Origin of the sequence: Pseudomonas sp. MB-090624 (assembly GCF_003205245.1) — a bacterium.
GTDB classification, from domain to species: Bacteria; Pseudomonadota; Gammaproteobacteria; order Pseudomonadales; family Pseudomonadaceae; genus Aquipseudomonas; species Aquipseudomonas juntendi.
This window is the reverse complement of the sequence record NZ_QJRK01000050.1, coordinates 1-53881: the sequence shown is the minus strand read 5'-3', so window position 1 is coordinate 53881 and position 53881 is coordinate 1. Positions and strand designations below refer to the sequence as shown.

Annotated in this window: 49 protein-coding genes, 4 tRNA genes, 1 rRNA gene and 1 pseudogene; 21 read left to right on the top strand and 34 right to left on the bottom strand. The window is 62.2% G+C overall.

Annotated elements, in window-relative coordinates:
- Positions 1 to 324 precede the first annotated feature (324 nt).
- From prpF to DMX12_RS23800, 5 genes are all read right to left on the bottom strand, one after another.
- Complete coding sequence (prpF, locus tag DMX12_RS23820) at positions 325 to 1515, bottom strand: 2-methylaconitate cis-trans isomerase PrpF (protein ID WP_110679601.1); 1191 nt, start codon at positions 1513 to 1515, stop codon at positions 325 to 327.
- A gap of 164 nt (positions 1516 to 1679) precedes the next feature.
- Complete coding sequence (gene acnD, locus DMX12_RS23815) at positions 1680 to 4268, bottom strand: Fe/S-dependent 2-methylisocitrate dehydratase AcnD (protein ID WP_110679600.1); 2589 nt, start codon at positions 4266 to 4268, stop codon at positions 1680 to 1682.
- A 124-nt stretch (positions 4269 to 4392) separates the two neighbouring features.
- On the bottom strand, positions 4393 to 5520 hold the full coding sequence (prpC, locus tag DMX12_RS23810; RefSeq protein WP_110679599.1) for a 2-methylcitrate synthase: 1128 nt from the start codon (positions 5518 to 5520) through the stop codon (positions 4393 to 4395).
- Between the two features lie 115 nt (positions 5521 to 5635).
- A complete protein-coding gene (gene prpB / locus DMX12_RS23805) occupies positions 5636 to 6526 on the bottom strand; it encodes a methylisocitrate lyase (protein ID WP_110679598.1) in 891 nt (296 codons plus the stop codon).
- Positions 6523 to 7239 carry a GntR family transcriptional regulator gene (locus tag DMX12_RS23800; protein WP_009683857.1) on the bottom strand — a complete coding sequence of 239 codons (717 nt, stop codon included), beginning with the start codon at positions 7237 to 7239 and terminating at the stop codon, positions 6523 to 6525. Before DMX12_RS23800 ends, prpB begins: the two co-directional genes overlap by 4 nt.
- Positions 7240 to 7546: 307 nt before the next feature.
- Between DMX12_RS23800 and DMX12_RS23795 the strand changes: the two genes are divergently transcribed.
- The 5 genes from DMX12_RS23795 (at position 7547) to DMX12_RS23775 (ending at position 12928) form a co-directional block, all read left to right on the top strand.
- Positions 7547 to 8083 carry an ATP-dependent zinc protease gene (locus DMX12_RS23795; RefSeq protein ID WP_029884944.1) on the top strand — a complete coding sequence of 179 codons (537 nt, stop codon included), beginning with the start codon at positions 7547 to 7549 and terminating at the stop codon, positions 8081 to 8083.
- A 5-nt stretch (positions 8084 to 8088) separates the two neighbouring features.
- Complete coding sequence (locus DMX12_RS23790) at positions 8089 to 9624, top strand: inactive transglutaminase family protein (protein WP_029884945.1); 1536 nt, start codon at positions 8089 to 8091, stop codon at positions 9622 to 9624.
- On the top strand, positions 9624 to 10604 hold the full coding sequence (locus DMX12_RS23785) for an alpha-L-glutamate ligase-like protein (protein WP_009683854.1): 981 nt from the start codon (positions 9624 to 9626) through the stop codon (positions 10602 to 10604). Before DMX12_RS23790 ends, DMX12_RS23785 begins: the two co-directional genes overlap by 1 nt.
- Positions 10605 to 10763: 159 nt before the next feature.
- Positions 10764 to 12107, top strand: coding sequence for an aminodeoxychorismate synthase component I (gene pabB, locus DMX12_RS23780; protein ID WP_110679597.1), 1344 nt, complete (start codon positions 10764 to 10766; stop codon positions 12105 to 12107).
- A gap of 86 nt (positions 12108 to 12193) precedes the next feature.
- Positions 12194 to 12928: a phosphoadenylyl-sulfate reductase gene (locus tag DMX12_RS23775; protein WP_009683852.1), complete on the top strand. Its 735-nt coding sequence runs from the start codon at positions 12194 to 12196 to the stop codon at positions 12926 to 12928.
- 52 nt (positions 12929 to 12980) lie between these two features.
- Here DMX12_RS23775 and cysB read toward each other — a convergent pair whose 3' ends face one another.
- The 3 genes from cysB to DMX12_RS23760 form a co-directional block, all read right to left on the bottom strand.
- Positions 12981 to 13955, bottom strand: a complete 975-nt coding sequence (gene cysB / locus DMX12_RS23770; protein ID WP_009683851.1) for an HTH-type transcriptional regulator CysB — start codon at positions 13953 to 13955, stop codon at positions 12981 to 12983.
- A gap of 127 nt (positions 13956 to 14082) precedes the next feature.
- On the bottom strand, positions 14083 to 14580 hold the full coding sequence (locus tag DMX12_RS23765) for a universal stress protein (RefSeq protein WP_009683850.1): 498 nt from the start codon (positions 14578 to 14580) through the stop codon (positions 14083 to 14085).
- A 127-nt stretch (positions 14581 to 14707) separates the two neighbouring features.
- The gene (locus tag DMX12_RS23760; protein ID WP_110679596.1) at positions 14708 to 15655 is read right to left on the bottom strand and encodes a putative 2-dehydropantoate 2-reductase; all 948 of its coding nucleotides are present in this window, start codon (positions 15653 to 15655) and stop codon (positions 14708 to 14710) included.
- 232 nt (positions 15656 to 15887) lie between these two features.
- On the opposite strand from DMX12_RS23760, the gene DMX12_RS23755 reads away from it, so the two are divergent.
- Positions 15888 to 16964 carry a 3-deoxy-7-phosphoheptulonate synthase gene (locus DMX12_RS23755; protein WP_009683848.1) on the top strand — a complete coding sequence of 359 codons (1077 nt, stop codon included), beginning with the start codon at positions 15888 to 15890 and terminating at the stop codon, positions 16962 to 16964.
- 49 nt (positions 16965 to 17013) lie between these two features.
- Here the strand turns inward: DMX12_RS23755 and DMX12_RS23750 are convergent, their stop codons facing one another.
- On the bottom strand, positions 17014 to 17295 hold the full coding sequence (locus DMX12_RS23750; RefSeq protein ID WP_009683847.1) for a GNAT family N-acetyltransferase: 282 nt from the start codon (positions 17293 to 17295) through the stop codon (positions 17014 to 17016).
- Positions 17296 to 17803: 508 nt separating this feature from the next.
- Between DMX12_RS23750 and oprI the strand changes: the two genes are divergently transcribed.
- Complete coding sequence (gene oprI / locus DMX12_RS23745) at positions 17804 to 18055, top strand: outer membrane lipoprotei OprI (protein ID WP_003259780.1); 252 nt, start codon at positions 17804 to 17806, stop codon at positions 18053 to 18055.
- Between the two features lie 129 nt (positions 18056 to 18184).
- Here the strand turns inward: oprI and DMX12_RS23740 are convergent, their stop codons facing one another.
- The 3 genes from DMX12_RS23740 to DMX12_RS23730 form a co-directional block, all read right to left on the bottom strand.
- Complete coding sequence (locus DMX12_RS23740; protein WP_009683846.1) at positions 18185 to 19162, bottom strand: L,D-transpeptidase family protein; 978 nt, start codon at positions 19160 to 19162, stop codon at positions 18185 to 18187.
- Positions 19163 to 19275: 113 nt separating this feature from the next.
- On the bottom strand, positions 19276 to 19566 hold the full coding sequence (locus DMX12_RS23735; RefSeq protein ID WP_009683845.1) for a hypothetical protein: 291 nt from the start codon (positions 19564 to 19566) through the stop codon (positions 19276 to 19278).
- 58 nt (positions 19567 to 19624) lie between these two features.
- Entirely contained in the window at positions 19625 to 20230 is a 606-nt protein-coding gene (locus DMX12_RS23730; protein WP_009683844.1) for an arylesterase, read from the bottom strand.
- Between the two features lie 10 nt (positions 20231 to 20240).
- On the opposite strand from DMX12_RS23730, the gene DMX12_RS23725 reads away from it, so the two are divergent.
- Together DMX12_RS23725 and DMX12_RS23720 are read left to right on the top strand one after the other, a co-directional pair.
- Positions 20241 to 20924: an ABC transporter ATP-binding protein gene (locus tag DMX12_RS23725; RefSeq protein WP_054905364.1), complete on the top strand. Its 684-nt coding sequence runs from the start codon at positions 20241 to 20243 to the stop codon at positions 20922 to 20924.
- Positions 20924 to 23431, top strand: a complete 2508-nt coding sequence (locus DMX12_RS23720; protein ID WP_110679595.1) for an ABC transporter permease — start codon at positions 20924 to 20926, stop codon at positions 23429 to 23431. The genes DMX12_RS23725 and DMX12_RS23720 overlap by 1 nt, the downstream gene beginning before the upstream one ends.
- A 48-nt stretch (positions 23432 to 23479) precedes the next feature.
- Here DMX12_RS23720 and greB read toward each other — a convergent pair whose 3' ends face one another.
- The 4 genes from greB to DMX12_RS23700 all read right to left on the bottom strand — a co-directional run bounded on the left by greB (position 23480) and on the right by DMX12_RS23700 (position 26475).
- Positions 23480 to 23953: a transcription elongation factor GreB gene (greB, locus tag DMX12_RS23715; RefSeq protein WP_009683840.1), complete on the bottom strand. Its 474-nt coding sequence runs from the start codon at positions 23951 to 23953 to the stop codon at positions 23480 to 23482.
- 10 nt (positions 23954 to 23963) lie between these two features.
- Positions 23964 to 24272 (bottom strand): hypothetical protein, encoded by a 309-nt coding sequence (locus DMX12_RS23710; protein ID WP_029884952.1) that lies wholly within the window; start codon positions 24270 to 24272, stop codon positions 23964 to 23966.
- A 248-nt stretch (positions 24273 to 24520) separates the two neighbouring features.
- Positions 24521 to 24958 (bottom strand): DoxX family protein, encoded by a 438-nt coding sequence (locus tag DMX12_RS23705; protein WP_009683838.1) that lies wholly within the window; start codon positions 24956 to 24958, stop codon positions 24521 to 24523.
- Positions 24959 to 25071: 113 nt separating this feature from the next.
- Positions 25072 to 26475 carry a transglycosylase SLT domain-containing protein gene (locus DMX12_RS23700; protein ID WP_110679594.1) on the bottom strand — a complete coding sequence of 468 codons (1404 nt, stop codon included), beginning with the start codon at positions 26473 to 26475 and terminating at the stop codon, positions 25072 to 25074.
- 153 nt (positions 26476 to 26628) lie between these two features.
- Between DMX12_RS23700 and DMX12_RS23695 the strand changes: the two genes are divergently transcribed.
- The 3 genes from DMX12_RS23695 to DMX12_RS23685 all read left to right on the top strand — a co-directional run bounded on the left by DMX12_RS23695 (position 26629) and on the right by DMX12_RS23685 (position 29483).
- Complete coding sequence (locus tag DMX12_RS23695; RefSeq protein WP_110679593.1) at positions 26629 to 27423, top strand: TatD family hydrolase; 795 nt, start codon at positions 26629 to 26631, stop codon at positions 27421 to 27423.
- A gap of 138 nt (positions 27424 to 27561) precedes the next feature.
- The gene (locus tag DMX12_RS23690; protein ID WP_110679592.1) at positions 27562 to 29040 is read left to right on the top strand and encodes a methyl-accepting chemotaxis protein; all 1479 of its coding nucleotides are present in this window, start codon (positions 27562 to 27564) and stop codon (positions 29038 to 29040) included.
- A 74-nt stretch (positions 29041 to 29114) separates the two neighbouring features.
- The gene (locus tag DMX12_RS23685; RefSeq protein ID WP_009683834.1) at positions 29115 to 29483 is read left to right on the top strand and encodes an Mpo1-like protein; all 369 of its coding nucleotides are present in this window, start codon (positions 29115 to 29117) and stop codon (positions 29481 to 29483) included.
- A gap of 23 nt (positions 29484 to 29506) precedes the next feature.
- Here DMX12_RS23685 and DMX12_RS23680 read toward each other — a convergent pair whose 3' ends face one another.
- The 3 genes from DMX12_RS23680 to DMX12_RS23670 form a co-directional block, all read right to left on the bottom strand.
- A complete protein-coding gene (locus tag DMX12_RS23680) occupies positions 29507 to 30304 on the bottom strand; it encodes an acyl-CoA thioesterase II (protein ID WP_110679591.1) in 798 nt (265 codons plus the stop codon).
- Positions 30305 to 30381: 77 nt separating this feature from the next.
- Positions 30382 to 31161, bottom strand: coding sequence for a CHAD domain-containing protein (locus tag DMX12_RS23675; protein WP_110679590.1), 780 nt, complete (start codon positions 31159 to 31161; stop codon positions 30382 to 30384).
- A gap of 14 nt (positions 31162 to 31175) precedes the next feature.
- A complete protein-coding gene (locus tag DMX12_RS23670) occupies positions 31176 to 31454 on the bottom strand; it encodes a hypothetical protein (protein WP_003259403.1) in 279 nt (92 codons plus the stop codon).
- 178 nt (positions 31455 to 31632) lie between these two features.
- Between DMX12_RS23670 and DMX12_RS23665 the strand changes: the two genes are divergently transcribed.
- On the top strand, positions 31633 to 32673 hold the full coding sequence (locus tag DMX12_RS23665) for a patatin-like phospholipase family protein (RefSeq protein WP_054905356.1): 1041 nt from the start codon (positions 31633 to 31635) through the stop codon (positions 32671 to 32673).
- A 68-nt stretch (positions 32674 to 32741) separates the two neighbouring features.
- Here DMX12_RS23665 and DMX12_RS23660 read toward each other — a convergent pair whose 3' ends face one another.
- The 11 genes from DMX12_RS23660 to DMX12_RS23610 all read right to left on the bottom strand — a co-directional run bounded on the left by DMX12_RS23660 (position 32742) and on the right by DMX12_RS23610 (position 42402).
- Complete coding sequence (locus DMX12_RS23660; protein ID WP_110679589.1) at positions 32742 to 34613, bottom strand: SurA N-terminal domain-containing protein; 1872 nt, start codon at positions 34611 to 34613, stop codon at positions 32742 to 32744.
- Positions 34614 to 34793: 180 nt separating this feature from the next.
- Positions 34794 to 35066: a nucleoid-associated protein HU-beta gene (hupB, locus tag DMX12_RS23655; protein WP_054883552.1), complete on the bottom strand. Its 273-nt coding sequence runs from the start codon at positions 35064 to 35066 to the stop codon at positions 34794 to 34796.
- Positions 35067 to 35218: 152 nt separating this feature from the next.
- The gene (gene lon, locus DMX12_RS23650; RefSeq protein ID WP_009683827.1) at positions 35219 to 37615 is read right to left on the bottom strand and encodes an endopeptidase La; all 2397 of its coding nucleotides are present in this window, start codon (positions 37613 to 37615) and stop codon (positions 35219 to 35221) included.
- A 163-nt stretch (positions 37616 to 37778) separates the two neighbouring features.
- The gene (gene clpX, locus DMX12_RS23645) at positions 37779 to 39062 is read right to left on the bottom strand and encodes an ATP-dependent Clp protease ATP-binding subunit ClpX (RefSeq protein ID WP_054911999.1); all 1284 of its coding nucleotides are present in this window, start codon (positions 39060 to 39062) and stop codon (positions 37779 to 37781) included.
- Positions 39063 to 39170: 108 nt separating this feature from the next.
- A complete protein-coding gene (gene clpP / locus DMX12_RS23640; protein ID WP_009683825.1) occupies positions 39171 to 39812 on the bottom strand; it encodes an ATP-dependent Clp endopeptidase proteolytic subunit ClpP in 642 nt (213 codons plus the stop codon).
- Between the two features lie 92 nt (positions 39813 to 39904).
- A complete protein-coding gene (gene tig / locus DMX12_RS23635; RefSeq protein ID WP_029884960.1) occupies positions 39905 to 41218 on the bottom strand; it encodes a trigger factor in 1314 nt (437 codons plus the stop codon).
- A 247-nt stretch (positions 41219 to 41465) separates the two neighbouring features.
- Positions 41466 to 41765: a DUF6388 family protein gene (locus tag DMX12_RS23630; RefSeq protein ID WP_110679588.1), complete on the bottom strand. Its 300-nt coding sequence runs from the start codon at positions 41763 to 41765 to the stop codon at positions 41466 to 41468.
- Between the two features lie 195 nt (positions 41766 to 41960).
- Positions 41961 to 42036, bottom strand: a tRNA-His gene (locus tag DMX12_RS23625).
- A 36-nt stretch (positions 42037 to 42072) separates the two neighbouring features.
- A tRNA-Leu gene (locus tag DMX12_RS23620) sits at positions 42073 to 42157 on the bottom strand.
- 51 nt (positions 42158 to 42208) lie between these two features.
- Positions 42209 to 42284, bottom strand: a tRNA-His gene (locus DMX12_RS23615).
- A 41-nt stretch (positions 42285 to 42325) separates the two neighbouring features.
- Positions 42326 to 42402: transfer RNA gene (locus DMX12_RS23610), tRNA-Arg, on the bottom strand.
- A 270-nt stretch (positions 42403 to 42672) separates the two neighbouring features.
- On the opposite strand from DMX12_RS23610, the gene folD reads away from it, so the two are divergent.
- The 4 genes from folD (at position 42673) to DMX12_RS23590 (ending at position 46699) form a co-directional block, all read left to right on the top strand.
- Positions 42673 to 43527, top strand: a complete 855-nt coding sequence (folD, locus tag DMX12_RS23605; protein ID WP_009682641.1) for a bifunctional methylenetetrahydrofolate dehydrogenase/methenyltetrahydrofolate cyclohydrolase FolD — start codon at positions 42673 to 42675, stop codon at positions 43525 to 43527.
- 427 nt (positions 43528 to 43954) lie between these two features.
- Positions 43955 to 45265, top strand: a complete 1311-nt coding sequence (locus tag DMX12_RS23600) for a C4-dicarboxylate transporter DctA (protein ID WP_009682642.1) — start codon at positions 43955 to 43957, stop codon at positions 45263 to 45265.
- A gap of 44 nt (positions 45266 to 45309) precedes the next feature.
- Complete coding sequence (locus DMX12_RS23595) at positions 45310 to 46014, top strand: FadR/GntR family transcriptional regulator (RefSeq protein WP_029884962.1); 705 nt, start codon at positions 45310 to 45312, stop codon at positions 46012 to 46014.
- A 16-nt stretch (positions 46015 to 46030) separates the two neighbouring features.
- Entirely contained in the window at positions 46031 to 46699 is a 669-nt protein-coding gene (locus DMX12_RS23590) for a GntR family transcriptional regulator (RefSeq protein WP_054905976.1), read from the top strand.
- 86 nt (positions 46700 to 46785) lie between these two features.
- Here the strand turns inward: DMX12_RS23590 and DMX12_RS23585 are convergent, their stop codons facing one another.
- Entirely contained in the window at positions 46786 to 47214 is a 429-nt protein-coding gene (locus tag DMX12_RS23585; RefSeq protein ID WP_009682645.1) for a PACE efflux transporter, read from the bottom strand.
- Between the two features lie 101 nt (positions 47215 to 47315).
- Between DMX12_RS23585 and DMX12_RS23580 the strand changes: the two genes are divergently transcribed.
- The 4 genes and pseudogenes from DMX12_RS23580 (at position 47316) to DMX12_RS23570 (ending at position 51142) form a co-directional block, all read left to right on the top strand.
- On the top strand, positions 47316 to 48194 hold the full coding sequence (locus DMX12_RS23580) for a LysR family transcriptional regulator (protein ID WP_110679587.1): 879 nt from the start codon (positions 47316 to 47318) through the stop codon (positions 48192 to 48194).
- Positions 48195 to 48336: 142 nt separating this feature from the next.
- Positions 48337 to 49368, top strand: a pseudogene (mcpA, locus tag DMX12_RS30440) (methyl-accepting chemotaxis protein McpA); the annotation flags it as partial.
- Positions 49369 to 49482: 114 nt separating this feature from the next.
- Positions 49483 to 50223 carry a methyl-accepting chemotaxis protein gene (locus DMX12_RS30435; protein WP_370593823.1) on the top strand — a complete coding sequence of 247 codons (741 nt, stop codon included), beginning with the start codon at positions 49483 to 49485 and terminating at the stop codon, positions 50221 to 50223.
- Between the two features lie 133 nt (positions 50224 to 50356).
- Positions 50357 to 51142: a sulfite exporter TauE/SafE family protein gene (locus DMX12_RS23570; protein WP_009682648.1), complete on the top strand. Its 786-nt coding sequence runs from the start codon at positions 50357 to 50359 to the stop codon at positions 51140 to 51142.
- Here DMX12_RS23570 and DMX12_RS23565 read toward each other — a convergent pair.
- The 3 genes from DMX12_RS23565 to rrf all read right to left on the bottom strand — a co-directional run.
- Positions 51124 to 51684 carry a histidine phosphatase family protein gene (locus tag DMX12_RS23565; RefSeq protein WP_054914133.1) on the bottom strand — a complete coding sequence of 187 codons (561 nt, stop codon included), beginning with the start codon at positions 51682 to 51684 and terminating at the stop codon, positions 51124 to 51126. The genes DMX12_RS23570 and DMX12_RS23565 overlap by 19 nt on opposite strands.
- A 65-nt stretch (positions 51685 to 51749) precedes the next feature.
- Positions 51750 to 53558, bottom strand: a complete 1809-nt coding sequence (locus DMX12_RS23560) for an ABC transporter ATP-binding protein/permease (protein ID WP_110679585.1) — start codon at positions 53556 to 53558, stop codon at positions 51750 to 51752.
- 221 nt (positions 53559 to 53779) lie between these two features.
- Positions 53780 to 53881: ribosomal RNA gene (gene rrf / locus DMX12_RS23550) — 5S ribosomal RNA — on the bottom strand; the annotation flags it as partial.

Below are 53881 nucleotides of genomic sequence, written 5' to 3'. Positions count from 1 at the left end.
CAATCGCGAGCTGCGCTCGCTCCTACGTTTGTTTCGGGCCAGTAACGCCTGTGACAGGCGCGCGCGGCCGCCTTGTTTGTACGGCGCGATATTGAGGCATGCACCAAGGCGTTCGCGCGCAAATCCCGCAGGAGTAATTGGCCCGAAACAAACGTAGGAGCGAGCGCAGCTCGCGATTGCGCCGCGCGGGCGGCGCTCGCTCTCACAGGCGCTGCCATACCTTGTGGCAAACACCTATCAGCCCTGATGCGCTCCCTGTGGGAGCTGGCTTGCCAGCGATAGGCCGCGCAGCGGCCCCGTTTGAGGCCGAGCGCCAGGGGTGGGTTAGAAGCTGTCGCCAGGCACGCGAACCCAGCCCTCCATCAGCACGCGAGCACTGCGGCTCATGATTGCCTTGGTCACTGTCCACTCGCCGTTTACCTGGCGGGCTTCGGCGCCGACCCGCAGCGTGCCCGAGGGATGGCCGAAACGCACGGCGCTGCGCTCGCCCCCGCCCGCCGCCAGGTTGACCAGCGTACCGGGAATGGCCGCCGCCGTACCGATCGCCACCGCCGCGGTGCCCATCATGGCATGGTGCAGTTTGCCCATCGACAAGGCACGTACCAACAGGTCGATCTCGCTTGCCATTACCGCCTTGCCACTGGACGCCGTGTAGGTGCTGGGTGGTGCGACGAAGGCCACTTTCGGTGTGTGCTGACGCCCGGCAGCCTGGTCGACATGGTCGATCAGGCCCATACGCACGGCGCCATGGGCACGGATGGCCTCGAAGCGCAGCAGCGCTTGCGGGTCACCGTTGATGGCGTCCTGCAACTCCGTGCCGGTGTAGCCGATATCGGCAGCATTGATGAAAATGGTCGGGATGCCGGCATTGATCAAGGTGGCCTTGAAGGTGCCGACACCCGGCACCTCAAGGTCGTCGACCAGGTTGCCGGTCGGGAACATGGCACCGCCGGCACCGTCCTCGTCCGCAGCCGGGTCAAGGAACTCCAACTGCACTTCCGCTGCCGGGAACGTTACCCCATCCAGCTCGAAGTCTCCGGTTTCCTGCACCTCGCCTTCAGTGACCGGCACGTGGGCAATGATGGTCTTGCCGATGTTCGCCTGCCAGATACGCACGGTGGCCACGCCGCTGCGTGGAATGCGCGCGCTGTCGACCAGGCCGCTACTGATGGCGAAGGACCCGACCGCAGCAGACAGGTTGCCGCAGTTGCCGCTCCAGTCGACAAAGGCCTTGTCGATGCTGACCTGGCCGAACAGGTAATCGACATCATGGCCCGGCTTGATGCTGGGCGACAGGATGACGGTCTTGCTGGTGCTGGAGGTCGCGCCGCCCATGCCGTCGATCTGCTTGCCGTAAGGGTCGGGGCTGCCGATGACCCGCAGCAATAGCGCGTCGCGGGCAGGGCCTGGGACCTGCGCCGGCTCGGGCAGGTCTTGCAGGCGGAAGAACACGCCTTTGCTGGTGCCACCACGGATGTAGGTGGCGGGTATTCTTGTTTGCGGTACGTGAGCCATTGCTTTGCTGTCCTGTCTGATGGGCATGAGACCCTCGGGATTGCTTTGCAGCCCATCGCCGGCAACCCAGCGCCCACAGGGACCGTGCTGCCATCGAGATTGCGCGACTCCTGTGGGCGCTGGCTCGCCGGCGATGGGCCGCAACGCGGCCCCTGCTCTTAGGGTTAGGCGGTAGCTTCGAGGAAGTCCTGGGCGAAGCGCTGCAGCACCCCGCCCGCTTCGTAGATCGACACTTCCTCGGCCGTGTCCAGGCGGCAGGTCACCGGCACATCGATGCGCTCGCCGCTGGCCCGGGTAATCACCAGGGTCAGCGTAGCGCGCGGCGTACGCGCACCCAGCACGTCATAGGTTTCGCTACCGTCCAGCCCCAAGGTCTTGCGGTCGGTGCCGGGTTTGAACTCCAGCGGCAGCACGCCCATGCCTACCAGGTTGGTGCGGTGAATGCGCTCGAAACCTTCTGCGACAATGGCCTCGACACCGGCCAGGCGGACGCCCTTGGCCGCCCAGTCACGCGATGAGCCCTGGCCGTAGTCGGCACCGGCCACGATAATCAGCGGCTGCTTGCGCTGCATGTAGGTCTCGATCGCCTCCCACATGCGGGTCACCCTGCCTTCCGGTTCGATTCGCGCCAGCGAGCCTTGCTTCACGCTGCCGTCTGCGTTGCGCACCATCTCGTTGAACAGCTTGGGGTTGGCAAAGGTCGCGCGCTGGGCGGTCAGGTGGTCACCGCGGTGGGTGGCGTAAGAGTTGAAGTCTTCTACTGGCAGGCCCATTTTCGCCAGGTACTCCCCCGCAGCACTGTCGAGCATGATCGCGTTGGATGGCGACAGGTGGTCGGTGGTGATGTTGTCCGGCAGCACCGCCAGCGGGCGCATGCCACGCAGGGTACGCTCACCGGCCAGGGCACCTTCCCAGTACGGCGGCCGTCGAATATAGGTGCTCATTGGCCGCCATTCATACAACGGTGCCACTTTCGGCCCGCGGTCTTCCTCGATGGCGAACATCGGGATGTACACCTTGCGGAATTGCTCCGGCTTGACCGCCGCACGCACCACGGCGTCGATCTCTTCGTCACTGGGCCAGATGTCCTTGAGGCGGATTTCCTGGCCATCGACCACGCCCAGCACGTCCTTTTCGATGTCAAAGCGAATGGTGCCCGCAATCGCGTAGGCGACCACCAAGGGCGGCGAGGCCAGGAAGGCTTGCTTGGCATACGGGTGGATACGCCCGTCGAAGTTGCGGTTGCCCGACAGCACGGCGGTGGCGTACAGGTCACGGTCGATGATTTCCTGCTGGATCACCGGGTCGAGGGCACCAGACATGCCGTTGCAGGTCGTACAGGCGAAGGCGACGATGCCAAAGCCCAGTTGCTCCAGTTCTTTCTCCAGGCCAGCCTCTTCCAGGTACAGCTGCACCGCCTTGGAGCCCGGGGCCAGCGATGACTTGACCCACGGCTTGCGGGTGAGGCCCAGCCTGTTGGCGTTGCGCGCAATCAGGCCTGCGGCGATCACGTTGCGCGGGTTGCTGGTGTTGGTACAGCTGGTGATGGCGGCAATGATCACCGCACCATCAGGCATCTGCCCTGGCACTTGCTGCCAGCTGCCGGCAATGCCTTTGGCCGCCAGCTCGCTGGTGGCGACGCGGGCATGCGGGTTGGACGGGCCGGCCATGTTGCGTACCACGCTCGACAAGTCGAAGCTCAGGGTACGCTCGTATACTGCGCCGGCCAGGCTGTCGGCCCACAGGCCGGCGACCTTGGCATAGGTTTCCACCCGTTTGACCTGCGGTTCTTCACGGCCGGTCAGGCGCAGGTAATCGATGGTCTGCTGGTCGATGGCGAACATGGCCGCCGTGGCGCCGTACTCCGGGGCCATGTTGGAGATGGTCGCGCGGTCCCCCAGGGTCAGGGCGCGCGCACCTTCACCGTGGAACTCCAGGTAGGCGCCGACCACTTTCTGCTTGCGCAGGAACTCGGTCAGGGCCAGCACCAGGTCGGTGGCGGTGAGGTTCGGCGCCAGCTTGCCGGTCAACTCGACACCGACGATTTCCGGCAGGCGCATCCACGATGCTCGGCCAAGCATCACGTTTTCCGCTTCCAGGCCACCCACGCCAATGGCGATCACGCCCAAGGCATCGACGTGCGGGGTGTGGCTGTCAGTGCCCACGCAGGTATCCGGGTAGGCGATGCCATGGTCGCAGTGCACCACCGGCGACATCTTCTCCAGGTTGATCTGGTGCATGATGCCGTTACCCGGCTGGATCACGTCGACATTCTTGAACGCTTTCTTGGTCCAGTTGATGAAGTGGAAGCGGTCCTCGTTACGTCGGTCTTCGATGGCGCGGTTCTTGTCGAACGCTTGCGGGTCATAGCCGCCGCACTCGACAGCCAGCGAGTGGTCGACGATCAGTTGTACCGGCACCACCGGGTTGACCTGGGCCGGGTCGCCGCCCTTGTCGGCGATGGCGTCACGCAGGCCGGCGAGGTCGACCAGCGCGGTCTGGCCGAGGATGTCATGGCACACCACGCGCGCCGGGAACCACGGGAAATCGAGGTCGCGCTTGCGCTCGATCAGTTGGCTCAGCGAGGCGTCGAGGGTGGCCGGGTCGCAGCGACGCACCAGGTTTTCGGCGAGAACGCGCGAGGTGTACGGCAGGCCGTCGTAGGCGCCGGGCTTGATCGCCTCGACCGCCGCGCGCGCATCGAAGTAGTCCAGGTCGGTGCCTGGCAGGGGCTTGCGGTATGCAGTATTCATATCGTTATCAGGCTCGGTCACGGTACTCGGTATACAGATCTGGCCAATGGGGGCGCTGCGCAGTCCCTGTGGGAGCGGCCTTATGCCGCGATTGGGCTGCGCAGCAGCCCTGGCGATCCATGCCTCAGCGCTGCTCGATCGGCACGAACTGACGCTGCTCGACGCCGACATACTCGGCGCTCGGGCGGATGATGCGGTTGTTGGCGCGCTGCTCGAACACGTGCGCCGCCCAGCCAGTCAGGCGCGAACAGACGAAGATCGGGGTGAACAGCTTGGTCGGAATACCCATGAAGTGGTAAGCCGCGGCATGGTAGAAGTCGGCATTGGGGAACAGGCGTTTCTGCTCCCACATGGTCTTGTCGATGGCTTCGGAAACCGGGTACAGCACCTTGTCGCCCACCTCATCGGCCAACTGCTTCGACCAGCCCTTGATCACCTCGTTGCGCGGGTCGGACTCTTTGTAGATGGCATGCCCGAAGCCCATGATCTTGTCTTTGCGCTCGAGCATGCGCAGCAGCTCGGCAGTGGCTTCCTGCGGGCTCTGGAAGCGCTCTATCAGCTCCATGGCAGCCTCGTTGGCGCCCCCGTGCAGCGGGCCGCGCAACGTGCCGATGGCTGCGGTAACGCAGGAATACAGGTCGGACAGGGTCGAAGCGCACACCCGGGCCGTGAAGGTCGAGGCGTTGAACTCGTGCTCGGCGTAGAGGATCAGCGACACGTTCATGACCTTGACGTGCAGCTCGCTGGGCTTCTTGCCGTGCAGCAGGTGCAGGAAGTGGCCGCCCAGGGTGTCTTCGTCGCTACTGCAGTCGATGCGCACGCCATGGTGGGTGAAGCGGTACCAGTAGCACATCACCGCCGGGAACAGGGCCAACAGCCGGTCGGTCTTGTCGCGCTGGGCTTCGAAGGTGAGCTCGGGCTCGAGGGTACCGAGCACCGAACAACCGGTGCGCATCACGTCCATGGGGTGGGCGTCGCGGGGAATGCGCTCGAGCACTTCCTTGAGTGCCGGTGGCAGGTCACGCATGCCCTTGAGCTTGTGCTTGTAGTCGGCCAGTTCAGCCTGGGAGGGCAGCTCGCCGTACAGCAGCAGGTAGGCGACCTCTTCGAATTCGGCACCAGCGGCCAGGTCACGCACATCGTAACCGCGGTAGGTCAGACCGGCACCGGCCTGACCCACGGTGGACAGCGCAGTCTGGCCGGCGACCTGGCCACGCAGGCCTGCGCCACTGAGTACTTTTGCTTCGGCCATGGTGTTTCTCCTTTCTTGAACTTGTTATGGAAATCTGGCTGGCTAATCGGGCTTGCCTGTACCCGCCCTTTCGCGGGCAACCCCGCTGCCATGCGGGGCTGGTGTTGTCACTGGCTCAGCCCTTCTTCTGGGCAAACAACGCGTCGAGGCTCTGCTCGAAGGCGTGGTAGCCAATGGCATCGTAAAGCTCCATGCGCGTCTGCATGGTGTCGATCACGTTCTTCTGCGTGCCGTCGCGGCGCAGCGCGGTGTACACATTCTCGGCTGCCTTGTTCATGGCGCGGAACGCCGACAGCGGGTACAGCACCAGCGAAACATCGACCGCAGCCAGCTCTTGGGTGGTGTACAGCGGAGTGGCGCCAAACTCGGTGATGTTGGCCAGAATCGGTGCCTTCACCCGGTCAGCGAAGGTCTTGTACATCTGCAGCTCGGTGATCGCTTCCGGGAAGATCATGTCGGCACCCGCCTCGATGCACGCTGCGGCACGGTCCAGGGCAGCGTTCAAGCCTTCGACGGCCAAGGCGTCGGTACGCGCCATGATCACGAAGTTGTCGTCGCTGCGGGCGTCGACGGCTGCCTTGATACGGTCGACCATTTCCTGCTGACTGACGATTTCCTTGTTCGGCCGGTGGCCGCAACGCTTGGCCCCGACCTGATCCTCGATATGGATCGCCGCCGCACCGAACTTGCTCATCGAGCGCACGGTGCGCGCCACGTTGAAAGCCGAGGCACCGAAGCCTGTATCGACATCCACCAGCAGCGGCAGGTCGCACACATCGGTGATACGGCGCACGTCGGTGAGCACATCGTCCAGGCCAGTGATGCCCAGGTCCGGCAGGCCCAGGGAACCTGCTGCCACGCCGCCACCGGACAGGTAGATGGCCTTGAAACCGGCGCGCTTGGCCAGCAAGGCATGGTTGGCATTGATGGTGCCAACCACCTGCAGGGGGTGTTCAGCGGCGACGGCATCGCGAAAACGCTGACCGGGTGTGCTGTTCACAGTCATTTCTCACCTCGTGGGTTATTGTTGTGGGCGTCCAGATAGTGACGCTCGATATTGCGCTTGGACGCACCGATGTGACGGCGCATCAGAAGTTCGGCCAGTTCGCCGTCACGTTCGGCGATGGCATCGAGAATGCGATGGTGTTCGGCAAAGGCCTGGCGTGGCCGGTTGGGCGTGGCCGAGAACTGGATACGGTACATGCGCACCAGCTGGTACAGCTCGCCACACAGCATCTTGACCAACGTCTGGTTACCGCTGCCCTGGATGATGCGGTAATGGAAGTCGTAGTCACCCTCCTGCTGGTAGTAACCCAGGCCAGCCTGGAACGCGGCATCCCGCTCATGGGTATCGAGCACCCGGCGCAGCTCGTCGATATCGGCCTGGCTCATGCGTTCAGCGGCCAGGCGGCAGGCCATGCCTTCCAGGGACTCACGAATCTCGTACAGCTCGATCAGTTCGGCATGGTTGAGCGATACCACCCGTGCGCCTACATGGGGCACCCGCACCAGCAGGCGCTGGCCTTCCAGGCGGTGGATGGCCTCGCGCAGCGGCCCGCGGCTGATGCCATAGGTGCGTGCCAGCTCTGGCTCGGAGATCTTGCTGCCAGGGGCAATTTCCCCTTTGACGATGGCCGCCTGAATACGCCGGAAGACGTTTTCCGACAAGGTTTCCGATTCGTCTGCCAGCATCGGGCCAGGGGTGGAAAGGTCTTGCATATTGTCGACACCTTGGGAAATCTCTTCGCCAGAAGTTAACCATCGATGCCACTCAAGTCAAATACAAATTCAATATTGTCGACAATCGCATAAGAACGAACTTAGGCAAGCCAAGCGCTGTCAGATCGCGCACCGCTGGCGTCAATACGTCGTCGTGATAGAATGCCGCGCCTCCGATGGGGTATGGATAGCCTGTCTGTCATGCAGTCATGCTTGTTGACAGATGAACGAGGAAGCTTGCGCAGTAGTTGCCAGTCACCTTGACCTGAACCTTGCCTAGAACCTTGCACTGCATCGCGCCAGGATTATGAGACTCACACCCGTTTTATTGCTGCTTTGCCTCACCCTGCTGCCGGCCATTGGCCAGGCGGCCGGCAAGACCGTGTACGGTCTCAATGAATACGCACGCCTGGGCGACCTGGACCTGGAAGTGGCGGCCAAACTCGACACCGGCGCCAAAACTGCCTCGCTCAGCGCCCGCGACATCAAGCGCTTCAAGCGCAACGGCGAAAGCTGGGTGCGCTTCTACCTGGCCATCGATGCCGCCCACTCGCACCCGATCGAACGGCCCCTGGCCCGCGTCAGCAAAATCAAGCGCCGAGCGGGCGACTATGATGCTGAATCGGGCAAGGCCTACACCGCCCGCCCGGTCATCGAACTCGAAATCTGCATGGGCCAGGCCTTGCGCACCATCGAAGTCAACCTCACCGACCGCAGCGCCTTCCAGTTCCCGCTGCTGATCGGCTCCGAGGCGCTCAAGCACTTCGACGCGCTGGTCGACCCAAGCCTTAAATACGCGGCCGGCAAACCTGCCTGTGCCACCGACGCTCCCAAAGCAGAGTAATCCCGATGCGCTCTCTTACCCTCCATCTGAAAGTCCTGATCACCGTACTGGTGTTGTTGGGCGTGGCAGTCACGGCTTATCAGATCTTCTTCCTCGGCATCCCGGTGACCGAGGATGAAACCGACGACCTGTGGAACATCGACGCCAAGGTCGAGTTCGTGGCCAGCACCAAGGACCCGGTCAAGGTGCAGATGTTCGTGCCGCCACTGAACCGCGACTACGTCAGCCTCAACGAGAGCTTCATCTCCAACAACTACGGGGTGAGCGTCAACCGTGCCGATGGCAACCGCAAGGTCACCTGGTCGGCCCGTCGCGCCAGCGGCAACCAGACGCTGTACTACCGCCTGGTGCTGACCAAGCGCTACAGCAACGAAAAAACCGCGGTAAAAGGCCCGACCTTCCGTGACAGCCTGGCCATCGACGGCCCCGAAAAAATCGCCGCCGAGGCGCTGATGGCGCCTATCCGCCAGCATTCGGCCGACGTCGAGACGTTCGTCAGCGAAACCATCAAGCGGGTCAACAACCTCAACGATGACAACGTCAAACTGCTGCTGGCCGGCGATACCTCACCGATGAAAAAGGCCCAGGTGATCGACCTGCTGCTGTCGATTGCCCACGTACCGATGGAAAAGGTGCACACCATCCGCCTGGTGGCCGACACCCCGCAAACCCCCGAGCTGTGGCTGCGCAGCTACAACGGCAACGACTGGCTGTACTTCAACCCGGACACGGGCGAACAGGGCCTGCCCAGCGACCGACTGCTGTGGTGGACCGGTGACGACAACCTGATTACCGTCGATGGCGGCAAGAAGGCCAACGTCACGTTCAGCATGAACAACAGTGAAATGAACGCCATTCGCCTGGCCAAGCTGACTGACGAGAACACCGACGCCGACTTCCTCGAATATTCGCTGTACGGCCTGCCCCTGCAAACCCAGCAGACCTTCATGATCATGGTCATGATCCCGATTGGTGTGCTGGTGATCCTGGTGCTGCGCAACCTCATCGGTATCCAGACCCTGGGTACCTTCACCCCGGTGCTGATCGCCCTGGCCTTCCGCGAAACCCAGCTGGGCTTCGGTATCGTGTTGTTCACGGTCATCACGGCACTGGGCCTGTCACTGCGTTCGTACCTGGAACACCTGAAGCTGCAGATGCTGCCGCGCCTGTCCGTGGTGCTGACCTTCGTCGTGGTGCTGATTGCGGCGATCAGCCTGTTCAGCCACAAGCTGGGCCTTGAACGCGGGCTGTCGGTAGCCCTGTTCCCGATGGTGATCCTGACCATGACCATCGAACGCCTGTCGATCACCTGGGAAGAGCGTGGCGGCGGCCATGCCATGAAAGTGGCCATCGGCACCCTGTTTGCCGCATCGCTGGCACACCTGCTGATGATGGTGCCAGAGCTGGTGTACTTCGTGTTCACCTTCCCGGCCGTGCTGCTGATCCTGGTCGGCTTCATGCTGGCGATGGGCCGTTATCGCGGCTACCGTCTGACCGAGCTGATGCGCTTCAAGGCATTCGTGAAAAAGGCAGACGTGTGATGTTTGGCCTGATCAAGACGTGGAAAGCCCTGGAGGCCCGGGGCATCATGGGCATCAACCGGCGTAACGCAGACTATGTGCTGAAGTACAACAAACGCAGCCTGTACCCGATTGTCGACGACAAGATCATCACCAAGGAGCGCGCCCTCGCGGCAGGTATCCACGTGCCGGAAATGTACGGTGTCATCGAGACCGAGAAGCAGATCGACAAGCTTCACGAGATCATTGGCGGCCGCAACGACTTCGTCATCAAGCCGGCCCAAGGTGCCGGCGGTGACGGCATCCTGGTGATCGCCGACCGCTTCGAGGACCGCTACCGCACCGTTTCCGGCAAGATCATGAGCCACGAGGAAATCGAGCACCAGGTCTCGAGCATCCTCACTGGCCTGTACTCGCTGGGCGGGCACCGTGACCGGGCGCTGATCGAATACCGGGTCACACCCGACCAGATCTTCAAGAGCATCAGCTATGAAGGCGTGCCCGATATCCGCATCATCGTGCTGATGGGCTACCCGGTCATGGCCATGCTGCGCCTGCCCACCCGGCAGTCCGGCGGCAAGGCCAACCTGCACCAGGGCGCCATCGGCGTAGGGGTCGACCTGGCTACCGGCGTGACCCTGCGGGGCACCTGGCTGAACAACATCATCAGCAAGCACCCAGACACCACCAACGCGGTTGACGGCGTGCAACTGCCGAACTGGGACGGCTTCATGAAGCTGGCCGCCGGGTGCTACGAGCTGTGCGGGCTGGGCTATATCGGCGTGGACATGGTCCTGGACCAGGACAAAGGCCCGCTGATTCTGGAGCTTAACGCCCGCCCAGGGCTGAACATCCAGATCGCCAACGACTGCGGGCTGACCCAGCGCACCCATGCCATCGAAGCGCACATCGAAGCGCTGGCCAAGGACGGCCTGACGGAGGATGTCGAACAGCGGGTGAAGGTGTCGCAGGGCTTGTTCGGGCACGTACACCCGGGCTGACATCGCCGGGGCGGCTGCCACATCTCCTGGGGCAGCCGCCTTGCGTCGCGACCAGCCCCAGGCGCCAAACACCCGGTTGAATGTCGCGCCCAGTGCTAGGCGCTGCTCCCGCACAGGTCTACAATCGCCCTCCTCGCTTTTACATCGCCGTCCATACTGATGCCGACCTGTACGCTCCACCCCCTGCCCTACCAACCCGACCCAGCCGCCTATTTCGCCCGCCTGCGCCAGGCGCCCGGCGCCATCCTGCTCGACAGCGCCCGCCCTGGTGCCGAGCGCGGGCGCTTCGATCTGCTCAGTGCCTGGCCGTTGCAACAACTGCAAGCCGAACCCGCAGAGGATGGCCGCGCCTTTCTCGCCCGCCTGCGCGAGGGCCTGGCGCGCCTGGGCAGCGCGGATTTGCCCAGCGGCGTAGAACTGCCTTTCGCCGGCGGCCTGATCGGCTACCTGAGCTATGACTTCGGCCGCCGCCTTGAACACCTGCCAAGCAACGCCGTGGATGACCTCGGCCTGCCCGACGCGCAACTGGGCCTGTATGCCTGGGCGCTGGTCAGCGACCACCAGTGCGGCACCAGCCAGCTGGTGTTTCACCCAAGCCTGGCGCAACACGAGCGCGAACGCCTGATCAACCTCTTCGCCGGCAGCGAGCACACGCCCGATGGCGACTTTCAACTGCTCGCCCCCATGGCCGGCGACTTGCAGCCTGCGCAGTACCAGGCCGCCTTCGACCAGGTGCAGCGCTATATCCAGGCCGGTGACTGCTACCAGATCAACCTCACCCAGCGCTTTCGCGCGCCGTGCAAGGGCGACCCGTGGCAGGCCTACAAGGCACTGCGCCAGGCCTGCCCGACGCCCTTTTCGGGCTATCAGCAGTTGGCCGACGGCAGCGCCCTGCTCAGCTTTTCACCCGAGCGCTTCATTCGCGTCAGCCAACGCCAGGTCGAGACCCGCCCGATCAAGGGCACGCGCCCACGCGCCAGCGACCCGGGCGAAGACCGGCGCAATGCCCAGGCGCTGTTGCACAGCCCCAAGGACCGCTCGGAAAACCTGATGATCGTCGACCTGCTGCGCAACGACCTGGGGCGTACCTGCGAGGTGGGCTCGGTGAAGGTGCCGGAGCTGTTCAGCCTGGAGAGCTACCCCAACGTGCACCACCTGGTCAGTAGCATTACCGGCCGCTTGGCCAGCGGCAAGGACGCCCTGGACCTGATCGCCGACAGTTTCCCTGGCGGCTCGATTACCGGCGCGCCGAAGATCCGCGCCATGCAGATCATCGACGAGCTGGAGCCCACGCGGCGGGCACTGTACTGCGGCTCCCTGCTGTATGTGGACGTGCGCGGCGAAATGGACAGCTCGATCGCCATTCGCAGCCTGCTGGTCAAGGATGGTCAGGTCAGTTGCTGGGGTGGCGGCGCAGTGGTGGCCGACTCCGAATGGCAGGCCGAGTACGAAGAGTCGATTGCCAAGGTGCGGGTATTGCTGCAGACACTGCAAGGCCTGTGAGCGCCAGCCCGTCCAGACCCTGTTTTTTTGTTACCATCACCCCCACTACGAGCGCACAGCGCCACAGCCAAGATGGAAACCGCCTGATGAGCCAACCCTTCGACGTCGCCGCCCTGGCCGCGACCTATGCCAACAAATCCCCGCAAGACATCCTCAAGCTTGCCTTCGAGCACTTCGGCGACGACCTGTGGGTTTCCTTCAGCGGCGCCGAGGACGTGGTGCTGGTCGACATGGCCTGGAAGCTTAACAAGCAGGTCAAGGTATTCAGCCTCGACACAGGCCGCCTGCACCCGGAAACGTACCGGTTCATCGACCAGGTGCGCGAGCAGTATGGCCTGCCGATCGAAATCCTCAGCCCGGACCGCGCCCAGCTTGACCCATTCGTCAAGGAAAAGGGCCTGTTCAGTTTCTACAAGGACGGCCATGGCGAGTGCTGCGGCATTCGCAAGATCGAGCCATTGCGGCGCAAGCTGGCAACCGTCAGCGCCTGGGCCACTGGCCAGCGCCGTGACCAGAGCCCTGGCACTCGCAGCCAGGTGGCAGCGCTGGAAATCGACAGCGCCTTCTCCACGCCCGAGCGCACGCTGTACAAGTTCAACCCGCTGGCGCAGATGAGCAGCGCAGAAGTGTGGGGTTATATCCGCATGCTGGAGCTGCCGTACAACAGCCTGCATGAACGTGGCTTCATCAGCATCGGCTGCGAGCCCTGCACGCGCCCGGTGCTGCCGAACCAGCATGAACGTGAAGGGCGTTGGTGGTGGGAAGAGTCCACCCAGAAAGAGTGCGGGTTGCACGCTGGCAACCTGATCAGCAAGGCTTGAACCCGTAACGCCGCTGTAGAACCGGGGGCGCAAAGCCCCCGGTGTTCGCGTTTCAGTGCACGGGCAGCTCGACCCCTTCGAACAGCGCTTCGAGCTCCTGCTTGTTGTGGCACTGGATTGCCTTGGCCATCACTTCGCGGGTCAGGTGCGGCGCGAACTTCTCGATGAAGTCACACATGAAGCCGCGCAGGAAGGTGCCACGGCGGAAACCGATCTTGGTGATGCTGGCCTCGAACAGCTCGCTGGCATCGAGTGCCACCAGGTCGCTGTCGAGCTTGGCGTCCACTGCCATGCCGGCAACGATGCCCACGCCAAGCCCCAGGCGCACATAGGTCTTGATCACGTCGGCGTCGGCGGCAGTGAACACTACCTTCGGCGTAAGGCCGCGGTGGTTGAAGGCCTCATCCAGCTTGGAGCGCCCGGTGAAACCGAACACATAGGTCACGATCGGGTATTCGGCTACGGCCTCCAACGTCAGCTTGGGCAGCTTGGCCAATGGGTGACCTTGCGGCACGACCACACAGCGGTTCCACTTGTAGCATGGCATCATGACCAGGTCGCCGAACAGTTCCAGTGCCTCGGTGGCAATGGCAAAGTCGACCGTGCCGTCTGCGGCCATTTCGGCAATCTGCATCGGCGAGCCCTGGTGCATGTGCAGGGACACTTCCGGGTATTGCTTGATGAAGCTGCTGATCACCGGCGGCAACGCGTAGCGCGCCTGGGTATGGGTGGTGGCGATGGACAGCGTGCCCTTTTTCTCGTTGGAGAACTCCTGGGCGATCTGCTTGATGCTCTCGACCTTGCGCAGGATTTCGCCCGCGGTATTGATGATGCGCTCACCGGCCGGGGTAACGCGGGTCAGGTGTTTGCCACTGCGCGCGAATACTTCAACACCCAACTCGTCTTCCAGCAGGCGGATCTGCTTGCTGATACCCGGCTGGGAGGTATACAGGCTCTGCGCCGTCGCGGAGACATTGAGGTCATGATGCGCCACTTCCCAGATGTAGCGCAGTTGTTGAAGCTTCATAGATTTCCCTCGGTTCAGCGATGAGTCAGCGGCAGCAAGCAGCGACGATATATAACTATATTAGTGGTTCCGGAAATAAATCTAGAACAATTTTGTTACATGCTGAGGATATGCCCTACAGCCGCGCTCACGTTTTCCTACGCCCCAAATGCTGCGCCAACGGCACCATGTAGACCGGGACCGGCGACAGTTGCAGCAGCCGCACCGCCGTGCGGCCGATTGGCACATCCACACCGGCACCGGCACTGTGGCTACCAAAAATCAGCAGGTCGACACTGAGCCGTTGCGCCTGATCCAGAATGACCTGCGCCGGATCGCCCTGGCGAACCCGTACGGCCTTGATGACGGCAAGGTCGGCCTCCTCGCCCAGCTCATCGCGAAAGTTCTCCAGCACGCGCTGCTCTATATTGGCCATTACCGTATTCACCCCCTGGCTGTGCAACTGGTCGAGCGTTTGCTCGTCGAGGTAGCTTTGCAGGAGAGATTCAGCGAACTGGCCCATGGGCTCGACCGCATGGATCACGTACAACTCAGCCCCGAATGTCCGCGCCAGCGCCAGCGCATGTTGCATGACAAACGGGGCATAGACACCGAGGTCGGTGGCGTACAGCATGGAGCGGATCATTCGACCTCCTGGACTGCCGCTGCGGCAGATCAAGCTTCAGCTTAGCAGCGCGGCAGAGGCACGCTTCGCCGTCCGGCGCGCTGCACGGGTGAGCTGTATCGGGCTGGGAATACCCCCCTCGAAACGCTCAGACCCGGCCTTGGTGCTGGTCGATGAACAACAGCGCCTGATACAGCATTTCCATGCGCGGCAAGCGGCAGCCAGCCGCCCGCGCCTGCGCCAGCGGCTCGGCATAAATGGCCTGCAACTCCAATGGGCGCTTGTGTGCATGGTCGTGGTACATGCTCGGCCAGTAATCAGGCATGCGCTCGGTGACCTGGAACAGGTGTTGGGCGTAGCCTTCCGGCAGCACATGGCCGCATGCTGCGGCACCCTGCACAACTTCTGCCATCAGCGCCAGGACCAGTTCACGGCTGGCGGCGTTGCCCATCAATGCAGTGGTGCTGGCACCCAGCAATACCGAGAGCCCGTTGTAAGGCACGTTCCACACCAGTTTCTGCCAGCGCGCCAGCGCCAGGTTCGGCATGGCGTGCGAGTCGATGCCCGCCGCCTGGAACAAGCTTGTGCCCTCACTGACAAGCGCCGTACCACCATCGCTGGCAGGCCCGCTGTGGTACCCCAGGTTCACGGTACCCAAGGCCTGATGCCGGATCACCCCTGGCCCCTGCCGGTTGACACAGATGAAGCACAGCCCGCCCAGCAGGTGCATGTCGCTGCGCAGTGCCGGGCGCAGCTGCTCCTCGACCCCCAGGCCGTTCTGCAACAGCACCACCTTGGCACCCGGTGCGGCAGCCTGCACGATCAACGGGGCCAGGTGGTCGTTGCTGGTCGCCTTGGCCCCGATCAACAACCAGTCACAGGGCGGCATATCGGCGGCCCTGGCATAGGCTTGCACCTTCAGTTGCAGGGTGCCGTGCTCGGCACTGTCCAGGCTCAGGCCATGCTCACATACCGCCGGGTACTCGCTACGCAGCAGAAAATGCACATCGAAACCGGCCTTGGCCAGCATCAACCCATAGAAGCCGCCAATGGCGCCACTGCCAATGATGCCAATACGTAGTGCGCGCGAATGCATGCCAATCTCCAGCTAACAGGTAGGCGTTCTTTTTACACCGGTTGGGCAACGCTGGGCAGGCCATTCGCGCTTCAACCCTTGGTACAGGTAAAAACCCCACAATGACTGGGCTCAGCCCATTGTCCCGCCCCTTGTAACGCGCTAAGGTTCGGCTCCCCGTTGCGATTATTCTTGCTGCTGGGCCGCACGGGGATTGTTGGCGGCCGGCACCCGTGACCTGACGAGTAACACGATGGCTGATTTACCGATCGATGACTTGAACGTTGCCTCCAACGAGACCCTGATCACCCCTGATCAGCTCAAGAAGGAAATCCCCCTCAGCGCCAAGGCCCTGCAGACCGTGACTGCCGGCCGTGAAGTGGTGCGCAATATTCTCGACGGCAAGGACCATCGCCTGTTCGTCGTGGTCGGCCCTTGCTCCATCCACGATATCAAGGCCGCTCACGAATATGCCGAGCGCCTGAAAGTGCTGGCCGCAGAGGTGTCCGACACCCTGTACCTGGTCATGCGCGTGTACTTTGAAAAGCCGCGCACCACGGTCGGTTGGAAAGGCCTGATCAACGACCCGTACCTGGATGACTCGTTCAAGATCCAGGACGGCCTGCACATCGGCCGCAAGCTGCTGCTGGATTTGGCGGAAATGGGCCTGCCGACCGCGACCGAAGCGCTGGACCCTATCTCCCCGCAATACCTGCAGGACCTGATCAGTTGGTCGGCTATCGGCGCCCGTACCACCGAATCGCAAACCCACCGCGAGATGGCCTCGGGGCTGTCATCGGCGGTAGGTTTCAAGAACGGCACCGATGGCGGCCTGACCGTCGCCATTAACGCCTTGCAGTCGGTGTCCAAGCCACATCGCTTCCTGGGTATCAACCAGGAAGGCGGCGTGTCGATCGTCACCACCAAGGGCAACCCATACGGCCACGTGGTACTGCGCGGCGGTAATGGCAAACCCAACTACGATTCGGTCAGCGTTGCGCTGTGCGAGCAAGACCTTGCCAAGGCCAAGATCAAGGCAAACATCATGGTCGACTGCAGCCACGCCAACTCCAACAAGGACCCGGCCCTGCAACCACTGGTGATGGAGAACGTCGCCAACCAGATTCTCGAAGGCAATCAGTCGATCATCGGCCTGATGGTCGAAAGCCACCTGAACTGGGGCTGCCAGTCGATTCCGAAGAACCTGGAAGACCTGCAATACGGCGTGTCGGTTACCGATGCCTGTATCGACTGGTCGGCAACCGAAAAAACGCTGCGCAGCATGCGTGCCAAGCTGAAAGATGTATTGCCGCAGCGCAAGCGTGGCTGATTGACGCCCTATTGAGCGGGCTCACCATGGCCCGCTCTCATGGCCTGGCTCAGGCCTTGGTGGAGTGCCGCTGCTGGCGCTCCATGTAGCGCTCCACGTATGAGCACGACGGTATCACCGTGTAGCCCATCTGCTCGGCATAAGCCAGGGCCTGCTCGGTCAGCGCGGCAGCAATGCCACGGCCGCGCAGGGCGTTAGGCACGAAGGTGCGATAGATATCCAGCGTTTGCTTGCCCAGGTCCATGTACGTCAGGTAGGCACGATGACCGTCCACGGTGGTCTCGAACTGATGACCGGCCTGGTCATGGTGGATGGTCAACGATTCGCTCATCACTACTCCTCACAGGTCTTTCAGGTAGACCCTTCCCTTAACCGATGGTGGTTTAATCCGGCACAGAATGCTCTACGCCACCTGTTGCCCATACGACCACTGGACGATTGCAATCGTTCGAGTCTTCTGGCGCTCACAAGATAGTAGGCGCGGCATGCGGATTTACTCAAGGTTTCGACAGTTAAAAAGGGCCTGGCGCTACCCTCTTCACTTAATGCCGTTGACCCTGCAGCCGCCGGATGCTCTAGGCTTTAAGACGCCGAAAGACCGTGCAAGTCACCCTTAGTTCAACAAAAAAGTTCCTGTACTACACTTGCTTGCGAGCACGGCAGGTTGTTGATCACGCCCAGCTCGCACAGCGTGCCGGGGCCACGTCAAGCAACATTTTTTTTGCAGTTCTTGCGCTCAGTCAGTTTACTTACTACAAGTAATGAGTACTATGTACGCCGGCCAGTTTCTCTTTTCCGAGAGATGGCTATTTAATAGAAAGTCCTTGAAGGGGAACACGATGAACAACGTTCTGAAATTCTCTGCTCTGGCTCTGGCCGCAGTTCTGGCTACCGGTTGCAGCAGCGTCTCCAAAGAAACTGAAGCTCGTCTGACTGCGACTGAAGACGCAGCTGCTCGCGCTCAAGCCCGTGCCGATGAAGCCTACCGTAAGGCTGACGACGCACTGGCAGCCGCTCAGAAGGCTCAGCAGACCGCTGACGAAGCCAACGAGCGCGCTCTGCGTATGCTGGACAAAGCCAGCCGCAAGTAATAATCCTTACGGATTGTTAAGAAGCCGACCCACTTGTGGGTCGGCTTTTTTTTGCCTGCTCGTTGCCGCGCCTTCCAACTGTTACGAAAAGGCCCGCACAAAGGCGGGCCTCCCTGTATCGCCACTGCCTTACTGCAGTTCTGGGGGAATGCTGGAAACCACCGGTGCGCCTGCCTGGTTTTCGACCGGTACGGCAATTTCTACCGGCATGCCATCTTCTGCAGCCACCACATCACGCACCATGTCCCAGTTCATGCGCAGGTTGTTGGCCAGGTCTTCGCGCTTGAGCAAGGCATTGATGACAGCGGTATGCTTGTCGACTACCGACGGATTACCCTGGTCATCCAGCGGGGTGTGTGCCTCGAGGTACACCTTGCCGCCACTGATACCAAACTTGTAAGGCTCGTTGATGATGCGCACCGGCGTACCCACCGGCACCAGCTTGGACAGTTCCAACACGTTGTTGTTGAGCATGCGGAAGCAACCGTGGCTGGTGCGCATGCCGATACCGAACTTCTTGTTCGAACCGTGGATCAGGTAGCCCGGCACGCCCAAGGTGAACTTGAATGGCCCCAGTGGGTTGTCCGGGCCTGCCGGCACCACCGCAGGCAGGATATCGCCGTCTGCCGCGTGCTCTTTGCGGATGGATGCGGGCGGGGTCCAGGTCGGGTTCGGCGTCTTGGCGATGATCTTGGTGTTGGCGATCGGCGAACCCCAGCCTTCACGACCGATACCGAGCGGGAAGGTGTACACCACGTTTTGACCTTTCGGGTAGTAGTACAACCGGTACTCGGCCAGGTTGATGACCACGCCTTCGCGCGGGCCCGGTGGCAGGATGTAGCGGGTGGGCAGGATGATCTCGGTGCCGGCGCCCGGCAACCACGGGTCCACACCCGGGTTGGCAGCGATCATTTCCAGGTAGCCGAGGTCGTTGGCGGTGCCGATATCGGCGAAGGTGTCCTCGTACTTGGCCTTGATCACATGCACCTGGCCGACGATGTCTTCACCAGGAGGTGGCAGTGGCAGCTCCAGCGCAGCAGCGGGGCCTGCTACCAGCAGGGCGGCCAGGGACAGGCTACGGGTGACGGCAGGAAAGCGCGGCAACATCCGGTAAATCCTTCGAAAGGTGGGTCAAGAGAATCGATTGTACACCTGCACTGGTGCCAGCGGGAGGCATTGCTGAGCGGCAAGCGTTTCAGATGATGAAAGGTGCGAGTCGTTCAGCTGCCGTGCAGCTCAGGCCACACCGGACGCATGCCCCGCCGCTGGGCATCGAGGATGGCCCGGCACAGTTCGCACAGGCGGCCATCGCGATAGATCGAGCGCGGCACCCCCGACCAGCGCGGTTGCGCGGGCAGCAGCCCTCCGCACAAGGTACGGTCTACCGGCACACCCAACTCGAGCTGCCGTGCCACCAGGTGCACGCGGACCTCCTGGCAGGCAAACAGGTCAAGCTGCTCATCGGGCTCGATCAATTGGTAGGCGTACAGGGACCAGGCGGGGCGCGGCATCGGTGGCACTCGAAACGGGGGGCGCAACATTAGCCGAAAGCTGCCCCCGTTTAAAGCATCACAGCAAGGGTTTTATCGCCGGCCAGGCATTTTCCAGCAAGCGCTGCTGGGCACCCTGGGCCGGATGAATGCCATCAGCCTGCATCAACTCTGGCACACCCCCTACCCCTTCAAGGAAAAACGGCACCAGCGGGACCTTTTTGTCCGCCGCCAACTGCTCATACACGTTGGCAAACGCACGGGTGTAGCGCACACCATAATTGGGCGGCAGGCGCATGCCCAGCAGCACCACTTTGGCGCCAGCCTGCCGCGAGCGCTCGATCATCGAAGCAAGATTTTGTTGCAATTGCGCAGGCGGCTGCCCGCGCAGGCCATCGTTGCCGCCCAGCTCCAGTACCACCAGGCTGGGCTTATGCGCTGCAAGCAGCGCAGGCAAGCGCGCCTGGCCACCCGCACTGGTGTCGCCACTGATCGACGCATTGACCACCTTGGCGTCGAAACCTTCCTTCTCCAGCCGGGTCTGCAACAGAGAGACCCACCCCTGGCGGCTATCCAGGCCAAAACCGGCGCTGATACTATCGCCAACCACCAGCAACGTTCCCGCCGCCGCGCTCTGGGCCAGGCAATACAGGGCCAGACCGGCACTCAGCCACCTTATTCGCATCGGATTCTCCATGGGCCCCAGCATTCTCGTTGCGCAGAACCTTAGCAAAGTGGTCCCCAGTGCGGAAGGTGACCTCGCCATCCTGCACGCCCTGTCCCTCGACCTGGCCCAGGGTGACAGCCTGGCCATCGTCGGCGCTTCGGGCTCGGGCAAGTCGACGCTGCTTGGCCTGCTCGCCGGCCTGGACCAACCCAGCGCTGGCAAAGTGATACTTGCCGGGCACGACCTCGGGCCGCTGGATGAAGACCAGCGCGCCCGGGTGCGCGCCGAACACGTCGGCTTCGTGTTCCAGTCATTCCAACTGCTGGACAGCCTCAACGCCCTGGAGAATGTCATGCTGCCGCTGGAGCTTGACGGGCGCAGCGATGCCCGCGAACAAGCGCGCAACTTGCTTGAACGGGTCGGCCTTGGCGCACGCCTCAGCCACACGCCACGCCAGCTGTCCGGGGGCGAGCAACAACGGGTGGCCATCGCCCGCGCCTTCGCCGCGCACCCTGCCGTGTTGTTCGCCGATGAACCCACCGGCAACCTGGACAGCCACACCGGCGAACGTATCAGCGACCTGCTGTTCGAGCTGAACCAGGAGCGTGGCACCACGCTGGTGCTGGTTACCCATGACGAGCGCCTGGCCCGCCGCTGCCGCCGCCAGATCCGGCTGGACGCAGGCCGCCTGGTGGCAGCGGTGGAGGCCTGATGAAACACATGCCGCTGTCCCGCCTGTGCGGCCTGGCCCTGCGCCAGTTGCTCCGCGACCTTCGTGCCAGCGAAGTGCGGGTGTTGTTCTTCGCCCTGCTGGTAGCGGTGGCAGCCAGCACCGCCATCGGCTATTTCGGTGCCCGCCTGAACGGCGCCATGCAACTGCGCGCCAGCGAATTCCTTGGCGCCGACCTGGTGTTGCAAGGCAGCGCCCCGGCCCGAGAACAACAACTTGCGGCCGGCCAGGCACTGGGCTTGCGCCACGCTCAGGTGGTCGAGTTCACCAGTGTGGTCGGCGGCGATAGCGGTATCCAGCTGTCCAGCGTGAAAGCGGCCGACAGCGCCTACCCCCTGCGTGGGCAGCTGCGCAGCGCCGCGGCCCCATATGGTGCTGAACGCCCGGGTGGCGGGCCGGCGCCCGGTGAAGCATGGGTGGAACCGCGCCTGTTGGCGGCCTTGGGGCTGTCGATAGGCGACAGCATCGACGTCGGCATGAAAACCTTGCGCATGAGCCGGGTACTGACCTATGAGCCGGACCGCGCCAACAACTTCTACAGCCTCACGCCGCGGGTGATGATCAACCTCGCCGACCTGCAGGCGACCGGGGTGATCCAGCCCGGCAGCCGGGTTACCTACCGCGACCTGTGGCGTGGCGACAGCGAAGCACTGGCGCAGTACCGCCAGGCAATTGAGAAAGGCCTGGCCGCCAACCAGCGCCTGCGCGATACCCGCGATGGCAACCAGCAGATCGGCGGCGCCCTGGGCAAGGCAGAACGCTACCTGAACATGGCCAGCCTGGTGGCAGTGTTGCTGGCCGGCGTGGCCGTAGCCTTGTCGGCCAGCCGCTACGCTGCACGGCGCCTGGACGCCAGTGCCCTGCTGCGTTGCCTGGGCCTGTCGCGCCGGCAGGCCCTTGGCCTGTACTGCCTGCAACTGGCCATGCTCGGCGTAGTAGCGGCGCTGGCCGGCGCGCTACTGGGCTGGCTTGCCCAGCTGGGCCTGTTCCGCGTACTTCACGGCCTGCTTCCCAGCGTGGTCCCAGCCGGGGGCGTACTACCGGCCCTGGCCGGCATCGCCACAGGGCTGGTAGCACTGGCCGGCTTTGCCTTGCCACCGATCGCGGCGCTGGGCCAGGTGCCGCCATTGCGCGTACTGCGCCGCGACCTGTTGCCGATACCGCCCAGCAGTTGGCTGGTTTACGGTGTAGCCCTGTTCGCGCTAGGCCTGATCATGTGGCGGCTGAGCCTGGACCTGCTGCTGACCTTCGCCCTGCTGGCTGGCGGCCTGGTTGCTGCGCTGTTGCTCGGTGGCCTGCTGCTGCTCGGCTTGCGCAGCCTGCGCCGCTTGCTGGCCGGCGCCCCGCTGACCTGGCGCCTGGGGTTGGGCCAGTTGCTGCGCCACCCCATGGCCGCCGCTGGCCAGGCGTTAGCGTTCGGCCTGATCCTGCTGGCCATGGCCCTGGTCGCCCTGCTGCGGGCAGAATTGCTCGACACCTGGCAGGCCCAGCTACCCAAGGATGCGCCCAACTATTTCGCCCTGAATATCCTGCCAGACGACCGCGAGCCGTTCGCTCAGCACCTGCAGCAGGTCAACGCCGTCGCGGCCCCGCTGTACCCGGTGACACCGGGCCGGCTGGTGCAGATCAACCAACAACCGGTGCAGCAGATCGTCAGCAAGGATTCGGCAGGCGAGCGCGCCGTGCAGCGCGACCTCAGCCTGACCTGGGCCGCCGAACTGCCCGAAGGCAATGCATTGACAGCCGGGAGCTGGTGGCAAGCATTGCCCGGCGAACACGAAATCCCCGGGGTATCGGTGGAGGCAGAGCTGGCCAAGAGCCTGAAGCTTCAGACTGGCGACCTGCTGACGTTCGATATCGGCGGCCAACAGCGCCAAGCCAGGGTCAGCAGCTTGCGCAGTGTGCATTGGGACAGCTTCCAGCCCAACTTCTACATGATCTTCCAACCCGGCACCCTGCAAGGTCTGCCGACCACCTACCTGACCAGCTTCTACCTGGCGCCGGGGCACGACCTGGACGTAGTGACCCTGTCACGTGCGTTCCCGGCAGTGACCATCCTGCAGGTCGATGCCCTGCTCGACCAACTGCGCAGCATCCTCGCCCAGGTGACCCTGGCCGTGGAATATGTGCTGCTGTTCGTGCTGGCGGCAGGGCTGGCGGTACTGTTCGCCGGTTTGCAGGCAACGCTGGATGAGCGCGTTCGCCAAGGCGCCTTGCTGCGTGCACTGGGCGCGCCCAGGCCGCTGCTGGTCAGGGCACGGCGGATCGAGTTCGGCCTGCTCGGGGCAGCCAGCGGGTTGTTGGCGGCCGTGGGTTGCGAACTGATCACCCTGGTGCTTTACCGCTATGCCTTCAACCTGCAGTGGGGGCCGCACCCCTGGTTGCTGTTGCTGCCATTGACAGGGGCTTTGCTGGTAGGCGGCGCGGGGGTGATAGGCACGCGGCGGGCGCTCAATGCCAGCCCTTTGGCGGTACTGCGGGACACTTGAGGCTGCATGTGCCGGCCCGGCGTCCGGGCCGGCACATGCAGCCGCAATTTACTGGCCGTAGCTGATGCTGTTCACATACCACGTGGCTTCACCGGTAGGTGTGTGTACCAGCACCTCGTCACCCTCCTGCTTCTTCAGCAAGGCGCGGGCCATGGGTGAGTCGATCGAGATGTAGTCATTGCGGCCGTAGATTTCGTCATAACCCACGATGCGAAACTTCATGGTCTCGCCGTCGTCGTTCTCGATCTCGACCCAGGCGCCGAAAAACACCTTGCCTTCCTGCTCGGGCGAATAGGCCACCACCTTCACATCCTCAAGACGCTTGCGCAAATACCGCACCCGGCGGTCGATCTCGCGCAGCAGCTTCTTGTTGTACTGGTAGTCGGCATTCTCGCTACGGTCCCCCAGCGACGCCGCCCAGGCGACCTTCTGGGTGATCTCGGGGCGATAGACCCGCCACAGGTGGTCCAGTTCTTTCTTCAGCGCCGCGTGGCCTTCGCTGGTGATGATGTTGGTGCTCAACAAACGCTCCTCAGCGGCGGGTGATCAGGCCCTGGCGCGCGATACGGGTGAGGTGGCCGATGACCTCGGCAGCGTCCTGCGGGCCGGGCGACTGAATGACCGCAAGGTCGAAACGGTCCTGCCCATACTGCGCAAGATTGCAGGCGTCATCGGCGAACTGGATCAGGAATGCGCGTGCGTGGCCCTTGCGCCGGGACAGGCCTTCGAGGTGACGCAAAAGAGTGGGCTGATGCTGGCCGCCGAGCAGGATGCGCGGCGTGCGGGATGCCTGGTGTGCAGGCAGAGGGCTCAAACAGACACTGGTACGTGGGCAACTCATGGTGCTTCTCTCCGCCTCGCGAATCCCGCTGGGCAGCGGTGGGAGGCGTCACCGAACCAGCGCTTTAGCGGTATTTCGGACGAGCCGCACAAGGGGCTTTCCTGCGCCCCGCAAGTAGCTGTTTAAATCGGCGCAGGCGGTATGCTAGAGCGATGAGCTTCAAGTTGCAAGCGACAAGCCGCAAGCAGAAGCAGGCCGAGGAAAGGCCTGCCCTTGCTTGCGGCTTGTCGCTCACAGCTTGCAACGGGTCAGCGGGCGATCAGGCGGTCCAGCGAGAAGCGCCCGGCACCTTCGATCATCACGGCAACGGTACCGGCGAGCAGCGCCAGGGCAAACTCGTAGCCGTTGTTGGACATGAACAAGCCATTGCCAATGTGCACCGAGAAAATCGCCACGATCAGGGTCACGCTCAGTGCCAGTGCCGCCGGGCGCGCCAGCAGCCCCAGCACCAGGGCCAACCCGCCGAAGAACTCGGCACTACCGGACAACAGGGCCATCAGATAACCCGGCGCCAGGCCGATGCTTTCCATCCACTGGCCGGTGCCTTCCAGGCCATAGCCGCCAAACATGCCGAACAGCTTTTGCGCACCGTGCGCCATGAAGATGATGCCGACCAGTATGCGGATAATGCTCAGGCCAGCGCCGGCACGGGTGGAAAACAGGGCATTGAGCGTGTTGTTGTTCATGGCGAAGCGTCCTTGAGGCGATGCAGTTATGTTGAGATGGACGCCATCTTAATCAGTTTCTAAGATATTAAAATCGCAAAAAACCCAGCATAGTTATCTAATAAATCGATACTTCATCGCTTGGCTACACGTTCAAGCGCTGCTCGTTCGCGGTTGAATGCCAGGTAGTACTTGTTGACACTGTTGACGAAGTTCACCGGCCCCATGCCCACCTGCTCCATGGCAATACGCTCGGTCTGGAAGAACCATTGGTTGCCATTGAACCCGCGTCGGCGAGCTTCGGCGCGCATGGCTTGAACGCGTTCGGGGCCAAGGTTGTAGGCAGCAAGCACGAACGCCATGCGCTCGCGCTCGTTGATTTTGGGGCTGGCGAAAAACGTGCGGCGGATCAGCGCCAGGTAGCGCGCGCTGGCCAGCACGTTGCCGTCTACCGTGGCCGTGTTGCTCACCCCCACACGCTGGGCTGCTGCCGGGGTGATCTGCATCAGCCCATGGGCGCCACCGCTGCCGCGTGCGGCCGGGTTCAGTGTCGACTCCTTGAACGCCAGCGCCGCCAGGTTCAGCCAGTCGATCTGTTGCGCCTGCCCATGCTTCTGCAACACGGCCCGCAGCGCTGCCAGACGCCGGCGGTCCTTGCTGGCCAACGGGTTGTGCACCCGATACTGGCGGCGGTAAATCCGCTCGAACGCGGCATCCTGGTTGTCTGGCGCCCGGTAACCCTTGAGGAAGCGATCGACTGCAGCGAGCAGCTGCGGCGCATCACGCCCGACATACCAGCGCATGGCCTGCGGCGGCCCCAGCCGCACACCGCTGTGCAGGCGCAGGCGCGGCATCACCCGCGCCCAACGCCGGGCAATAGGCTGCTCCACCACGGTCAGGTGGTAGATGCCGGCCTGGACCATCTCCAGCACATCTTCCACGGCCAATGTCGAGTCGACCCACTCCACCTTGATCGGCGGTCGCTTGCGCAGGGCCAATTGCTGGTTGGCCTGCTGGATGAATGGGCCCGCCGCGCTGGCACTGGTCAATGCCACGGTTCGCCCCGACAGCTGCTCGAGCTTGCTGAAGCTGCGCTCGCCTTTGCGCCCGACCAGTGTCAGCGGCACCTGATCGAGTAGCGGTGCGCTGCTGCTGACACCGCGCACAGTGCCTGGGTCCAGCAGCTCGCCCGGTGCAGCAAGGTCGCCCTCGCCACGCGCCAGGGCGCCGAGCAATTGCTCCTTGGCCCGCGGTATGAGCTGCAGCTCGATCTGTTGATCGTCGTCGCTGCGCGCGTTGAGGAAGTGTTCCAGGGCCCGCAGGCGGTAATACTCGATGCCGACCGGTTCGCCCTTGACCTCGCCCGAGCTATTGCGGCTTTGGTTGACCAGCACCCGCAGCACCTTGCCGCTGCGGATCTGCTGCAAGTCGCGAACCTTGGCAGGCGCAGGGTTGTGTTGCGGCCCTTGGGTTTGCGCAAGGGCCGCCCCGGACAAGACCAGCCCGAGCGCCAACAGGAAGGTGAGCCAGAATCGCATGCGCAAAAAGATCCATTCGGGGGCGGCATACAGGGTCGCACGCCAAGTGATAAATGACGGCAAAAGACCCCGGCCACAGCATGAAGTTCTTGGTTTTGTTCAGAAAAACCCGGTTTTTGCTATGCTGGCCGCTCCGCGGCACGAGATACCACCATGCAACTGATCGATATCGGCGTCAACCTGACCAACAGCAGCTTCCACGACCAGCAGGCGGCCGTCGTCGAGCGCGCCATCGAAGCCGGGGTGACCCAGATGGTGCTGACGGGCACCAGCCTGGCAGTCAGCGAACAGGCACTGGAGTTGTGCCAGCAACTCGACGCCAGTGGCGCGCATCTGTTTGCCACTGCCGGCGTGCACCCCCACGATGCCAAGGCATGGGAGGCCGGTAGCGAAGGCCGGCTGCGCCAACTGCTAAGCGAGGCACGGGTACGTGCTGTGGGCGAATGCGGCCTGGACTTCAACCGTGATTTCTCCCCTCGCCCCCTGCAAGAAAAAGCCCTGGAAGCCCAGTTGGCGCTGGCCGTTGAGCTACGCCTGCCGGTGTTCCTGCATGAGCGCGATGCCAGCGAGCGCTTGCTGGCCATTCTCAAGGATTACCGCGACCACCTGAGCGCGGCGGTCGTGCATTGTTTCACTGGGGAGCGTGAGGCGCTGTTCGCCTACCTCGACATGGACCTGCACATCGGTATCACCGGCTGGATCTGCGACGAGCGCCGGGGGACGCACCTGCACGCGCTGGTGGGCAACATTGCCGAAGGCCGGCTGATGCTGGAAAGCGACGCCCCCTATCTGCTGCCCCGCACCCTGCGCCCCAAACCCAAGAACGGCCGCAATGAGCCGGCCTTCTTGCCGCAAGTACTGCATGAAGTGGCCTTGCACCGGGGTGAAACGGTCGAACACACGGCAGCGCACACCACGGCCACGGCACGGGCGTTCTTCCAGATCTGAGCTGACGGGGCCGGTTGAGGCAGGAGAACAACACCATTGTTTTTTCTTGATACACATCAACAACGGCTCTGGCATGAGCTGGCACAATGATGGCACCTTGCCAATATTGTTTCCGCTCAACTCAGAGAAGACCTGCCCATGGGTGCCTGGCTTAGCAATGTTTCCTTGAAGTACAAATTCTGGGCCGTCAACGCGGTGGCCTTTGTCACGACCTTGCTGCTGGTGTTGTATGCCGTGCACCTGGAGCAACGCGCCCGCGCCGAGGTGGCCCAGGTACAGGCGGTGCAGCAAGCCGAGCTGCTGGCTGCCTGGCCTAGCCAGCAGCCAATACCGCGCCAGGCCAATGTGATCAGCTGGTCAGCCGGGCAAACGCCCACCTTTGCCGGTGAACCGCTCGAGCCCCTGCGCGACGGCCAGGGCTGGGTGGACCTGCCAAGTGCCTGGGTGCTGGGCGACAACCCGCTGCGCGGCGCACAGGTCGTGCACAGCGGCAATCAGTACATGGCGGTAGTGGCCCCGTCGCCCAGCCTGCGCCAGGTGTTCTTCGAACGCTTCAGCAATTACGCGGTGTGTGTCCTGATTCTGATGCTGGCCATGCTCGCTGCCTCGCAACTGCTCATCCGTTTTCTGCTCAGCCAGCTCAATACCCTCAAGGATGTGATGCTGCACGTGGAAAAAACCGGCGACCTGGCAGCCCGTGTGCCACTGGCCTGTGGTGATGAGGTCGGCCAGATGGCCGGTGCCTTCAATGCCATGCAGGCCACTTACCACCGCGTCGTCAGCACCGTCGCCCACACTGCCGCGCAGCTGGACTCGGGCGCTGCGCGCCTGGCCGCCAGCATGAACGATGTGCGCCACGGCATGCTTGGCCAGCAAAGCGAGACCGACCAGGCGGCCACCGCCATCAACCAAATGTCGGCAACCGTGCACCACATCGCCCAGCATGCCGGCGCTACCCGTGACCTGTCCCAAACCGCCGACACCTTGGCCGGCAGCGGCAAAGAGGTGGTAAGCCGGGTCCAGGATTCGATTTCCGGGCTGTCCAGCGGTGTTCAGCAAACCGCCGAGATGATTCGCCAGTTGGCCGATGACAGCCAGAAAATCAACGGGGTCGTCAATGTGATTCACAGCATCGCCGAACAAACCAACCTGCTTGCGCTCAACGCCGCCATCGAAGCCGCACGCGCCGGCGACCTGGGCCGCGGGTTCGCCGTGGTCGCCGATGAGGTGCGCAACCTGGCCAAGCGCGTGCAAACCTCCACTGACGAAATCACCACAATGGTCTCGGCACTGCAGTCGGGTACCCGCGATGCGGTGGAGTTCATGCAGGAAAGCTCGTACAAGGCCGATGATTGCGTGCGCCAGGCTCAGGAAGCCGGTGAAGCCCTGGCCGAGATCACCGGTGCCGTGGCGCAGATGCGCGAGAGCAACACGCAGATTGCCGTGGCAGCCGAGCAACAAAGCCAGGTGGCCGAGGAAATGAACCGCGCGGTGGTGAGCATTCGTGATGTCACCGAGCAGACCGTGCAACAGACGGTGGGCTCGGCCACCACCAGTAGCGAGCTGGCGACCTTGGCTGGGGCGCTCAACAAGGCCATCGGCCAGCTCAAGCTATAGCCGCCATAGCCAGCCTCGATTGGCCCCCCTGCGCGGGCAGCACTAAGCTTTGGGCATTGGATGAGGAAATGCCCATGAGTAAACGTCTGCCCAACCTGCCCGCCTGGCAATGGCGCGGCTACCACCATAACCACCGTCACCCGACAAACCTGGTGCTGCACCTGATTGCCGTCCCGTTGTTCATCCTGGGCGCGCTGCTGGTACTGTCGGGCCTGTTCGGGCTCGACCTGAGCCAGATCGCGGTGGGTATCATTGCCTTGATTGCCGGCTTGGGCCTGCAGCGCCAGGGGCACCGCCTGGAAGCCCAGCAACCTGAGCCGTTCGCTAACCGCCAGGATGCCGTGCAGCGCCTGTTGACGGAGCAGTTCATCACCTTCCCGCGTTTTGTTTTCAGTGGCGCCTGGCTGAAAGCATGGCGGGAGCGCCACAAACACCGGCGCTGAGCCGATGGCCCTGTGCCGGCCTGTCAGGCGAACACGGTGACAGTCTGCCGGCTCAGCGCCAGCAATTGACCTTGAGCGGTCCACAGTGCTGCTGCCGCATGGCCATAGCCATCCCGGGCGTATTCGGTTTCAACGCAATAGCGGCACCAGTCCTGGGTAGACACCGTGATCACAGGCTGAATGAACTCGATCGTCCAGGTCAGCGTGCTGCCAGCTGCGGGTTGCTTCAGGAACGGCATCAGGCTCGGCGGCCACGCATCGACCAAGGCAAGCAGGTGCGCCTCGTTGGCGCGTTCGTCGGCGACATCGCGCAAGCGCACCCAACCGCCCATCTTCCTCGACTGATTACCACTGAACGGCAGCCCGCCCACGGCCCAGCGCAAGGCCACATGGCGCATGAATTCCGGCGTGACCCCCTTGATATAGGGCAGCTCCGGAGCCGCCTCTTCGAGCGCCTTCATTTCCGTAGCCGGTAACGCCGGTACCTGCACGACCGAAGGCCGCCCTGCCCCGAAGCTGCCTTGCACCAGCGTCACCACCTGGCCCTCCTGTACCGCGCGGCCAAGCAAGGTGCTGACCGCCTTGCCCTCGCGCAGCACCTCCACCTCGAAGCGGATAGGTACGTCTGCCGCTGCAGGGGCCACGAAGGTGATGGCCAGAGAGCGCGCTGGGCGGCTGTCACACAGCTTGAGGCGCATCGCCTCGTAAACAAGGGCCGCCATGAGGCCGCCAAATGCCGCTCGGCCTTGCGCCCAGGTCGGCGGAATGCTGACTGCGTCGGGGTTGGCCCGCACGGCGTCGAGCAGTTGATTGAAATTCATGGACCGGCTCCTGCGTGCAGCGAAAAGGGTGTGCCCATCCTAGCCAGCTAACGCGGGACGAACAGCCCTCATTTCGGTCATTTCCCGGGCTGGCGACGTGCAATGGCCTTGGCCAGCGCGGCCAAGGTCACATCGGCGCTTTGCTCGGCCTCCTGCAGCTGCTGCTGCCAAACGGCTTGGCAAGGTGCCAGGTCGGCGTGGTCGCGCGCCTGTAGCAGCCACTGCAAGCGATCGTGCCAGTCGCCCAGGTCGGCCTGGGCTTTTTTCAGCAGACGCTGCAGTTTCCGGCCGGCATGCTGGAATTGCGGGTAGGCCTCGTCGCCATAGCGCGCACGCTTGATCAACAAACGTAGCCGGTGACGGTCGTGGTTGGGGTCCTGCAAGGCGTGGTGCAGTTTGTGCCACTGCTTGACCAAGCGCTTGTCGACGCGTTTGCCCAATGCCTTGGCCAAGCCTTCGCGGCCCGCTGCGCGCAGGAACAGTGGAAAGGCATCTGCAATCGCCAGCACCCGGGCCAGCTGCTGGCTGCGGGCAACGCTGGCGTACGCACTGCCGCGGCCTTGCATGCGGCGTTGCCCAGCTTCGGTGTAACCGCTAGCGATCAGTTGCGCAGCCAGCACTTCCTGGTCACGCAAGGGCGTGGTCAGGGCCCCCAGCGCGCTTGCAGCGGCCTCCAGCTGCTCCACCCCTGGCAGCCCCCTCAGTGGCCGCAGCAGGCTGCGCAGCCGCCGTACGGCAATACGCAGGTCATGCAGGGCCTCGCTGTCGGTATCGGCAGCCAGGCGTTCGCGACACGCCAGCAGGCGCACCTGCAAGGCCAGTATCTGGGCAACGACAGCGTCGAGCATGGCAGACATGGGACGCTCCTCGATCAACGCCCGGCGCGGGACTCACGAATGTAGAAGCGCGCCTTCTCGGCTTTGCGCGTGCAGCTTTCATAACCTTCGAACTGCTGCTGGGTTTTAGCACCGGTGAGCAACGACAAAGCCTTGGAATAACTCACGGCACCGGCAAAGCCTTCGGCCTTGGCCAGGTCAAGCTCCTTCCAGGCGGCATCCAGCTGGGTCGCACAACTTTCTCGGTAGGCCGTCTTGCCTGCGCAGCCGGCAAGGGCCAGAGCAATCAGGGGAAGGCAGATCCAGGCTTTCATCGGTGATACCTCAAGGAAAAAAACGGTGGCATTTCGACGCCCCGGCAGTTCAAAAGTGCCCTGCCCGGCCGGCTTTGCCAAAGCGGTTTTACTACAGTAGCTGCACACAATCTACATTGAAGCAGAGGCAACGATGGGTGCATTGTAGAGGCATGATGGCACTGGCCGGGGAAAGTTGATGAGTAAACGCGTGGCACTGGTACTGGGTTCGGGCGGGGCTCGAGGTTATGCGCACATAGGCGTGATCGAGGAAATCGAGCGCCGGGGTTACGATATCGCCTGCATCGCTGGCTGCTCCATGGGTGCAGTCATCGGTGGCATCTATGCCGCCGGCAAGCTGGACGAGTACCGCAACTGGATCGAGAGCCTTGATTATCTGGATGTGCTGCGCCTGGTGGATGTCAGCTTTCGCCTGGGCGCCATTCGCGGTGACAAGGTATTCGGGCAGATCCGCAAGATCGTCGGCGAGATCAATATCGAGCAACTGCGCATCCCCTACACGGCGGTTGCCGCCGACCTGACCAACCAGCAGGAGATATGGTTTCAGGAGGGCTGCCTGCACCAGGCCATGCGCGCCTCGGCGGCCATCCCCAGCCTGTTTACACCGGTAATGCAGGGCAACCGCATGCTGGTTGATGGCGGTATCCTGAACCCGCTGCCGATCGTGCCGGTGGTGTCCAGCCATTGCGACCTGATCATCGCGGTCAACCTCAACGCCACCAACCAGAAGCAGTACCAGCTGCCCGTGATCGAGCGCCCGGCAGCGTTCAAGATGCGCTTCGATGCCTTGCTCAGTTCATTGGGCGCACACCTGCCGTTCCGGCGCAAACCGGCCGAAGAATTGATCCGCATCGAACAGGAAATCGTCGCTGAAGGGCTGGCACAGCCCAACCCATGGCAAAGCGAAGCCGCCAGCCCGGGCACACAGCAGCCGGCGGCTGCGCCAGAGCGCGAAGGCGCGCCGAAGTCGGCTACCGGTTCGTTCATCATCGACAACGTGGGCCCAGCCTCCCTGCTGGACTTGATCAACCAGAGTTTCGAGGTCATGCAGACCTCATTGGCACAGTACAAGATCGCCGGCTATCCGCCGGATGTGCTGATCAACGTGCCGAAACGGGTATGCCGGTTCTTCGAATTCTACAAGGCGCCCGAGCTGATTGCCCTGGGGCGCGAGATCGCGCGGGACACGCTGGATAATCATGAAGGGGTGAAGCGCTAGGCCGGAGCAGGCAGCAGAAACAGAACGGGCCGCTCTTTAGGCGGCCCGTTCGTCATGCAGCGATCACGTCAGTAACGGGTGATGTCGGCATTGGCTTCCAGCTGCTTGCGGTAGGCCGCGAAGTCTTGCTGGCCGGCACGCGAGGCAAGGTAGCGGCGAATCTGCTGCTTCTCTTCGTCGGTGGCGGTAGTGCCTTCGTTGACGCCCTTGAGCTGCAGCACCACCAGGCTACCGTCACGCAGCACGACGCTGCCATACACCGGCTTGTCCTTGGCTTGCGGTTTCGCCAGGCGGAACAGCGCCTGCAGCTCCTCAGGATCGATGCCTTCCTCACCGCGGGTCACGGCTTCGTGGGTTTTCCAGCCCTGGCCCTCATGCACACTGCCAGCAGCAATGGAACCGTCGCGCAGGCCGGCGATCAGCTTGTCCGCCTTGGCCTTGAGTTCGGCCGTGGCCTTCTCCTTGGCCAGGTGCTGGCGGATATTCTGGGCCACTGCCTCCAGCGGCAGTTGCTCAGGCTTGCGGTGCTCCTTGACGCGCAATACCACGGTGGTTTCCGGGTCGAGCTCGATGGCGGTACTGTTGGCCCCCTCGTCGAGTACTTCTTCGGAAAACGCAGCCTGCACCACCGAACGGTTGGCAGTAATGCCTTCGCCGCCTTCGCGACCGAATGGTGCAGAGGTGTGGACCTTGAGGTTCAGGTCCTGGGCCGGCTGGGCCAGGTCGGAAGCCTCATAGGCAGCATCCTGCAGCTGCTTGCTGGCATCCACGTAACGCTGCTCGACCAGCGGGGTCTTCAGGTCACGGGTAAGCTTGTCCTTCAGGCTGGCGAAGGTCGGCACCTCTGGCGCCTGTACGCCCAACAGCTTGATCAGGTGGTAACCGAACTGGGTACGCACCGGCGCCGATACCTGGCCATCCTGCAGCTTGTACAGCGCCTCTTCGAAGGCCGGGTCATACACACCCGGGCCGGCGAAACCAAGGTCACCACCGTTGCCGGCCGAACCCGGGTCCTGGGAGAACTCCTTGGCCAGGGTGGCAAAGTTCTCACCCTTGGCCAGGCGCTGCTCGATCTCTTCAGCACGGGCCTTGGCCTGTGCATCGCTGACCTTGTCGTTCACTTCGATCAGGATGTGCGCCGCGTGGCGTTGCTCGGCGAGGTTGGCGATTTCTTTCTCGTACTGGGCCTTGAGCTCTTCGTCGGTCACCTTGACCTGGTCGAAGTAGGCAGACTTTTTCAGCTCGATGTAGTCGATCACCACCTGGTCAGGCGACATGAACTCCTTGGCGTGCTGGTCGTAGTGCGCCTTGACCTCGGCGTCGCTGACCTTGACCGCGGCCGGGTCGGCCTTGAAGGTCAGGGAGGCGAAGTCGCGGGTCTGCTTCTCGAGGCGGGCGAAGGCATCGACTTGCTGGTCGGTGACGAAGCTGCTGCCGGCCAGGCCGGTGCGCAACTGGCCGATGAGCATTTCCTCGGCCAGCATGTCGCGGAACTGCATGCGGCCATAACCCATCTGGCGAATGACCTGGTCGAAGCGATCGGCGCTGAATTTACCGTCTACCTGGAACTCCGGCGTTTGCAGGATCACCTGATCCAGCGCGGCATCGGAGAAGGCGAACTTGGCGTCTTCAGCCCCCTGCAGCAAGAGCTTGCGGCTGATCAGGCCCTTGAGGGCCTCTTCACGCAGCAGTTTTTCATCCAGCAGCGCTGGGTCGAAGTCCTTGCCCAACTGTTGCATCAGCTGGCGGCGCTGCATGTCGGCCGCCTGGCTCAGCTCGTTCTGGCTGATGGTCTGGCCGTTTACCTTGGCGGCGTCCTGGCTATGTGTGGCGGCCTGAAAAATGGCTTCGAAACCGGTCAACGCCATCAATACGACGATTAGGCCGATGATGGACTTGGCAATCCAACCTTGTGAATTGTCCCTGATATTTTGCAGCATGCGTCCCCCAGAAACGGCTGTACCACTGCGTCGACAACCGCGGAGCGTGGGTAGAATCCTGATAAAAGAAAGGCGCATCCGAGGATGCGCCTTTGCTTAGCAAACGTGTCAGGCGGGAACGTTTGCGCCCCGCCATCAGCGTGCTCGGACCAGGCCTGGCCGGGTCCGGCTGAAGACGACTTAGTTGACGGCGTCTTTCAGGCCTTTGCCTGCCTTGAAACCTGGAACCTTGGCGGCTGCAATCTTGATCGCCTTGCCGGTTTGTGGGTTACGGCCAGTGCGCTCGGCGCGCTCTTTGACCGAGAAGGTTCCGAAGCCAACCAGAACGACGTCGTCGCCTGCTTTCAGGGCACCGGTTACGGAGTCGATCACAGCGTCCAGAGCCTTACCTGCAGCAGCTTTGGAAATGTCAGCCGATACGGCGATAGCGTCAATCAGTTCCGACTTGTTCACTCTAAGTCCCCTTATTTCTCTATTGAGTTTGTTTCTAAGTATGTAATGGAAAGCTTACGAAACGTACGTTGGGAGGCTTGTTGACAATAACGAGCCGCTTTATAGCAAGGCCTCGAAAAAACTGTCAAGGAAAGCCTCCCAGACAAAAACCACTAATGCGTGCTGATTCTTTCCTTGGCATCGCTGTCGCGCTTCTCTTCTTTCGCGACGATCTCAGGAGCCACATCTGGCAAGGGCTCCGGGGCGTATTGCAGCGCAATTTGCAGGACTTCGTCAATCCATTTGACGGGTTTGATCTGCAGATCCTGTTTGATATTTTCCGGAATTTCCTTCAGATCGCGAACGTTCTCCTCCGGAATGATGACCGTCTTGATACCGCCCCGATGTGCTGCCAGCAGTTTTTCCTTCAACCCGCCAATTGCCAGCACCTGGCCGCGCAAGGTGATTTCACCCGTCATGGCGACATCAGCGCGCACCGGAATCTGCGTAAGGGCCGAGACCAACGCGGTGCACATGCCGATACCGGCACTCGGGCCGTCTTTCGGTGTGGCCCCTTCGGGCATGTGGATGTGCACGTCGTGCTTCTCGTGGAAGCCGGCGGCTATACCCAGGCTGTGGGCGCGGCTGCGCACCACGGTTTGCGCGGCAGTGATCGATTCGACCATGACATCGCCCAGCGAGCCCGTCTTGATCAGTTGGCCCTTGCCCGGGATAACCACGGCTTCGATGGTCAGCAACTCGCCACCCACCTGGGTCCAGGCCAGGCCGGTAACCTGGCCGATCTGGTCTTGCTGCTCGGCCAGGCCGTAGCGGAACTTGCGCACGCCCAGCAGGTGCTCCAGCTGTTCGCTGGCCACCTTGACCTTGACCTGCTTCTGCCCGGTATGTTCCTTGACCACTTTACGGCAAACCTTGGCGATCTGCCGCTCCAGGCCACGCACACCGGCCTCACGGGTGTAGAAGCGGATGATGTCGCGAATCGCCGAGACATCGACCTCCAACTCGTCTTTCTTCAAGCCGTTGGCCTTGACCTGCTTGGGCACCAGGTACTTGATGGCGATGTTGATCTTCTCGTCCTCGGTGTACCCCGGCAGGCGGATGATTTCCATGCGATCCAGCAGCGCCGGTGGAATGTTCATAGAGTTCGAGGTGCACAGGAACATGACGTCCGAGAGGTCGTAGTCGACCTCCAGGTAGTGGTCATTGAAGTTGTGGTTCTGCTCCGGGTCGAGCACTTCGAGCAACGCCGAGGCAGGGTCGCCACGCATGTCGCTGCCCATCTTGTCGATTTCATCGAGCAGGAACAGCGGGTTGCGTACACCCACCTTGGTCATCTTCTGGATCAGGCGGCCCGGCATCGAACCGATGTAGGTACGACGGTGACCACGGATCTCGGCTTCGTCACGCACCCCGCCCAGTGCCATGCGCACGAACTTGCGGTTGGTGGCGGTGGCGATCGATTCGGCGAGCGAAGTCTTGCCGACGCCGGGTGGACCTACCAGGCACAGCACAGGACCACGGATTTTCTTCACCCGTTTCTGTACGGCGAGGTACTCGAGGATGCGCTCCTTGACCTCTTCCAGGCCATAATGGTCGGCATCAAGGATTTCCTCGGCCTTGGCCAGGTCCAGGCGGACTTTGCTCTGGGCCTTCCACGGCACCTGCACCAGCCAGTCGAGGTACGAGCGCACCACGGTGGCTTCGGCCGACATGGGCGACATCTGCTTGAGCTTGTTGAGCTCAGCCTGGGCCTTGGTCAAGGCATCCTTGGGCAGGCCGGCAGCTTCGATGCGCTTTTTCAGCTCTTCGACTTCGTTGTGGCCTTCGTCACCATCGCCGAGCTCTTTCTGAATGGCCTTCATCTGCTCATTCAGGTAGTACTCGCGCTGGCTGCGCTCCATCTGCTTCTTGACCCGACCGCGAATGCGCTTTTCCACCTGCAACAGGTCGATTTCGGCATCCAGCAGTGCCAGCACGTGCTCCACGCGGGCGGTGAGGTCGACAATTTCGAGGATTTCCTGCTTCTGCTCGATCTTCAGGGCCATGTGCGCAGCCATGGTATCGACCAGCCGCCCTGGCTCTTCGATGCTGTTCAGCGACGACAGCACTTCGGCAGGGACTTTTTTACCCAGCTGCACATACTGCTCGAACTGCGACAGTAGCGTGCGCACGAAAACTTCCGACTCGCGCTCGGCGGAGTCGGTTTCGTCGATCAGCGAAACTTCGGCACGGATGTGCCCTTCCACTTCGGTGAAGCGCTCGACGGCGCCACGCTGTTCGCCTTCGACCAGCACCTTGACGGTGCCATCAGGCAGCTTCAACAGTTGCAGCACGGTGGCAACAGTACCGACACGGTACAAGGCGTCTTCGCCAGGATCATCATCGGCTGGGTTTTTCTGGGCCAGCAGGAGGATCTGCTTTTCGCCCGTCATCGCAGCCTCCAGGGCTTCGATGGACTTTTCACGCCCCACAAACAGCGGGATAACCATGTGCGGGTATACAACGACATCGCGCAATGGCAAAAGAGGCAAGTCGAGGGTGGTCTTCATGATTTCGCCTCTACAGCGGCCTTGTGGCCGGAAACCGGTGGAAATGATGCTTGGACCTAATGTGGGGGCAGGCTTGGGAAATTACAAGCATTAGCACAGGAAAAGCATGAAGGGGCCCGTAGGCCCCTTCATGCTTGCAACCACAAACTGGCCTTTGCCTGTATCAGGCGTCTGGCGCAGCCTTGGCTTGCGGCTCACTGTTCTCGTAGATCATCAGCGGCTGCGAAGTGCCGTCGATGACGCTCTCGTCGATCACCACCTTGCTGACATCCTTCTGCGAAGGGATCTCGTACATGGTGTCGAGCAGCACACCTTCGAGAATAGAACGCAGGCCACGGGCGCCGGTTTTGCGCTCCAAAGCCCTGCGTGCCACGGCCTTGAGCGCATCGCTGCGGAACTCCAGGTCGACGCTTTCCATCTCGAACAGCTTGGCATACTGCTTGGTGAGGGCGTTCTTCGGCTCGGTGAGGATCTGCACCAATGCAGCCTCGTCCAGCTCGTCCAGGGTAGCCAGAACCGGCAGGCGGCCGACGAACTCCGGAATCAGGCCAAACTTGACCAGATCGTCCGGCTCGACCTCACGCAGGGACTCGCCAACCTTCTTGCCTTCTTCCTTGCTACGCACTTCAGCGCCGAAACCAATGCCACCTTTGGTGGAACGGTTCTGGATGACCTTTTCAAGGCCCGAGAACGCGCCACCGCAGATGAACAGGATGTTGCGGGTGTCAACCTGCAGGAACTCCTGTTGCGGGTGCTTGCGCCCCCCTTGCGGCGGTACCGAGGCCACGGTGCCTTCGATCAGCTTCAACAGCGCCTGCTGCACGCCCTCGCCCGAGACGTCACGGGTGATGGACGGGTTGTCCGACTTGCGCGAGATCTTGTCGATTTCGTCGATGTAGACAATGCCCATCTGGGCCTTTTCCACATCGTAGTCGCACTTCTGCAACAGCTTCTGAATGATGTTCTCGACGTCTTCACCCACATAACCGGCCTCGGTCAGGGTGGTGGCGTCGGCAATGGTGAACGGTACGTTCAACAGGCGTGCCAGGGTTTCGGCGAGCAGGGTCTTGCCCGAGCCAGTAGGCCCGATGAGCAGGATGTTGCTCTTGCCCAGTTCGACTTCGTCACCCTTCTTGTCACGCTGGTTAAGGCGCTTGTAGTGGTTGTACACCGCTACAGCCAGCACCTTTTTCGCGCGCTCCTGACCAATGACGTACTGGTCCAGGATGCCGCTGATTTCTTTCGGCGAAGGCAATTTGTGCGCGCTGCTCTCGGCCTGGGCTTCCTGCACCTCCTCACGGATGATGTCATTGCACAGGTCGACGCACTCGTCGCAGATAAATACCGAGGGCCCGGCAATCAATTTGCGCACTTCGTGCTGGCTTTTGCCGCAGAAGGAGCAATAGAGCAATTTGCCGCTGTCCTCGCCGTTACGGGTGTCAGTCATTCGATCGATCCAATCCGGTAGGCTTGCAACACAAGATGAAGGCAATTGCGGGCTTTTTCAAGTCCGCAGGTGGGCGCTTTGGGCACCCACCTGCTCTGACCCCCCGGTTCAGGAGGCCAGTTGCCGCTTGTCGTAGACCGAGTCGATCAGGCCATACTCGGCTGCGCGCGAGGCGCTCATGAAGTTGTCGCGTTCGGTGTCACGCTTGATGGTCTCCAGATCCTGGCCGGTGTGGTAGGCCAGCAACTCGTTCAGGCGCGCCTTGATATTGAGGATTTCCTGGGCATGGATCTCGATATCGGTCGCCTGGCCCTGGAAGCCGCCCAGCGGCTGGTGAATCATCACGCGCGAGTTCGGCAGGCAGTGACGCTTGCCCTTGGCACCTGCGGCCAGCAGGAAGGCGCCCATGCTGCAGGCCTGGCCGATGCAGATGGTCGAGACGTCCGGCTTGATGAACTGCATGGTGTCGTAGATCGACATGCCCGCGGTGACGGAGCCGCCCGGGGAGTTGATGTAGAGATGGATATCCTTGTCCGGGTTTTCCGCTTCGAGGAACAGCATCTGCGCTACGACCAGGTTGGCCATGTAGTCTTCAACCGGGCCAACCAGGAAAATCACTCGCTCCTTCAACAGGCGCGAATAGATGTCGTACGCACGCTCGCCACGGGCGGACTGCTCGATAACCATCGGGACCAGGCCGCCTGCGGCCTGGATGTCAGAGCTCTGCTGAATATAAGAATTGCGGGACATGTCCTGCGCTCACTCCCAAATAGTCATGGCTTGATAACGCACAAGCCAGCTCGAAGGCTGGCTTGTGGGGTTTTCCTACGAGAGAAAACGTATTACTCAGCTTCGGCAGGTGCCTGGGCTGGTTTTACGGCATCTTCGTACGAGACCGACTTGTCGGTCACAGTCGCTTTCTGCAGAACAGTATCTACAACTTGCTCTTCCAGCACAACCGAACGCACTTCGTTCATTTGCTGGTCGTTCTTGTAGTACCAAGCGATGACCTGCTCAGGCTCCTGGTAAGCCGAAGCCATTTCTTCGATCATCTCGCGAACCTTGGCATCGTCCGGCTTGAGCTCGAACTGCTTGACCACTTCGGCGACGATCAGGCCCAGCACTACACGGCGCTTGGCTTGTTCTTCGAACAGCTCGGCAGGCAGTTGGTCAGGCTTGATGTTGCCACCGAACTGCTGAACAGCCTGGACGCGCAGACGGTTGACTTCGTTTTCCAGCAGGGCCTTCGGCGCTTCGATCGGGTTGGCGGCCAGCAGACCGTCCATGACCTGGTTCTTCACCTTGGTCTTGATTGCCTGGCGCAGCTCACGCTCCATGTTCTTGCGAACTTCGGCGCGGAAGCCTTCCAGGGTCGATTCCTTGATACCGAACTGGGCGAAGAACTCTTCGTTCAGCTCAGGCAGCACAGGGGCCGAAACGCTGTTGACGGTGATGGTGAACTCGGCGGCTTTGCCGGCCAGGTCCAGGTTCTGGTAGTCCTCTGGGAAGGTCACGTTGACAACGCGCTCTTCGCCAGCCTTGGCGCCCACCAGACCGTCTTCGAAGCCCGGGATCATGCGGCCGGAACCCAGTACCAGCTGGGTGCCTTTGGCAGAGCCACCGGCGAACGCTTCACCGTCGACCTTGCCAACGAAATCGATGTTGACCTGATCGTCGTTCTGCGCGGCGCGCTCGACAGCTTCGAAGCGAGTGTTCTGCTTGCGCAGCACTTCCAGCATGTTGTCCAGGTCGGCGTCGGCCACTTCGGCGCTCAGGCGCTCAACGTTGATCGACTCCAGGCCGGAAACGGTGAACTCCGGGAACACTTCGAAGATGGCGACGAACTCCAGGTCCTTGCCTTTTTCGAACGACTTGGGTTCAACGGACGGGGCACCAGCAGGGTTCAGCTTCTGCTCAACGATGGCCTCATAGAAGGAAGCCTGGACCAGATCACCGAACGCCTCCTGGCGTGCATCGGCTTCGAAGCGCTGACGGATCACGCTCATTGGCACCTTGCCTGGGCGGAAGCCGGCAACCTTGGCGCGCTTGGCAGTCTGTTGCAGACGCTTGTTGACTTCGTTCTCGACGCGCTCGGCCGGAACGGCGATGGTCATGCGGCGCTCGAGAGCGGAAGTGTTTTCAACAGAAACTTGCATGGATATTCCTCGTTGCACAGACGTTAGCCGGCGTTAGCCCGACTCCAGAATCAAGGGCAAGCATTCTAGTGAGTCGCGCGGCAGAAGTCACCCCACACGGGACGACGGGAAACCACGCCGGTCGATTAGCTTTCAAGGCCCGCACGGCGTGCCGCCGGGCCTCCTTCATCAAGAGCGGCACCCTGCCCATGGCGCAGTGCAGCCGTAATAACTTGTCAAACAACTGCCAGTGGCGAATTCGCTGCCTTTATTCAGGGTCGACTTCGTTGAACTGACAGTATTCTTCCCACTCCAGGCCCAGCGCCTCGGCGACCTCTCGATGCGTTTCAAGGCGCATGGCCCGCAACTGTTCCGGGCTTTCGGCGATCAGTTGCAGCGCCAGCTCCCAGGGCTGCAGCCCCTGCTCCTGGGCCACATCTTCGAACGCCCACTCGATTTGCTGGGCCTGCTCGCGCGCATCCAGCTCGCGAATTTCCTCGAGCAGCTGCGGGTTGGCGTCGGCAAAGCGCTGCAGCGCCAAGGCCTGACGGGCTTCTTTTGCAATCATCGGGCTGTTCCTCTGCCGGCCAACGGGGCCGGCGCTTCAACCGGCTGAAATCTAACAGCTTTTATTGGGCTGCCACCAGAGCATTGCAAGGGGGACTCACGAAGATTTTGTGCTGAACCGTGCAGTGCCCGCATGACGGAGCAATGAAAACAAAAAAGGCGCCTGATCTCACGACCAAGGCGCCTCTTTAAAATATGGGGTGGACGATGGGAATCGAACCCACGACAACTGGAATCACAATCCAGCGCTCTACCAACTGAGCTACGCCCACCATATAGCGGTGTTACGGTACAACCTTACAAAAACATGGTGCGGACGAAGAGACTCGAACTCTTACAGCTTGCGCCGCTGGAACCTAAATCCAGTGTGTCTACCAATTTCACCACGTCCGCGTAACGCTTAAAACAAAGGCGCCAGATGCTATCGAGGCGCCTTCGAAAATATGGGGTGGACGATGGGAATCGAACCCACGACAACTGGAATCACAATCCAGCGCTCTACCAACTGAGCTACGCCCACCATATTGCATTACAGCCAACTTGCTTGCCAAAGCTGCCTAATGGCGCACCCGGCAGGACTCGAACCTGCGACCATCCGCTTAGAAGGCGGATGCTCTATCCAGCTGAGCTACGGGCGCTTAAGCTTCAAGCCTAACCGAACAAGTATTTAACAGCTAACTGCCAAACGACCCATTCTGCCCGACTTAGCCAACCAGTGCTAGGCTGTGCCCGACAAGTGCGGCGAATCTTATAGGCGACCCCGAAAGTCGTCAACACCTTTTTCAAAAAAATTTAAATTATTTAAGGGCTTAGGGGATTTGCCCGACCACCCGCCTTTGCCCTTCGCCCATGTCGTGCGAGAATGCGCGCTCTTTATTGTTTCCTTCTCGATGGTTAATCACGCGTCTATGACTGCACACCTAATCGATGGCAAGGCAATCGCCGCCAGCCTGCGCCAGCAGATCGCTCAACGTGTCGTGGAGCGTCGCCAGCAAGGCCTGCGTACGCCGGGCCTGGCGGTGATCCTGGTCGGCACCGACCCCGCCTCCCAAGTCTATGTCTCGCACAAGCGCAAGGACTGCGAAGAGGTCGGCTTCATTTCGCAGGCTTTCGACCTGCCCGCCGAGACCACGCAAGAAGCCCTGACCGAGCTGATCGACCGTCTTAACGACGACCCGGCCGTCGACGGTATTCTGCTGCAGTTGCCGCTACCGGCGCACCTGGAGGCGTCGCTGCTGCTCGAACGCATTCGCCCTGACAAGGACGTGGACGGCTTCCACCCGTACAACATCGGCCGTCTGGCCCAGCGTATTCCGCTGCTGCGCCCGTGCACACCAAAAGGCATCATGACCCTGCTGGAAAGCACCGGCCAGGATCTGTACGGCATGAACGCCGTCATCGTCGGCGCTTCCAACATCGTTGGCCGCCCAATGGCCATGGAGCTGCTGCTGGCCGGCTGCACCGTGACTGTTTGCCACCGCTTTACCAAGGACTTGGCCGGCCATGTAGGCCGCGCCGATCTGGTGGTAGTGGCCGCGGGCAAGCCGGGCCTGGTCAAAGGTGAATGGATCAAGGAAGGCGCCATCGTCATTGACGTGGGCATCAACCGCCAGGCGGACGGCAAGCTGGTCGGCGATGTGGTCTACGAGACCGCCCTGCCCCGCGCCGGCTGGATCACCCCAGTGCCGGGCGGGGTTGGGCCAATGACCCGGGCGTGCCTGCTGGAGAACACGCTGTACGCGGCGCAAGAGCTGCACAAGTAAAGTTGGCACGTAGCGAAAACGGCACCTCTGGCAGGTGCCGTTTTTTTTTGCCCGGTTTCGAGGGCTCGGGCTTGATGCACCACAAGAAATGGCGAACGCGAGGCGGGATTGGCAGGTAGTTTGCACTGGCCGTATGGGGCGGGCCCAGCCCGAATCAGGTTCAAGGGTATCAGCGGCACGGGAGCCTGCTTGCTCGCATGCCCTGCTCAAACCATGAACGTCACGCTGCGCACCGAACTAGAGCGCGGCAGGCCCAATTGCCCCATAACTGGTCAGACCGGTAAGGCCAAAAACCCTTGCAAAGAACGTTTTTTCGCGCTTTTATGGCATCGCGCTGAACAAACCGGTAAGACCACAATAATTAAGTCCTGCGCTCTTTCGCCCCGTGCGGCTACCGAAGCAAGGACACCGATCTGAGACTTCTCCCATGCTCAAATGGTGCTCGCGTTCGATATTCCTGCAAGTCGTACTTGGCCTTGCCCTCGGCATTGCCTGCGGCCTCAGCTTCCCCGACCTTTCGCTACAACTCAAACCCCTAGGCGACGGCTTCATCAAGCTGATCAAGATGCTCATCGGCCTGATCGTGTTCTGCGTGGTGGTCAGTGGTATCTCGGGCGCGGGCGACCTGAAAAAGGTCGGGCGCATCGGCTTGAAGTCGGTAATCTACTTTGAAGTGCTGACCACCTTGGCGTTGGTGATCGGCCTGGTATTCGCCTTCAGCAGCGGCATCGGCAGCGGCGCCAATATTCACCTGGACCAACTGTCCAGTGCCGATGCCAGCAGCCTGGCCGAGCGCGGTCAACACATCCATGGCGCCGCAGCGTTCTTCATGGACCTGATCCCTACCTCGGTGATCGGCGCCTTCGCCGACAACAACATCCTTCAGGTGCTGCTGTTTTCGGTGCTCTTCGGCAGCGCATTGAACCTGGTGGGCGACTCGGCCGCCGGCATTTCGCGGCTGATCAACGAACTGAGCCATGTGATCTTCCGTATCATGGGCATGATCGTGCGCCTGGCCCCGATCGGTGTATTCGGTGCCATCGCCTTCACCACCAGCAAGTACGGCCTGGAATCGCTGCAGCACCTGGGCGGCCTGGTAGCGCTGTTCTACCTGACCTGTGCAGGCTTCGTGCTGATCGTGCTGGGTACCGTGATGCGCCTGTCGGGCCTGAAACTGCTGCCACTGATCAAGTACCTGCGTGAAGAGCTGACCATCGTGCTGGGCACCGCCTCTTCCGACGCCGTTCTGCCGCAGATCATGCGCAAGCTGGAACACCTGGGCATCGGCAGTTCCACGGTGGGGCTGGTGATTCCCACCGGCTACTCGTTCAACCTGGACGGTTTCTCCATCTACCTGACGCTGGCCATCGTGTTCATCGCCAACGCCACCGGCACACCGCTGGAGATGACTGACCTGCTGACCATTCTGCTGGTGTCGCTGGTAACTTCGAAAGGCGCGCACGGCATCCCTGGCTCGGCGCTGGTGATCCTGGCGGCCACGTTGACTGCCGTACCGGCGATTCCGGTTGTCGGCCTGGTGCTGGTACTTGCCGTGGACTGGTTCATGGGCATCGGCCGGGCACTGACCAACTTGATCGGCAACTGTGTAGCCACCGTGGCGATTGCCCGCTGGGAAAAGGACATCGACCTGGAGCGTGCCAACAACGTACTGGCAGGCAAACCCGGCTTTGCCCCGTTGCCACGCAAACAGCCCAATGCCCACCAGCAGGAATTCTGAGCGAACGTGGCCGGCACTGATGCCGGCCCTTCAAGGAGCGAACCGTGATCAGCTCATCGACCGTCGTCAATTCAGTGGTGGAAAAACTCCGCCAGGCCCTGGCCCGCGGCCAGTGGCGCAGCGGCGACATGCTGCCAGGCCAGCGCGAGCTGGCTGAACAACTGGGCATCAGCCGGCCCAGCCTGCGCGAAGCGGTAACCGTGTTGGAAACCCTGGGCCTGGTGCGCGCGCTGCCGGGCAAGGGTGTACTGGTGCTGGAGGCCGAAGCTGCCGCCCTGGAACCGGGGCTGGATACCAGCGCCGCCGCCAGCCTGGCTGACGTACTGGAACTGCGCTACACCCTTGAACCGTTCATCGTCGGCCTGGTGGCACAATCGGCCAACAGCCAGGATGTTGGCCAGTTGCGCCTCACCCTGATGGACATGCGCGAAGCGCTGGAGGCCGATGACAGCGAAGCTGGGGTCAGGGCCTATATCGCTTTCCATGAGGCCCTCTTCGCCCTGACCACCAACCCGATCTTCCAGAGTGTCGTGCAGCAGACCGGCAACGCCCTTAAACAGAGCGCCGACATGCTGCGCAACTCACCGGAGCATCTGGCGGCAAGGCTGAAGGAGAACGAGGCAGTGGTACGCGCCATTCGCGAACGCAACAGTGCCCTGGCCAGTGCCCAGATGCGCCAGCACATCCTGGCCGAGGGCGCGCGCATGGGCATCCCGCTGAACATCCCGGATGAACACCTGCATCCATGACCTGAGGAGAGCGACCATGAACGCCGCCCCCCACTTGCCTGCCCTGCTCGCGGCCGGCGAAACCCGCCTGTCGGCCGAGCAAATCTACCCACGGCTGTTCGACGCCATTCTCGAACAGCGCCTGCCCCCCGGCAGCCTGCTGCCCGAGCAGGCGTTGGGCCAGGCGTTTGGGGTCAGCCGTACCGTGATCCGCCGCGTGCTCGGGCGCCTGTGTGACCAGCAAGTGGTGGTGCAGCGCCCAAGCCACACCGCGCACCTGGCAGCCCCTGACCCCGAGCAGGCGCGGCAGGTGCTCAGTGCCCGGCGGCTGGCGGAGACCACCCTGATCACCCTGGCCGCACAGCGCGCCCGCCCTGCGCAGATACGCCAACTGCGCCAGTTGGTTGAACGTGAGCGCCAGCACCATGAAAGTGGCGAGCGTTGCGCGGCGATCCGCCTGGGTGGCGAGTTCCACCTCAAACTGGCGCAAGTGGCGGCCAATGCGCCCCTGGCACGGTTTCTCAACGGCCTGGTGCCGATGACCTCGCTGATCATTGCCCGCTACGAGTCGCCGTGCTGCGAACATTGTGCGTGGGAAGAACACGCGGCGATCATCGATGCCGTGGAGCAAGGCGATGCCGAGGCGGCATTGGGGCTCATGCACACCCACCTCGACCGGCTGGAGGAGAAACTCGACCTGGCGTAGCCCGCGCGCAAGGGCCAAGCCCGCTCCTGACGGCCATGCACCGGTCCAGCAGCGGGTGTACCAGGCGGTGGCCTGTAGCGCCCGAGTCAAGCCTTGGCCATGGCCGAGGTCGGTAAGCCGAAGATCCGGTCAAACACCCAGTTGTAGGCGAAGGTGTAGCAAGGGATCAGCACAATGAACGCCATGTCCACCAGCAGTGCCTCTACCAGTGTCATGTCCAGCCACCAGGCAATCAGCGGGATCAGATACACCACCAGGGTCAGCTGAAAGCCGACCGCATGCGCCACCCGTCGCGCCACGCTGCGGCCGCGCTTGGCCTGGCGGCTTTCCCAGCGCTCGAACAACGTGTTGAAAATCAGGTTCCAGAGCATGGCAATGGTTGTGATCATCACCGCCAATGGCCCGGTATGCGACGCCTGGGTCTCTGACAGATAAGCCAGCCCGAGGGTCGACATGCTCAGCCCTATCAGCTCATAGCACGTCACATACACCAGTTTGCGCTTCAAACCCTGCACCTGCATTGCCCTCCAATCCCAATAACGAAGCGTGCGATAATGCTTCACCTCGCTTGACAGCAAAAGTCAGCAGCTGTCAGATCTGCTGACAGGAGGCTGCCATGAACTTTTCCAGCGACAACATCCAGCTGTTTCTTGCCGTGCTCGACCGCGGCTCGTTCTCCGCCGCCGCTCGCGCCCTCAAACGGGTCCCGTCGGCGGTCAGCATGGCCATTGGCAATCTGGAAGCGGAGCTGGGATACAGCTTGTTCGAACGCGGGCCCCGCGAAGTTCGGCCCACCGCCCGGGCCTTGGCCCTGGAACCGCACGCCAGGCTGATTGCCGAGCAACTCGGGCTGTTGCAAGTCCATGCCTTGGAGCTCTCGCAGGGGCTTGAAAGCAGCCTGACGCTGGCGGTGGTGCCGGACATCGATCACCGCCCGTTGCTGGCGGCTATCGCCGACCTCGGTGTGCGCCACCCATTGCTCGATATCGCTTTGCTCAGCGCCCCGCAGGAAGAGGCCCTGCACTTGCTGGACAGCGGCCGCGCCGATCTTTGCGTGGCCTTCGCTGGCCTGCAGGTGGATGCGCGCCGGGGCTTTCAACATATCGGTATGGAAGCCTTGGTAGCCACCCTCGCCCCTAGCCACCCGGCGCTGCGTGAAGCACGCATCCACTACCTCGAAGACCTGACCCGGGTGCGCCAGATCCTCGTGCGCAGCCGGGACCTGCCGCTGGCCGATCCACGCCCGCTGATCGGCGCCACGCACTGGTCGACCGACAGCTTCGACCTGGCCCTGCAGATGGTCGAAGCCGGCCTGGGCTGGGGCGACCTGCCGTTGTCTCGGGTAGCCCCACTGCTGGCAACCGGGCGCTTGGTGCGCCTGGCCTTTCGTAATACGCGCAACGAGTTGCAACTGCCGGTGCATATCCTGTGGCGCAAACAACAGCCACTGCAGCAAGCGGCGAGGTTGCTGATAGAGCAACTGACCAAGGGCTGAGTGCCGTCTGTCGAAAGGTCTGTAAGAAATTACTGTAAGTACTTCAATGTTTTACCCCCCGAGCCGATATCCCGGTCGATAGGCCCCGCAGAACGTCATAAGCGCGCTGCGTCCTCCCCACATTGGCTCAAGGTCTCGAAACATGAACCTGAAATTTCGCCACAAGATCCTGCTCAGTGCCTGCGGCGTCGTGGTCCTGGCATTCGCCCTGTTCACGCTTTATAACGACTACCTGCAACGCAACACTATCCGCCAGAACATAGAAGCCTCGGTGCAGCAGGCCGGGGCCTTGACCGCCAGCAGCGTGCAAAACTGGATGAGCGGCCGCATCCTGGTGCTGGAAAACCTGGCCCAGGATATCGGCCAGCAGGGTGCCGGCGAGACCCTGGCCGGGTTGATCGAGCAACCCTCCTACACGCGCAACTTCCTGTTCACCTACCTCGGTCAGGCCAACGGCGTGTTCACCCAGCGCCCGGACGCCCAGATGCCTGCCGGCTACGACCCACGGCAACGGCCCTGGTATGCAGCGGCGGCCAATGCCGGGCAAACGGTGCTGACGCCACCGTACCAGGGTGCGGTCGGCGGCCTGATGGTCACTATCGCCACCCCGGTGAAAAGCAAGGCCACGGGGGAAATGATTGGTGTGGTTGGCGGTGACCTGACCCTCGATACCTTGGTGGAGATCATCAACTCGGTGGATTTCGGTGGCCTCGGCCACGCCTTCCTCGCCGATGCCAATGGCCAGGTGATCGTCAGCCCGAACAAAGACCAGGTCATGAAAAACCTGAAGGACATCTACCCCGGCAGCGACCTGCGCGTTGCCGCCAGCATGCAGGATGTCACCCTGAACGGCCAGGACCGGATCATTTCGTTCGCGCCGGTCGCCGGGCTGCCTTCGGCCCAGTGGTACATCGGCTTGTCGATCGACAAGGACAAGGCCTACGCCGCACTCAGCCAGTTCCGCACATCGGCCATCATCGCCATGCTGATTGCCGTGGCGGCCATTGCCGGCCTGCTGGGCCTGCTGATTCCACTACTGATGCGCCCGCTGACCACCATGGGCCGCGCCATGCGCGACATCGCCGAGGGTGAAGGCGACCTGACCCGCCGTCTGGTGGTGCAGAACCAGGACGAATTCGGCGAACTGGCAACGTCGTTCAACCGCTTTGTCGAACGCATTCACGCCTCGATCAGCGAAGTGTCGTCGGCCACCCGCCTGGTGCATGACCTGTCGGAGAAAGTGGTCAGCGCGTCGAATGCGTCGATCAGTGGCTCCGAAGAGCAGAGCATGCGCACCAACAGCGTGGCCGCAGCCATCAACGAGCTTGGCGCCGCGACCCAGGAAATCGCGCGCAACGCCGCAGATGCCTCGCAGCATGCCAGTGGTGCCAGCGAGCAGGCCCACGGTGGCCGGGAAGTGGTGGAAGAAGCGATCAACGCCATGACTGCGCTGTCGCAGCGCATCAGCGAATCGTGCGCACAGATTGAAACGCTCAATGCCAGCACTGATGAAATCGGCAAGATCCTGGACGTGATCAAAGGCATCTCGCAGCAGACCAACTTGCTGGCACTGAACGCTGCGATCGAGGCAGCACGCGCGGGCGAAGCGGGTAGAGGCTTTGCCGTGGTGGCCGACGAGGTGCGCAACCTGGCCCACCGGACCCAGGAATCGGCAGAAGAAATCCACCGCATGATCACCAGCCTGCAAGTCGGTTCACGCGAAGCGGTGCACACCATGAACACCAGCCAGGTGTCCAGCGAGCAAACCGTGCAAGTGGCCAACCAGGCCGGTGAGCGGCTGGCCAGCGTCACCCAGCGTATTGGCGAAATCGACGGCATGAACCAGTCGGTGGCCACCGCGACCGAAGAGCAGACCGCCGTGGTCGAAAGCCTCAACCTGGACATTACCCAGATCAATGCGCTGAACCAGCAAGGGGTGGAGAACCTTAACGAAACCCTGCGCCACTGCGATCAACTGGCGCAGCAGGCCGGCCGCTTGAAGCAGCTGGTGGGGAGTTTCCGGATCTGAGAAGCCGGGGGGCGCCCAGCGCCCCCATCTTTACCCGGTTATAACCTAATAACGAACAAGTCTATTTGGCTATAAAAAAATCTATATGCTGGCTGCATCCGATAACGGGCAATGTTGGGCGGTCGAGTAGCGTATGGATGTAGGTTCTTTTGGTTTCACCATTGCGGGACTGGTCGTGGGTTTCATCGTCGGTATGACCGGCGTCGGTGGCGGTTCGCTGATGACCCCGATCCTGCTGTGGTTCGGTATCAACCCGGCGACGGCCGTCGGCACCGATCTGCTCTATGCCGCCATCACCAAGGCCAGTGGCGTCTGGGTGCATGCACGCAACAAGAACATCGACTGGAAGATCACCGGCCTGCTCAGCCTCGGCAGCGTGCCTGCGGCCGCATTGACCCTGTGGTTCCTGAGCACCCTGCATACCGACACATCGGCGCTTAATGCCATCATCAAGCAAGGCCTGGCGGTGGTGTTGATCCTCACCGCGCTGGCCATTCTGTTCAAATCGCGGCTGCAGGCTTTCGCCAGCCACCATGCCGGCGATCACTACCACCTCAGCGCAGGTACCCTGAACACCCTCACCGTGCTGACCGGCGTGGTGCTGGGGGTGATGGTGACCCTGACCTCCATCGGCGCCGGCGCCCTGGGTACCGTGGCGTTATTCCTGCTCTACCCGTTTCTGGTCACCCGTCGCCTGGTCGGTACGGAAATCGCCCATGCCGTGCCGCTAACGCTGGTGGCAGGCCTTGGCCATGCCGGCATGGGCAATATGGACTGGTCGCTACTGGGCTACCTGCTGCTGGGTTCTCTGCCGGGCATCTACCTGGGCAGCCACCTGACCGGGCGGATCTCCGACCGCGTGCTGCGTCCGTGCCTGGCCGCCATGCTGTTGTTGATCGGCTACAAGCTGGCGTTCTGAACCTCACCCAGGCGCAACCGCCACTGCCCGGTATGGCTCAGTTCCAGGCGTGACAGCGGCAACACATCGATACGCTGCCCGGCACTCATCGGGCAGCCCAGTACCTGCACCAGCACGGCACGCATGACCTGCGGATGGGTTACCGCCAGCCATTCACCCGGCCTGTCGAAAGCCGCCAGCCAGGCGGCCATCCGCTGGCACAGCGCAGCGAACGACTCCCCGCCATGCACGTTACTGGCTGGCTCCTGCAACCAATCGGCCAACGCTTCTGGCTGCTCGGCCTGCAACTGCTTCAGCGCCATGCCCTGCCAATGCCCGAGGTCGCAATCGGCCAAGGCGGGCTCGACATGCACCGTGCTCGACAACCACGCCGCTGTTTCGCAGGCGCGCCGCTCTGGCGCCGTCAGCAGTTGCACCGCTGGCAGGAGAGGCGCCGGCGGTTGCGAAAGCGGCAGGATGCCGTCGTCGGCGCAGTGCAGGCGGCCGGTCTTCTGGGCCTGAGTCAGGGCATGGCAAATAAGGGTCAAACGGGTAGCTTTCATCAAGTGCCTCGGGTGGCGGGCTGGTGCGTAGTGCTTGGCATGCTGCGAGGCAGGCATGCTGAACACTATGCCAGCGCAGGCGCCTGCGCCACCAATGACCAACCGCCACGCCCATCCACCTCCAGCCGGTGAGTATGAAAACCTGCCAGGGTGCTGCGGTGCCCGACACTGAGCAACAGTGCCCCAGGCATTTCCGAGCGCAGCAGCGCATACAGGGCATGCTCGAGCCCCTCATCCATCGCTGAGGTGGACTCATCAAGAAACACCACCTGCGGCCGGTTGAACAGAACCCGGGCAAAAGCCAGGCGCTGCTGCTCGCCCACCGACAGAATATGCGACCAATCGCAGCTGACCTCCAGGCGCTCGGCCAGGTGCCCAAGATTGACCTGGTGCAGTACCTGCTGCATACGCGCCTGATCCTCGGGCTGCCCCACCGCCGGGTAGGCAATGACCGTGCGCAGGTCCCCCAAAGGCAAATAGGGACGCTGCGACAGGAACAGCGCCTGATGGCCCAGTGGGCGCCGCACCTCCCCTTCGGCATAGGGCCACAGGCCAGCCAGGGCGCGTAGCAGGGTGGTCTTGCCGCTGCCTGAAGGCCCCTTGATCAACAGCGCCTGGCCAGCTTGCAGGCTCAGGTTCAGGTCAGTGATCAGGGCGTGTCCGTCCGGGCGCAGCACTTTCAGGTCGGCAATCTGCAGCGCATGGGCCTGCTCCGCGGTGAGTACCCGCGGCAATGCCCTTGCCTGCGCGTTGGCATCGAGAAAACCGGTCAGACGGTCCAGCGTAGCCCGGTACTGCGCGAATGCATCGTACGATTCACGAAAGAACGAGAGTGCATCCTGCACCTGCCCAAATGCCTGAGACGTTTGCATGACGTCACCCAGCTTGATTGCCCCGCTGAAGAAGCGCGGTGCCTGCAGAATGAACGGGAACACGACTGCCACCTGGCTGACCCCCAGGTTGAAACCACTGAACTTGAGGTTTCGGAATACCAGCGCCCAGGCATTCACGATCAGTGCCGCGAAGCGCCCCAGCAAGGTGCCCCGCTCAACCTCGGCACCTTGGTAGAAAGCGACATTCTCGGCATTCTCACGCAGGCGCATCAGCGCATAGCGGAAGTTGGCGGTGAGCTTTTCGTTGAGGAAGTTCAGGCGAATCAAAGGCTGGCCCAGGCGGAAGGCGATCCAGGTGGCGACGACCACATACAGGTACACGGCAAACACCATCGCCCTGGGAATTTCAACACCGGCCACGGCCAACGGCGCTGACAACCCCCAGAGGATCCCGGTGAACGCCACCAGGGACACCAGCGCACTGACTGCCCCCAAGGCCAAGGACAGGGAGTTGCTGACGAAGGCGTTTACGTCCAGCTCGATACGCTGGTCGGGGTTGTCGACCGGTTCGGCAAGAAATTGTCCACGGTAGTAAGCATCACCGTGCATCCAGTCACGGGTCAGGCGCTCGGTCAACCATACCCGCCAGGTGATGCTGAAGGCCTGGTTCACATAGAAAGAGCACAGCGAGCGCAGCACATGGATGCTGGCCAGCACGGCGAAGACCCCGAGCAGGTACCAGAATGCCCCTTGATTCAAGCCTTGGAGAGCGCTGTAGAACCCGTTGTACCAGAACGAGAACAGCACATTGAGGCGTACGGAAAACAACGTCAGGACCAGCAGCAAGGCAAACACCAGCAGTGGCCGCCAACTGCGTTTGTAACTGAAATAAGGCCCCGCAAGTTGCCAGAACTGGCTGCCCCAGCGGGTGTAGCGTATGGCCAGAATAGCGGCGGCTGTGAAGCCGACAAAGGTGATGAACGAGGCGATTGCCAGCCAACTCAGGCTCTCTTGCAATGCCTGGTGCCAGTTCATGTCCATGGTGAATGTCCGTGCTGAGTATTTCCGCGAGCGTAGCACTGCCCTATAACGCTTCAGGCATACATGACGTACATTTCATGAAAGCCGGTGCCAGCCACCGCGTTGTCTGCTTCGCGGGCGCGCCCGCTCCCACAGGGATTGTTGTGAGGCCGGGGGACTTTTTTGGAGCACAAAGACAAAACCCCTACCTGCATGTGCAGATAGGGGTTTTGCGAAATGAATCTTGACGATGACCTACTCTCACATGGGGAAACCCCACACTACCATCGGCGATGCATCGTTTCACTGCTGAGTTCGGGATGGGATCAGGTGGTTCCAATGCT

What these genes read in the sequence shown, in the direction of transcription:
- prpB (WP_110679598.1), bottom strand. Translation starts at nt 6,526, where the DNA reads ATGACTGTGAACAGCACACCCGGTCAGCGTTTTCGCGATGCCGTCGCC.
- DMX12_RS23740 (WP_009683846.1), bottom strand. Translation starts at nt 19,162, where the DNA reads ATGTTGCCGCGCTTTCCTGCCGTCACCCGTAGCCTGTCCCTGGCCGCC.
- DMX12_RS23730 (WP_009683844.1), bottom strand. Translation starts at nt 20,230, where the DNA reads ATGCGAATAAGGTGGCTGAGTGCCGGTCTGGCCCTGTATTGCCTGGCC.
- DMX12_RS23775 (WP_009683852.1), top strand. Translation starts at nt 12,194, where the DNA reads ATGAGCCAACCCTTCGACGTCGCCGCCCTGGCCGCGACCTATGCCAAC.
- DMX12_RS23705 (WP_009683838.1), bottom strand. Translation starts at nt 24,958, where the DNA reads ATGAACAACAACACGCTCAATGCCCTGTTTTCCACCCGTGCCGGCGCT.
- DMX12_RS23785 (WP_009683854.1), top strand. Translation starts at nt 9,624, where the DNA reads ATGTTTGGCCTGATCAAGACGTGGAAAGCCCTGGAGGCCCGGGGCATC.
- DMX12_RS23665 (WP_054905356.1), top strand. Translation starts at nt 31,633, where the DNA reads ATGAGTAAACGCGTGGCACTGGTACTGGGTTCGGGCGGGGCTCGAGGT.
- DMX12_RS23685 (WP_009683834.1), top strand. Translation starts at nt 29,115, where the DNA reads ATGAGTAAACGTCTGCCCAACCTGCCCGCCTGGCAATGGCGCGGCTAC.
- DMX12_RS23755 (WP_009683848.1), top strand. Translation starts at nt 15,888, where the DNA reads ATGGCTGATTTACCGATCGATGACTTGAACGTTGCCTCCAACGAGACC.
- DMX12_RS30435 (WP_370593823.1), top strand. Translation starts at nt 49,483, where the DNA reads ATGCGCACCAACAGCGTGGCCGCAGCCATCAACGAGCTTGGCGCCGCG.
- tig (WP_029884960.1), bottom strand. Translation starts at nt 41,218, where the DNA reads ATGCAAGTTTCTGTTGAAAACACTTCCGCTCTCGAGCGCCGCATGACC.
- DMX12_RS23680 (WP_110679591.1), bottom strand. Translation starts at nt 30,304, where the DNA reads ATGAATTTCAATCAACTGCTCGACGCCGTGCGGGCCAACCCCGACGCA.
- DMX12_RS23760 (WP_110679596.1), bottom strand. Translation starts at nt 15,655, where the DNA reads ATGCATTCGCGCGCACTACGTATTGGCATCATTGGCAGTGGCGCCATT.
- DMX12_RS23695 (WP_110679593.1), top strand. Translation starts at nt 26,629, where the DNA reads ATGCAACTGATCGATATCGGCGTCAACCTGACCAACAGCAGCTTCCAC.
- cysB (WP_009683851.1), bottom strand. Translation starts at nt 13,955, where the DNA reads ATGAAGCTTCAACAACTGCGCTACATCTGGGAAGTGGCGCATCATGAC.
- DMX12_RS23590 (WP_054905976.1), top strand. Translation starts at nt 46,031, where the DNA reads ATGAACGCCGCCCCCCACTTGCCTGCCCTGCTCGCGGCCGGCGAAACC.
- DMX12_RS23790 (WP_029884945.1), top strand. Translation starts at nt 8,089, where the DNA reads ATGCGCTCTCTTACCCTCCATCTGAAAGTCCTGATCACCGTACTGGTG.
- DMX12_RS23630 (WP_110679588.1), bottom strand. Translation starts at nt 41,765, where the DNA reads ATGATTGCAAAAGAAGCCCGTCAGGCCTTGGCGCTGCAGCGCTTTGCC.
- prpF (WP_110679601.1), bottom strand. Translation starts at nt 1,515, where the DNA reads ATGGCTCACGTACCGCAAACAAGAATACCCGCCACCTACATCCGTGGT.
- DMX12_RS23560 (WP_110679585.1), bottom strand. Translation starts at nt 53,558, where the DNA reads ATGGACATGAACTGGCACCAGGCATTGCAAGAGAGCCTGAGTTGGCTG.
- clpP (WP_009683825.1), bottom strand. Translation starts at nt 39,812, where the DNA reads ATGTCCCGCAATTCTTATATTCAGCAGAGCTCTGACATCCAGGCCGCA.
- DMX12_RS23795 (WP_029884944.1), top strand. Translation starts at nt 7,547, where the DNA reads ATGAGACTCACACCCGTTTTATTGCTGCTTTGCCTCACCCTGCTGCCG.
- DMX12_RS23800 (WP_009683857.1), bottom strand. Translation starts at nt 7,239, where the DNA reads ATGCAAGACCTTTCCACCCCTGGCCCGATGCTGGCAGACGAATCGGAA.
- DMX12_RS23720 (WP_110679595.1), top strand. Translation starts at nt 20,924, where the DNA reads ATGAAACACATGCCGCTGTCCCGCCTGTGCGGCCTGGCCCTGCGCCAG.
- DMX12_RS23600 (WP_009682642.1), top strand. Translation starts at nt 43,955, where the DNA reads ATGCTCAAATGGTGCTCGCGTTCGATATTCCTGCAAGTCGTACTTGGC.
- DMX12_RS23670 (WP_003259403.1), bottom strand. Translation starts at nt 31,454, where the DNA reads ATGAAAGCCTGGATCTGCCTTCCCCTGATTGCTCTGGCCCTTGCCGGC.
- DMX12_RS23735 (WP_009683845.1), bottom strand. Translation starts at nt 19,566, where the DNA reads ATGCCGCGCCCCGCCTGGTCCCTGTACGCCTACCAATTGATCGAGCCC.
- DMX12_RS23750 (WP_009683847.1), bottom strand. Translation starts at nt 17,295, where the DNA reads ATGAGCGAATCGTTGACCATCCACCATGACCAGGCCGGTCATCAGTTC.
- DMX12_RS23660 (WP_110679589.1), bottom strand. Translation starts at nt 34,613, where the DNA reads ATGCTGCAAAATATCAGGGACAATTCACAAGGTTGGATTGCCAAGTCC.
- DMX12_RS23565 (WP_054914133.1), bottom strand. Translation starts at nt 51,684, where the DNA reads ATGAAAGCTACCCGTTTGACCCTTATTTGCCATGCCCTGACTCAGGCC.
- DMX12_RS23710 (WP_029884952.1), bottom strand. Translation starts at nt 24,272, where the DNA reads ATGAGTTGCCCACGTACCAGTGTCTGTTTGAGCCCTCTGCCTGCACAC.
- folD (WP_009682641.1), top strand. Translation starts at nt 42,673, where the DNA reads ATGACTGCACACCTAATCGATGGCAAGGCAATCGCCGCCAGCCTGCGC.
- oprI (WP_003259780.1), top strand. Translation starts at nt 17,804, where the DNA reads ATGAACAACGTTCTGAAATTCTCTGCTCTGGCTCTGGCCGCAGTTCTG.
- DMX12_RS23765 (WP_009683850.1), bottom strand. Translation starts at nt 14,580, where the DNA reads ATGATCCGCTCCATGCTGTACGCCACCGACCTCGGTGTCTATGCCCCG.
- acnD (WP_110679600.1), bottom strand. Translation starts at nt 4,268, where the DNA reads ATGAATACTGCATACCGCAAGCCCCTGCCAGGCACCGACCTGGACTAC.
- prpC (WP_110679599.1), bottom strand. Translation starts at nt 5,520, where the DNA reads ATGGCCGAAGCAAAAGTACTCAGTGGCGCAGGCCTGCGTGGCCAGGTC.
- lon (WP_009683827.1), bottom strand. Translation starts at nt 37,615, where the DNA reads ATGAAGACCACCCTCGACTTGCCTCTTTTGCCATTGCGCGATGTCGTT.
- DMX12_RS23690 (WP_110679592.1), top strand. Translation starts at nt 27,562, where the DNA reads ATGGGTGCCTGGCTTAGCAATGTTTCCTTGAAGTACAAATTCTGGGCC.
- pabB (WP_110679597.1), top strand. Translation starts at nt 10,764, where the DNA reads ATGCCGACCTGTACGCTCCACCCCCTGCCCTACCAACCCGACCCAGCC.
- DMX12_RS23580 (WP_110679587.1), top strand. Translation starts at nt 47,316, where the DNA reads ATGAACTTTTCCAGCGACAACATCCAGCTGTTTCTTGCCGTGCTCGAC.
- DMX12_RS23700 (WP_110679594.1), bottom strand. Translation starts at nt 26,475, where the DNA reads ATGCGATTCTGGCTCACCTTCCTGTTGGCGCTCGGGCTGGTCTTGTCC.
- DMX12_RS23725 (WP_054905364.1), top strand. Translation starts at nt 20,241, where the DNA reads ATGGGCCCCAGCATTCTCGTTGCGCAGAACCTTAGCAAAGTGGTCCCC.
- clpX (WP_054911999.1), bottom strand. Translation starts at nt 39,062, where the DNA reads ATGACTGACACCCGTAACGGCGAGGACAGCGGCAAATTGCTCTATTGC.
- DMX12_RS23570 (WP_009682648.1), top strand. Translation starts at nt 50,357, where the DNA reads ATGGATGTAGGTTCTTTTGGTTTCACCATTGCGGGACTGGTCGTGGGT.
- DMX12_RS23675 (WP_110679590.1), bottom strand. Translation starts at nt 31,161, where the DNA reads ATGTCTGCCATGCTCGACGCTGTCGTTGCCCAGATACTGGCCTTGCAG.